Source organism: Psychrobacter urativorans, from assembly GCF_904846695.1.
In the GTDB taxonomy this organism is placed as follows: Bacteria; Pseudomonadota; Gammaproteobacteria; order Pseudomonadales; family Moraxellaceae; genus Psychrobacter; species Psychrobacter urativorans.
Map to the genome: position 1 here is coordinate 1 of NZ_CAJHBR010000013.1, position 57,671 is coordinate 57,671.

At 42.4% G+C, this 57,671-nt stretch carries 52 protein-coding genes, 2 tRNA genes and 1 pseudogene (1 of these 55 running past the window's edge); 19 read left to right on the plus strand and 36 right to left on the minus strand.

All coding sequences use genetic code 11. From position 1 onward, the window contains the following. Nucleotides 1-160 precede the first annotated feature (160 nt). From JMY09_RS09340 to JMY09_RS09385, 11 genes and pseudogenes are all read right to left on the minus strand, one after another. Nucleotides 161-700, minus strand: coding sequence for an REP-associated tyrosine transposase (locus JMY09_RS09340; RefSeq protein ID WP_201623324.1), 540 nt, complete (start codon nucleotides 698-700; stop codon nucleotides 161-163). 188 nt (nucleotides 701-888) lie between these two features. Continuing rightward, nucleotides 889-1,059, minus strand: a complete 171-nt coding sequence (locus JMY09_RS09345) for a restriction endonuclease subunit S domain-containing protein (RefSeq protein WP_201623325.1) — start codon at nucleotides 1,057-1,059, stop codon at nucleotides 889-891. 135 nt (nucleotides 1,060-1,194) lie between these two features. Next, nucleotides 1,195-1,365, minus strand: coding sequence for a restriction endonuclease subunit S domain-containing protein (locus tag JMY09_RS09350; RefSeq protein WP_201623326.1), 171 nt, complete (start codon nucleotides 1,363-1,365; stop codon nucleotides 1,195-1,197). A gap of 174 nt (nucleotides 1,366-1,539) precedes the next feature. Beyond that, complete coding sequence (locus JMY09_RS14700) at nucleotides 1,540-1,662, minus strand: hypothetical protein (protein ID WP_256932885.1); 123 nt, start codon at nucleotides 1,660-1,662, stop codon at nucleotides 1,540-1,542. A gap of 170 nt (nucleotides 1,663-1,832) precedes the next feature. After that, complete coding sequence (locus tag JMY09_RS09355) at nucleotides 1,833-2,867, minus strand: SEL1-like repeat protein (protein WP_201623327.1); 1,035 nt, start codon at nucleotides 2,865-2,867, stop codon at nucleotides 1,833-1,835. A gap of 26 nt (nucleotides 2,868-2,893) precedes the next feature. Further along, on the minus strand, nucleotides 2,894-3,079 hold the full coding sequence (locus JMY09_RS09360) for a restriction endonuclease subunit S domain-containing protein (RefSeq protein ID WP_379606715.1): 186 nt from the start codon (nucleotides 3,077-3,079) through the stop codon (nucleotides 2,894-2,896). A gap of 167 nt (nucleotides 3,080-3,246) precedes the next feature. Then, nucleotides 3,247-3,384, minus strand: coding sequence for a restriction endonuclease subunit S (locus JMY09_RS09365; protein ID WP_379606714.1), 138 nt, complete (start codon nucleotides 3,382-3,384; stop codon nucleotides 3,247-3,249). Between the two features lie 167 nt (nucleotides 3,385-3,551). Continuing rightward, nucleotides 3,552-3,689, minus strand: coding sequence for a restriction endonuclease subunit S domain-containing protein (locus JMY09_RS09370; RefSeq protein WP_265088014.1), 138 nt, complete (start codon nucleotides 3,687-3,689; stop codon nucleotides 3,552-3,554). Nucleotides 3,690-3,794: 105 nt separating this feature from the next. Next, nucleotides 3,795-3,983, minus strand: a pseudogene (locus JMY09_RS09375) (restriction endonuclease subunit S); the annotation flags it as partial. Nucleotides 3,984-4,100: 117 nt separating this feature from the next. Further along, nucleotides 4,101-5,288 carry a restriction endonuclease subunit S gene (locus JMY09_RS09380; RefSeq protein ID WP_201623332.1) on the minus strand — a complete coding sequence of 396 codons (1,188 nt, stop codon included), beginning with the start codon at nucleotides 5,286-5,288 and terminating at the stop codon, nucleotides 4,101-4,103. Continuing rightward, a complete protein-coding gene (locus JMY09_RS09385; protein WP_201623397.1) occupies nucleotides 5,278-6,792 on the minus strand; it encodes a type I restriction-modification system subunit M in 1,515 nt (504 codons plus the stop codon). The genes JMY09_RS09380 and JMY09_RS09385 overlap by 11 nt, the downstream gene beginning before the upstream one ends. Nucleotides 6,793-6,975: 183 nt before the next feature. Between JMY09_RS09385 and JMY09_RS09390 the strand changes: the two genes are divergently transcribed. Then, the gene (locus JMY09_RS09390) at nucleotides 6,976-7,671 is read left to right on the plus strand and encodes a hypothetical protein (protein WP_201623333.1); all 696 of its coding nucleotides are present in this window, start codon (nucleotides 6,976-6,978) and stop codon (nucleotides 7,669-7,671) included. 62 nt (nucleotides 7,672-7,733) lie between these two features. Here the strand turns inward: JMY09_RS09390 and JMY09_RS09395 are convergent, their stop codons facing one another. From JMY09_RS09395 to JMY09_RS09415, 5 genes are all read right to left on the minus strand, one after another. Further along, nucleotides 7,734-8,147: a PaaI family thioesterase gene (locus tag JMY09_RS09395; protein WP_201623334.1), complete on the minus strand. Its 414-nt coding sequence runs from the start codon at nucleotides 8,145-8,147 to the stop codon at nucleotides 7,734-7,736. Between the two features lie 558 nt (nucleotides 8,148-8,705). Further along, the gene (locus tag JMY09_RS09400) at nucleotides 8,706-9,491 is read right to left on the minus strand and encodes a hypothetical protein (RefSeq protein WP_201623335.1); all 786 of its coding nucleotides are present in this window, start codon (nucleotides 9,489-9,491) and stop codon (nucleotides 8,706-8,708) included. Between the two features lie 73 nt (nucleotides 9,492-9,564). Beyond that, the gene (locus JMY09_RS09405; protein ID WP_227677263.1) at nucleotides 9,565-12,579 is read right to left on the minus strand and encodes an MSCRAMM family protein; all 3,015 of its coding nucleotides are present in this window, start codon (nucleotides 12,577-12,579) and stop codon (nucleotides 9,565-9,567) included. A 92-nt stretch (nucleotides 12,580-12,671) separates the two neighbouring features. Further along, nucleotides 12,672-13,292 (minus strand): hypothetical protein, encoded by a 621-nt coding sequence (locus JMY09_RS09410; RefSeq protein WP_227677264.1) that lies wholly within the window; start codon nucleotides 13,290-13,292, stop codon nucleotides 12,672-12,674. Nucleotides 13,293-13,495: 203 nt separating this feature from the next. Then, nucleotides 13,496-14,173: a hypothetical protein gene (locus JMY09_RS09415; RefSeq protein WP_201623336.1), complete on the minus strand. Its 678-nt coding sequence runs from the start codon at nucleotides 14,171-14,173 to the stop codon at nucleotides 13,496-13,498. Nucleotides 14,174-14,780: 607 nt separating this feature from the next. Between JMY09_RS09415 and JMY09_RS09420 the strand changes: the two genes are divergently transcribed. The 6 genes from JMY09_RS09420 to JMY09_RS09445 all read left to right on the plus strand — a co-directional run bounded on the left by JMY09_RS09420 (nucleotide 14,781) and on the right by JMY09_RS09445 (nucleotide 21,294). Then, nucleotides 14,781-15,320, plus strand: a complete 540-nt coding sequence (locus JMY09_RS09420) for a spore coat protein U domain-containing protein (RefSeq protein ID WP_201623337.1) — start codon at nucleotides 14,781-14,783, stop codon at nucleotides 15,318-15,320. A 5-nt stretch (nucleotides 15,321-15,325) separates the two neighbouring features. Further along, entirely contained in the window at nucleotides 15,326-16,087 is a 762-nt protein-coding gene (locus JMY09_RS09425; RefSeq protein WP_201623338.1) for a fimbrial biogenesis chaperone, read from the plus strand. After that, nucleotides 16,038-18,521, plus strand: coding sequence for a fimbria/pilus outer membrane usher protein (locus JMY09_RS09430; RefSeq protein ID WP_201623339.1), 2,484 nt, complete (start codon nucleotides 16,038-16,040; stop codon nucleotides 18,519-18,521). The genes JMY09_RS09425 and JMY09_RS09430 overlap by 50 nt, the downstream gene beginning before the upstream one ends. 113 nt (nucleotides 18,522-18,634) lie before the next feature. Next, nucleotides 18,635-19,543: a Csu type fimbrial protein gene (locus JMY09_RS09435; protein WP_227677267.1), complete on the plus strand. Its 909-nt coding sequence runs from the start codon at nucleotides 18,635-18,637 to the stop codon at nucleotides 19,541-19,543. A gap of 309 nt (nucleotides 19,544-19,852) precedes the next feature. Next, nucleotides 19,853-20,545, plus strand: a complete 693-nt coding sequence (locus JMY09_RS09440; protein WP_201623341.1) for a hypothetical protein — start codon at nucleotides 19,853-19,855, stop codon at nucleotides 20,543-20,545. Nucleotides 20,546-20,874: 329 nt separating this feature from the next. Further along, complete coding sequence (locus tag JMY09_RS09445) at nucleotides 20,875-21,294, plus strand: GlcG/HbpS family heme-binding protein (RefSeq protein ID WP_201623342.1); 420 nt, start codon at nucleotides 20,875-20,877, stop codon at nucleotides 21,292-21,294. A gap of 349 nt (nucleotides 21,295-21,643) precedes the next feature. Here the strand turns inward: JMY09_RS09445 and uvrA are convergent, their stop codons facing one another. Continuing rightward, nucleotides 21,644-24,256 (minus strand): excinuclease ABC subunit UvrA, encoded by a 2,613-nt coding sequence (gene uvrA, locus JMY09_RS09450; protein WP_201623343.1) that lies wholly within the window; start codon nucleotides 24,254-24,256, stop codon nucleotides 21,644-21,646. A gap of 237 nt (nucleotides 24,257-24,493) precedes the next feature. Continuing rightward, a complete protein-coding gene (locus JMY09_RS09455) occupies nucleotides 24,494-24,877 on the minus strand; it encodes a VOC family protein (RefSeq protein WP_201623344.1) in 384 nt (127 codons plus the stop codon). Nucleotides 24,878-25,209: 332 nt separating this feature from the next. Here JMY09_RS09455 and JMY09_RS09460 point away from each other — a divergent pair, with 332 nt between their 5' ends. After that, nucleotides 25,210-25,710, plus strand: a complete 501-nt coding sequence (locus JMY09_RS09460; RefSeq protein ID WP_201623345.1) for a PACE efflux transporter — start codon at nucleotides 25,210-25,212, stop codon at nucleotides 25,708-25,710. A gap of 257 nt (nucleotides 25,711-25,967) precedes the next feature. Here the strand turns inward: JMY09_RS09460 and JMY09_RS09465 are convergent, their stop codons facing one another. The 3 genes from JMY09_RS09465 to JMY09_RS09475 form a co-directional block, all read right to left on the minus strand. Beyond that, nucleotides 25,968-26,519: a DUF3124 domain-containing protein gene (locus JMY09_RS09465; RefSeq protein WP_201623346.1), complete on the minus strand. Its 552-nt coding sequence runs from the start codon at nucleotides 26,517-26,519 to the stop codon at nucleotides 25,968-25,970. Between the two features lie 164 nt (nucleotides 26,520-26,683). Continuing rightward, entirely contained in the window at nucleotides 26,684-27,385 is a 702-nt protein-coding gene (locus JMY09_RS09470) for a potassium channel family protein (RefSeq protein WP_201623347.1), read from the minus strand. A gap of 42 nt (nucleotides 27,386-27,427) precedes the next feature. Beyond that, entirely contained in the window at nucleotides 27,428-29,215 is a 1,788-nt protein-coding gene (locus tag JMY09_RS09475) for a TrkH family potassium uptake protein (protein ID WP_201623348.1), read from the minus strand. Between the two features lie 334 nt (nucleotides 29,216-29,549). Here JMY09_RS09475 and cls point away from each other — a divergent pair, with 334 nt between their 5' ends. Beyond that, entirely contained in the window at nucleotides 29,550-30,989 is a 1,440-nt protein-coding gene (cls, locus tag JMY09_RS09480) for a cardiolipin synthase (protein ID WP_201623349.1), read from the plus strand. Nucleotides 30,990-31,072: 83 nt separating this feature from the next. Here the strand turns inward: cls and JMY09_RS09485 are convergent, their stop codons facing one another. The 7 genes from JMY09_RS09485 to rsmH all read right to left on the minus strand — a co-directional run bounded on the left by JMY09_RS09485 (nucleotide 31,073) and on the right by rsmH (nucleotide 40,919). Continuing rightward, nucleotides 31,073-32,161, minus strand: a complete 1,089-nt coding sequence (locus JMY09_RS09485; RefSeq protein ID WP_201623350.1) for a putative RNA methyltransferase — start codon at nucleotides 32,159-32,161, stop codon at nucleotides 31,073-31,075. Between the two features lie 284 nt (nucleotides 32,162-32,445). Then, a complete protein-coding gene (mraY, locus tag JMY09_RS09490; protein WP_201623351.1) occupies nucleotides 32,446-33,564 on the minus strand; it encodes a phospho-N-acetylmuramoyl-pentapeptide-transferase in 1,119 nt (372 codons plus the stop codon). A 3-nt stretch (nucleotides 33,565-33,567) separates the two neighbouring features. Further along, nucleotides 33,568-35,010: a UDP-N-acetylmuramoyl-tripeptide--D-alanyl-D-alanine ligase gene (locus tag JMY09_RS09495; protein WP_201623352.1), complete on the minus strand. Its 1,443-nt coding sequence runs from the start codon at nucleotides 35,008-35,010 to the stop codon at nucleotides 33,568-33,570. A gap of 123 nt (nucleotides 35,011-35,133) precedes the next feature. Next, nucleotides 35,134-36,810 carry a UDP-N-acetylmuramoyl-L-alanyl-D-glutamate--2,6-diaminopimelate ligase gene (locus JMY09_RS09500; RefSeq protein ID WP_201623353.1) on the minus strand — a complete coding sequence of 559 codons (1,677 nt, stop codon included), beginning with the start codon at nucleotides 36,808-36,810 and terminating at the stop codon, nucleotides 35,134-35,136. 204 nt (nucleotides 36,811-37,014) lie between these two features. Beyond that, entirely contained in the window at nucleotides 37,015-39,126 is a 2,112-nt protein-coding gene (locus tag JMY09_RS09505; protein WP_201623354.1) for a peptidoglycan D,D-transpeptidase FtsI family protein, read from the minus strand. Continuing rightward, nucleotides 39,123-39,587 carry a cell division protein FtsL gene (ftsL, locus tag JMY09_RS09510; protein ID WP_201623355.1) on the minus strand — a complete coding sequence of 155 codons (465 nt, stop codon included), beginning with the start codon at nucleotides 39,585-39,587 and terminating at the stop codon, nucleotides 39,123-39,125. Before ftsL ends, JMY09_RS09505 begins: the two co-directional genes overlap by 4 nt. Before the next feature lie 309 nt (nucleotides 39,588-39,896). Further along, on the minus strand, nucleotides 39,897-40,919 hold the full coding sequence (rsmH, locus tag JMY09_RS09515) for a 16S rRNA (cytosine(1402)-N(4))-methyltransferase RsmH (protein WP_201623400.1): 1,023 nt from the start codon (nucleotides 40,917-40,919) through the stop codon (nucleotides 39,897-39,899). 345 nt (nucleotides 40,920-41,264) lie between these two features. Here rsmH and gltX point away from each other — a divergent pair, with 345 nt between their 5' ends. The 3 genes from gltX to JMY09_RS09530 all read left to right on the plus strand — a co-directional run bounded on the left by gltX (nucleotide 41,265) and on the right by JMY09_RS09530 (nucleotide 43,828). Beyond that, a complete protein-coding gene (gene gltX, locus JMY09_RS09520; protein ID WP_201623356.1) occupies nucleotides 41,265-42,794 on the plus strand; it encodes a glutamate--tRNA ligase in 1,530 nt (509 codons plus the stop codon). Nucleotides 42,795-42,941: 147 nt separating this feature from the next. Next, nucleotides 42,942-43,307 carry a hypothetical protein gene (locus JMY09_RS09525; RefSeq protein WP_201623357.1) on the plus strand — a complete coding sequence of 122 codons (366 nt, stop codon included), beginning with the start codon at nucleotides 42,942-42,944 and terminating at the stop codon, nucleotides 43,305-43,307. 92 nt (nucleotides 43,308-43,399) lie between these two features. Further along, nucleotides 43,400-43,828, plus strand: coding sequence for a hypothetical protein (locus JMY09_RS09530; RefSeq protein WP_201623358.1), 429 nt, complete (start codon nucleotides 43,400-43,402; stop codon nucleotides 43,826-43,828). Here JMY09_RS09530 and JMY09_RS09535 read toward each other — a convergent pair. Then, nucleotides 43,821-43,958 (minus strand): hypothetical protein, encoded by a 138-nt coding sequence (locus JMY09_RS09535; protein ID WP_201623359.1) that lies wholly within the window; start codon nucleotides 43,956-43,958, stop codon nucleotides 43,821-43,823. The two genes, JMY09_RS09530 and JMY09_RS09535, sit on opposite strands and share 8 nt — an antisense overlap. A 354-nt stretch (nucleotides 43,959-44,312) precedes the next feature. On the opposite strand from JMY09_RS09535, the gene JMY09_RS09540 reads away from it, so the two are divergent. From JMY09_RS09540 to JMY09_RS09550, 3 genes are all read left to right on the plus strand, one after another. After that, nucleotides 44,313-44,388 (plus strand) — tRNA-Ala (locus JMY09_RS09540). Nucleotides 44,389-44,528: 140 nt separating this feature from the next. Then, a tRNA-Glu gene (locus JMY09_RS09545) sits at nucleotides 44,529-44,604 on the plus strand. A gap of 633 nt (nucleotides 44,605-45,237) precedes the next feature. Continuing rightward, nucleotides 45,238-46,296 (plus strand): hypothetical protein, encoded by a 1,059-nt coding sequence (locus tag JMY09_RS09550; protein WP_201623360.1) that lies wholly within the window; start codon nucleotides 45,238-45,240, stop codon nucleotides 46,294-46,296. A gap of 148 nt (nucleotides 46,297-46,444) precedes the next feature. Here JMY09_RS09550 and JMY09_RS09555 read toward each other — a convergent pair whose 3' ends face one another. Next, nucleotides 46,445-47,344, minus strand: coding sequence for a DMT family transporter (locus tag JMY09_RS09555; RefSeq protein ID WP_201623361.1), 900 nt, complete (start codon nucleotides 47,342-47,344; stop codon nucleotides 46,445-46,447). Nucleotides 47,345-47,783: 439 nt separating this feature from the next. Between JMY09_RS09555 and JMY09_RS09560 the strand changes: the two genes are divergently transcribed. Continuing rightward, nucleotides 47,784-48,263 (plus strand): hypothetical protein, encoded by a 480-nt coding sequence (locus tag JMY09_RS09560; protein WP_201623362.1) that lies wholly within the window; start codon nucleotides 47,784-47,786, stop codon nucleotides 48,261-48,263. Nucleotides 48,264-48,268: 5 nt separating this feature from the next. On the opposite strand, the gene JMY09_RS14820 is transcribed toward JMY09_RS09560, so the two are convergent. Beyond that, entirely contained in the window at nucleotides 48,269-48,697 is a 429-nt protein-coding gene (locus JMY09_RS14820; RefSeq protein ID WP_227677265.1) for a ribosomal maturation YjgA family protein, read from the minus strand. Between the two features lie 170 nt (nucleotides 48,698-48,867). Between JMY09_RS14820 and JMY09_RS09570 the strand changes: the two genes are divergently transcribed. Continuing rightward, nucleotides 48,868-49,356, plus strand: a complete 489-nt coding sequence (locus JMY09_RS09570) for a hypothetical protein (protein WP_201623364.1) — start codon at nucleotides 48,868-48,870, stop codon at nucleotides 49,354-49,356. 320 nt (nucleotides 49,357-49,676) lie between these two features. Here the strand turns inward: JMY09_RS09570 and acnA are convergent, their stop codons facing one another. Together acnA and JMY09_RS09580 are read right to left on the minus strand one after the other, a co-directional pair. Further along, nucleotides 49,677-52,463 (minus strand): aconitate hydratase AcnA, encoded by a 2,787-nt coding sequence (gene acnA / locus JMY09_RS09575; protein WP_201623365.1) that lies wholly within the window; start codon nucleotides 52,461-52,463, stop codon nucleotides 49,677-49,679. Between the two features lie 287 nt (nucleotides 52,464-52,750). Beyond that, nucleotides 52,751-53,770, minus strand: coding sequence for a DUF3025 domain-containing protein (locus JMY09_RS09580; RefSeq protein WP_201623366.1), 1,020 nt, complete (start codon nucleotides 53,768-53,770; stop codon nucleotides 52,751-52,753). A gap of 151 nt (nucleotides 53,771-53,921) precedes the next feature. On the opposite strand from JMY09_RS09580, the gene JMY09_RS09585 reads away from it, so the two are divergent. Then, nucleotides 53,922-54,638, plus strand: a complete 717-nt coding sequence (locus JMY09_RS09585; RefSeq protein ID WP_201623367.1) for a metal-dependent hydrolase — start codon at nucleotides 53,922-53,924, stop codon at nucleotides 54,636-54,638. A gap of 92 nt (nucleotides 54,639-54,730) precedes the next feature. Further along, nucleotides 54,731-55,255 (plus strand): YchJ family protein, encoded by a 525-nt coding sequence (locus tag JMY09_RS09590; protein WP_201623368.1) that lies wholly within the window; start codon nucleotides 54,731-54,733, stop codon nucleotides 55,253-55,255. Here the strand turns inward: JMY09_RS09590 and JMY09_RS09595 are convergent. From JMY09_RS09595 to JMY09_RS09605, 3 genes are all read right to left on the minus strand, one after another. Further along, nucleotides 55,252-56,160: a class II glutamine amidotransferase gene (locus tag JMY09_RS09595; protein WP_201623369.1), complete on the minus strand. Its 909-nt coding sequence runs from the start codon at nucleotides 56,158-56,160 to the stop codon at nucleotides 55,252-55,254. The genes JMY09_RS09590 and JMY09_RS09595 overlap by 4 nt on opposite strands. Continuing rightward, complete coding sequence (locus JMY09_RS09600; protein ID WP_227677266.1) at nucleotides 56,161-56,499, minus strand: hypothetical protein; 339 nt, start codon at nucleotides 56,497-56,499, stop codon at nucleotides 56,161-56,163. A gap of 153 nt (nucleotides 56,500-56,652) precedes the next feature. Next, nucleotides 56,653-57,671 carry the 3' portion of a homoserine kinase gene (locus tag JMY09_RS09605; protein ID WP_201623370.1) on the minus strand. 253 nt of this gene lie beyond the right edge of the window, so only the last 1,019 of its 1,272 coding nucleotides appear in the window; its start codon lies beyond the right edge, outside the window — the gene reads right to left on this strand; the stop codon is at nucleotides 56,653-56,655.

Here is a 57,671-nt window from a genome sequence, read left to right on the forward strand (position 1 = left end):
TGGTCATTGTTGCTTTAATGCGTAAGATATTAGCCATCGCTCAGGCAGTGTTGAAAAGTCAGCGACCTTTCGATGCTTCTTTACATGTTAATTGAGTCTTTAGGCTTGCTTTTTCTCATGGTATCTACACACCACAACCTTGCTTATAGCGCAAATTATTTCAATCATGATAAAGAGTAAATCTATCATCTATATCGCTATAGCTCCAACCTTTGGGATATAGGCCATCGGATATTAATTTATGAATGGTTGAATACTTCCATTCTGTTGGCTGTGAACAATAACCATGTTTTACAGGGTTGTAATGAATGTAGTCAACGTGCTGTTTATAGTCATTATCGTCGCGAATGCGATGTTCCCAAAACCGACGTTGCCAAAGTCCACGCTCTTTCTTATCTGCTCTTGATGGCGATATGTTTTCAGACTCTAATTTGGGTATTTGACGAGAGAAGTTTGCTTTTAAATTCGCTACAATATTGGCATAGTTGTCATTATCATCAGCTAGGGTTATCAATAAGTGTACATGGTCAGGTAATACGACCATCGCATTTAACTCAAACGACTGATGCTGCTTAGTTTTTTTAAACGCCTGACGAAATTCATTAATATGCGTTGTCAGCAGCTGTGACTGACGATCTTGTAAGTTAAAAGTGAGAAAATAACATCCGCCTTTGGTTTTGTCTCGAATATAACTTCTCATGATTGAGGTCATCCCAAAGCTAAATTATTTCACAAACTAAATCTTATCTTAATTTGAGACTCGTTGTAGGCTAGATTGGTTTGGTAGGCTGTTTTTTCGTAGGCTGGGTTTTTAACCCAGCATTGTAATTTTGCAAAGTCTTGAAGCTGGGTTAAAAACCCAGCCTACACATCACGCCCTATTCCAAGTCAGCTATCAATCACTACCGGCTTCTTACCCGTCAATAACTGCTGCATCAACGCCTTTTTCTCTTGCTGAAAACCAGCCAATTGCTGCTCAAGCAATTCAATTTCTTTATCGGCATTGGTTAATACGGTGGCAATTTTCTGTTGTTCTGGTCTAGACGACGGTATATACATTCTTAAGATTTTAATGGTTTCAATTTTTTCGTAGGCTGTTTTTTCGTAGGCTGGGTTTTTAACCCAGCATTGTAATTTTGCAAAGTCTTGAAGCTGGGTTAAAAACCCAGCCTACACATCACGCCCTATTCCAAGTCAGCTATCAATCACTACCCGCCTCTTACCTGTCAACAACAGCTGCATCAGCGCTTTTTTCTCTTGCTGAAAATCAGCCAATTGCTGCTCAAGCAACTCAATTTCTTTATCGGCAGTGGTTAACACGGTGGCGATTTTTTGCTGTTCTTGTCTAGACGACGGTATATGCATTCTTAAGATTTTAATGGTTTCAAGTTTTTACTAGGCTGTTTTTCCGTAGGCTGGGTTTTTAACCCAGCATTGTAATTCTACAAAGTCTTGAAGCTGGGTTAAAAACCCAGCCTACACATCACGCCCTATTCCAAGTCAGCTATCAATCACTACCCGCCTCTTACCTGTCAATAATTACTGTGGAACAAACCGATAGCCCAGCGTGGTAAGCAAGGTTAAGGCAGGGATTTTTGAGCCGAATTCTTCGGCAAAGTTGATGCTTGCACTGGCGCTAATATTAGAGATTGGATTGGTCATATCTGCCTACTTTAGACATAGCGTTTGTTTGATTACTTGTTTGGTTTTATCGATTGTAGCCCAAATCTCTACTAAAGACGCCATAAAAAAGGCAACAAAAAACCGCCAAGGTTGCGCGTTACCCAAAGAGCGTAGCATGGCGGTTAGCGTCAGTACGATAACTCGTGTCGTTAATACCCTGATTTTTTCAAAATTTTATAATGTTTGCACGCATCCTGATTGCCATTTTCACATGATTTGCTATACCAATTAACCGCTTCAGTATAGTTTTGTTGGACACCTATGCCATTTGCGTACATTAAGCCAAGATTTTTTTGGGCATGGGCATGTCCTTGATTAGCCGCCTTTAAATACCAATTATGTGCTTCAATATAATTTTTTTGAACGCCTAAACCTTGGGAATAAACTATTCCTAAGTCGTTTTGTGCATCAGCATAGCCTTGGTTGGCTGACTTCAAATACCATTTGATTGTTTCGCTGTAGCTTTGCTCGACACCCAAACCATCTTTGTACATCAAGCCTAAATTTCTTTGGCCAGCAGCATCACCTTTATTCGCTGATTTTAGATACCATCTGACCGCCTCACTGTAATCTTGCTCAACACCCAAACCATCCTTATACATGAGTCCCAAGCTATTTTGTGCATTAGAATCATCTTGATTGGCAGCGCTAATCATCCATGTTATAGCTTTGGCATAATCTTGTTGAACACCCAGACCATCCTTATACATGAGTCCCAAGCTATTTTGCGCATTAGAATCATCTTGATTGGCAGCGTTAGTCATCCATGTTATAGCTTTGGCATAATCTTTTTGAACACCCAGACCGTCCTTGTACAATAGTCCTAAGCTAAACTGTGCTCTGGAATTGCCTTGATCAGCTGCCTTCAGATACCATTTGAAGGCTTCGGTATAATCTTGTTGAACCCCTAGACCGTCACGGTACATCATTCCCACATTGGCTTGAGCGCTGGCATTACCCTGATTGGCTGCCTTTAAATACCACTTTATAGATTCGTCATAGTCTTGCTGAACGCCCAAGCCTCTCTCATATATAAACCCGAGTTTATTTTGAGCACTGGCATCACCCTGATTGGCTAATATTGTTTGCTCTTTACTATCTAACGCCATAGCAGACAAGCCTATTCCAAAAGATACTATTGCCACGATGACTTGAATCGTGAAACGAGTTTTTAATAACCGCATGCTCTATCTTCCACGTAAATAAACTATTATCCATCAACCACCACCCGCTTCTTACCCGTCAACAATACCTGCATCAACGCCTTTTTCTCTTGCTGAAAATTAGCCAATTGCTGCTCAAGCAATTCAATTTCTTTATCGGCATTGGTTAATACGGTGGCGATTTTTTGTTGTTCTTGTCTAGACGACGGTATATGCATTCTTAAGATTTTAATGGTTTCAAGTTTTTCGTAGGCTGTTTTTTCGTAGGCTGGGTTTTTAACCCAGCATCGTAATTTTGCAAAGTCTTGAAGCTGGGTTAAAAACCCAGCCTACACATCGCGCCCTATTCCAAATCAACTATCAATCACCACCCGCTTCTTACCCGTCAAAAGCTGCTGCATCAAAGCCTTTTCTCGCGCTGCAAATCAGCCAATTGTTGCTCAAGCAACTCAATTTCTTTATCGGCATTGGTTAATACGGTAGCGATTTTTTGTTGTTCTTGTCTAGACGACGGTATATGCATTCTTAAGCTTTTAATGGTTTCAAGTTTTTCGTAGGCTGTTTTTTCGTAGGCTGGGTTTTTAACCCAGCATTGTAATTCTACAAAGTTTTAAAGCTGGGTTAAAAACCCAGCCTACACATCACGCCCTATTCCAAGTCAGCTATCAATCACTACCCGCTTCTTACCCGTCAAAAGCTGCTGCATCAAAGCCTTTTCTCGCGCTGCAAATCAGCCAATTGTTGCTCAAGCAACTCAATTTCTTTATCGGCATTGGTTAATACGGTGGCGATTTTTTGTTGTTCTGGTCTAGACGACGGTATATGCATTCTTAAGATTTTAATGGTTTCAAGTTTTTCGTAGGCTGGGTTTTTAACCCAGCATTGTAATTTTGCAAAGTCTTGAAGCTGGGTTAAAAACCCAGCCTACACATCACGCCCTATTCCAAATCAACTGTCAATCACCACCCGCTTCTTACCCGTCAACAAAACCTGCATCAACGCCTTTTTCTCTTGTTGTAAATCAGCCAATTGCTGCTCAAGCAACTCAATTTCTTTATCAGCATTGGTCAATACGGTGGCGATTTTTTGTTGTTCTTGTCTAGACGACGGTATATGCATTCTTAAGCTTTTGATGGTTTCAAGTTTTTCGTAGGCTGTTTTTTCGTAGGCTGGGTTTTTAACCCAGCATTGTAATTTTGCAAAGTCTTGAAGCTGGGTTAAAAACCCAGCCTACACATCGCGCCCTATTCCAAGTCAGCTATCAATCACTACCCGCTTTTTACCCGTCAACAACACCTGCATCAAAGCCTTTTTCTCTTGCTGCAAATCAGCCAATTGCTGCTCAAGCAACTGAGTTTCTTTATCGGCATTATTTGAAACTGTGGTAATTTTTTGCTGCTCTTCACGACATGGAAGTCCAATTACAATATTAGCGAATATCGAAATCCAGTGTCGCTGATGACCACCAATAGCATAACTTAGTGCCTGCATAACCTCGAATATATACTTTATAGAAACACCATCTTTTGCCACCAGCATTTTCATTGCACTAGATTTAGCTTTAAAAGGAAAGTCTACAAACTTACTAGCAGTAGTAAAGTCGTCGAATATAATTGTTGGAAGATCTTCGCTAAATATTCCAAACTCTTCATCTGTATACCCAAGAATAAAGGTTTTGCCCGCTGTTAATACTGGCGTAGGGTATTCATCTGAATAATCGGTAGACTGAACCAAATAGGGTGTTGGCTGTTTATAATCTAATAATTTACCTAATTCTATTCTTTCCCATTTTTTATCAAACCTTTTCCCTTCACCATCAAGCAACCGCTTTTTACCTGTCAGCAATTGCTGCATCAAGGCTTTTTTCTGCTGGGTACTATTGTCAATTAAATGCTCAGTAGTGCTAATCGCTTTATCCCAAGTAGTTAGGATTTTGGCGATTTTTTGTTGTTCTGGAATTGGTGGAACTGGTAACTTCAAAGACTTAATTATTTTGACAGTTAACTGAGGTTGTGCTGAACCAAAAGCTGCTGAATCTATCTGTCTTGCAATCAGCGAGGACTTACTCAAAGCGTAGAAAAAGTCACTTTCTAATTCAGAGTTTAAACATCCAAGTGTTACCATACCTGAGTTTATTCTTATATTTTCGAAATTAACTGTTTGATCGTAATACGCGAACTGACCAACTGACCCTCTAGTCGTAAGTACAATGTCACCTTTTTTAACTACCCCTTTTCTCAGTTTTCTATGTTTTTCTTCTGAAATAAATTGCGTGTCTAAAAAAGAAAATCCATTTTTTGTCACATTCTTAGCACTTAAGAAAAGGCAGTAGCCAGAATCAAAAAATTCTGATGATTTAGGATATTCTTTTCCTCTATCACCATCGGTTACAGTAATATTAGCTTGTTCAAGAGTTTTAACTTCCCATCCACTAGGCACCATAACCCAACTCCTTTAAAAACCCTGCCATCTCAGTCTCTAAACTCTCTAATTCAGCTTTTAATTCAAGACGCTCAGCACGCACCGTATCCAAATCAATCTCCGCCTCTTCCTCAAAGGTATCGACATAGCGTGGAATGTTTAGGTTAAAGTCATTTTCTTTAATCTCATCAAAGGTGGCAAGGTAGGCGTACTTATCGACATTCTCACGAGCCTTATAAGTCTCGATGATTTTATTGATATTGTCAGGGGTTAGCTGGTTTTGGTTTTTACCGGATTTAAACTCATTACTGGCATCGATAAACAGGACTTTGTCATCGCCTCTGTTTTTCTTAAACAATAAGATAGCCGCTGGAATACCGGTACCAAAGAACAAGCTCGCGGGTAAACCTATCACCGTATCAAGCAAGTTTTCTTCGATAAGCTGCTGACGGATTTTGCCTTCACTAGAGGCACGGAATAATACGCCATGCGGTACCACCACACCCATACGACCAGTAGCAGGTTTAAGCGTTTCAATCATATGGCTGATAAAGGCATAGTCGCCCTTGGTCTTCGGTGGAACCCCACGATGGAAGCGACCAAAGTGATCGCTACTGGCATCCTCATGACCCCATTTATCCAGTGAGAACGGCGGGTTAGCAGTCACCACATCGAATTGTAATAGATGCTTACCGTCTTTATCGAGTAGCAGCGGATTACGGATGGTATCGCCCCACTCAATACGGTGGTTATCCTCACCATGCAGGAACATATTCATCTTGGCCAATGCCCACGTCGAGCCAATGGCTTCTTGGCCGAATAGCGCATACTTTTTCGAGCCAGAGTTTTTGCGTACCATCGCCCCGCATTTAATCAATAGCGAACCCGAACCACACGCAGGATCACATATTTGATCGCCCTCAACAGGCGCGAGGATTGTCGCTAACAGATCAGACACTTCGGGTGGCGTATAGAACTCACCAGCAGTCGCCCCACTACCGGCAGCGAAGTGCTTGATTAAGAATTCATAAGCATTACCAATCACATCTAAGCTGCCGACTCGCTCAGCACTTAGATTGAGGATATCTTTGCCAAAGTCTTCTAATAAGTGACGCAGCAATTCATTCTTTTGTTTTTCTTGACCGAGCTTATCAGTGTTAAAGCTAATATCTTGGAAGACGTTCTTAAGCTTCGTACCGTTGGCTTCTTCTAGCGCATGTAAGGCTTGGTCAATACGTTGACCGTTACCGGCTTGATGACGCTGCTCGTAAAGATCCCAAAAGCTTGCGCCCTCAGGCAATACAAAGCGCTGCTTGGACATCATGGCATGGATCAATTCTGGGTTGTCGCCGTACTGCTCAACCAACTTGTTGTACTCGTCTTTATAGACATCAGAGATATACTTCAAAAACAGCATAGTTAAGATAAAGTCTTTATAAGTATCGGCGCTGATGACCCCACGGAAAGTGTCACAGGCGTTCCATACCGCTTTATTAATATCGTCTTGATTAATCTTATTGGTCATCTGATTAACGGTGCTGGCGGGCATTCTTTATTCCTTAGTACTTTGCAAAGTTATGAGTTTTTATAATGAGGTAATGATAGCAGGGTCTAAGATAGTTGGGAGATGTCATTGCTTAAAAATACGATTATAGTAGACAGTGATATAAGCCAATTACACTAAGCCTATAAGGTAAGGGATTAAGCGATGAAAACCCTAGGATTGTGTCTATTAGCCACCCTTAGTTTAGGTGCTTGTACAACTGGCATAAGTAATAGCATGTTGACAAGTCATGCTAATAAGATGATCACCCAATATCCCATTGAGCGCGCTTTAATCAATATCTACTCCAAGCCTTCTAACTATACTTCTTACCTTGTGGATGACCAACTGCAACTGGCTGTACAAGTGGTCACTTTGCCCTTAGGCACAGTGACTTTTGATGGCAAGCCAGTGCATGCCAGTCGAATCACTTCCACTATATATATCGATAATCAGAACGTTAATACCTCTATAGAAGACAACTACTACAGTTTTGATCCTCTAGTATTTCATGGATTTTCAGGTGCTGAAAGGTATTCAATAACCTCTCAAACTCAAAGCGTCCCTAAAGTGGCTACTGTAGGTGATTTCAGCACTTTTTTGACAGAAAACGTCTATACCGATAGTAGTCTCAATAAGAAAATAGGCACTTACCTAAAGGCTTGGTCTTTATCAAAAGCCACTAATAATAGTGCTTGGTTATGTATAAGTCGTTCAGCTAATATATTGGTAGCTACTGATGCTGGCACGCCAGTGGACTGCTATGTAATTAATCCTCATGGCAAGGTTTTGGATAAGAGAGTTGAGTATACTTATCCCACTGATAAAGGTTTGAGGCAAGACGTCTATGTAAAAAGATAACTTGTGTTTAACAGTAGCGAGTTATAAGTCGCTTTGCCGGGCTTAGTCACGCTTAGTCACGCTTAGTCACGCTTGGGCGGTATAGCGTAAGTGCCAACCACATGAGCCACCAAATCATCACAGCCTTCTGAATATAAAGATACCTCACCTACGATTAGCGAGCGCCCTACTTTTATCAATTTGCAGTCAGCCATAATGCGGGCTTCTGCTGTTGGTTTACGCAAAAAATTGATATTAAGGCTAGTGGTTACTGCCAATGGAACAATGCCAATCGTACCTAGTATCGCCACATAAAGTGCGACATCAGCAATGCTCATCAATACAGGGCCGGCAACCGTGCCACCCGGACGTAGCTCCTTTATACCAATCTCATGCGATATGATCGCACTGTTATCCCCTACTGCCTCAACTTGATATTTGGCATGTGGAAACTCTAATGCCATAAAGGCGACGATCTCTTCTTTAGTTGCAGACATACCTAATCCTTGGTCTAATTATAGTTATTGTTAACTACTTGCTTTTGTTATTGAGGTTTATTGGGTTGTCGCTATCTCACTGAATACTGATAGTAGCCCTTTATTCAAACCCTTTAAACAGCTTAGCTGTTTTGCAGGATATCATTGCTCAAAGCTAATAGAAATGGCAAAACCTATAACTATTTGAACCGTACATTCTAAAAACTTACTACCATCAGCATCGTTTTAATGATTGCTACCCTCAAGCTCTATACGCCCCTATCTGTACAATAGCAGTTGATGATTCGGACTATCAGCAATTTTTAGACAAGCCTAACCTTAGCCAACACTAAGTTAAAGTGTTGGGGTATTATCGTTTGCAGAAAGTTATGGCTATTGAATATTAGTTAAAGGCTAAGTAAGTGGGCCACTCGAAGTGACTTACTTAGTATCTCTAAGGTAGTGCAGAAATAATGAGGGAGGCCACACTAGGGCAAGAAGAGTTTTAGTGCTATTAATTGTCTGAGTCTTTGAAGGTAGAAAAGCCTATGAAGCTAAACCTTGTCTCGCTATTAATTATTATTGAGTTAATACACTAATCTGTAGATCGTAATTACCAGCAAATTTTACGTTGGCACTATCAGGGGTAATAGTCACTCTAGTACCCACACCAAACCAGCAGTCACGATAGCCATTGATCAAACGATCATCAGTGAAATATTGACCCGTAGTAGGGTTTGTATAGTAAAAGTCAATGTTAGTGGTTAATTCTTTGGTTTGATCTATAGCTGATTTTAATTTGGCTCCGGTCATTTTGACTAGACTAGTATTTGAAGTATTATCTGGGGCAATAGATGCGAATGAAGTATTAAGTTGAAAAGTATTAGGGTTATTTCTTAAAAAAGTTTTTATGGTTTGATATTCGCTAGTACAGGTACTGTTTCGATCTGTGCGGATATAAAAGTTAAATAAGCTTGGTGAACCGAAGTCCCCATTGGTGTTTGGAAGGTTTGCTGATAACTGGCTTAAGTTCAAATTAGCCACATTAAAGCCACTTAGATCGGCACGGTTACTCAAGGGAAAGCTCTGAATAGTGTTGCCCCTTGAGATAGCTTGACTGCCGCGATTGAGGAGCTGAGTCTCTGTAGGGGCAAACCTTAAAGTAGTGTTTGGAAAGTTTTGTTTACAGAAGTATATTTGACTGTTACTAGCTGAACCGACACGGTTAGCAGCAGCAGTGATATTGATACCAGCAGTATCAGGACAGGCTGCTAATGCTGTTTGTCCCAGTAATCCCACTATTGCCGTTAAGCTTACTTTTAGCAACAATTTATCATAATGAACGATTGATAGTTTTTTAGACATAACGACCTCGGCTTTGAGCTGCTTTTAATTCAAAATATAACCCATATTTGGGTAATATAATTAATATTATGGTTTACGGTACAGCGCTACTTGTTAGAGGTTTTAAAGCTATTTTCAACACAAAGTCGTTAGTAATCTCAATAGACTGCGCTTCATAACCTTTAGAGTTTAAAGTATAAGTGTCTGGTGCTAAGCCAAATATTTGGAAATACCCGTAACTGCCAGTTGTCACACTTTGTATCAGCTTATCTTTTTGATAGATATCAATCACTATCCCTTCTTCTGCTGTGGTGAGCTTGCCTGATATACCATAAGTCTTTTCTAGCTTGATAGGCACTGAAGTAGGGGCATAATTGCTAACTCGTATACGCGGTGTCTGTAACTCGCTTGCACTATACTCTAAAGGCAGATTGGTAGCATCCATACTCAGAGTATAATCCCCAGCTTTTATATTACTGATCAAATATTGGCTATGGTTCGCTTGGGTTCCAAGCAGACTGGCCTGAACGTGTTGATTGTCTAACTGAAAACTTAAAGTTTCATTGTCGATTGGCGAATCAACATGGTGGGTTAAGTCCACTACTACACTGCCTGCTTCTTGACGAGGATATTGACCGAATTTCAGATTTTGCTTGGGTGGCTTAAACATATCAAATGATAGCTTAGCAAACAGATAATTATTCTGCGTCCAAGCGGGTAGCTCACGTTCATTAGTAAATGAGCTGTCATCTATTAAGTCAGTGTAACGACCGCTAGGTATAGCATCTACATAACGATGTTTGTAGCCCAAGCTAAAGTTAATGCCATTGCGATGGGTCAGCTGCCAATCAGCTAGCCAGCCTACCTGACCATCAAACAAGCTATAGCCAATGCTAACTAAGTTATCTATAGAGCTAGTGCCGATAGATCTAGCATCTGCATCAGCACCAAACAGATTGAACCCATCAAAACGATAGTTGATATCGCCTTGGTTCAATAGTCGACTACTATCATGTAAAGCGCTAACCGACTGCCCAAAGCTAGTACGGTAATCAAACTGATGGCGTACTGATAAGGTATCGCTAGTATTATCACCAGATAGACCTATAGTATTGCTTTTGCCATCGTTAGCCGTACGGTTTCTATAAATATCTTGCCAGTTAATACGATAACTATAGCGATCATCAAGGCTGTTCCAGTTGGCACCGGCATTTAGCGCATCGTTGAATCGATGATTGATGCTGGCATAAGCATAATAGTTATCCAAATCAGTCTCAATCGCCATCTGATCATAATACTGGCTTAGACTGAGGTTAGTTCTATCACTAGGGCTATAATTAAGTAACAGTTGATGACGCTGATCGTTCAATCGATCTATTCGATTATTATCCAATAGGGGTAGCTCTAATACTGCTTTATCATACTGCCGAGCTTGATACTGATAGTAGGCTAGTAGTTTTTTGCGCTGATACTGCAGTTGAGCTTGCCATAACTGCTCAATAGTACTATCGGCATAGCTGAAATCAAAATTACTATAGGGTGATAAGCTATAGTTGACCCCTGTATGCCAAGATACTGACTTACTATCATTAATTAAGTTTTGCGCATTAGTGTTAACACCACCACGTACTGCCAAGCGATTATTAACCCCATATTCAGTATATAAATGTGCTGCAGTACCACTATTATCGTCTCTAAAACCGTATCGGCTATTACTATTAACTAAATTACCGCTAGCACCAATACCTGCTTCTATCAAAAGCTCATCAGTTGCGACGTTGGTGCGACGTTTGCCGAGTACGATAGGTCGAACTTCAAGCGGTTGGCGGGCCAATGGATAGGCATAGATTGCCACCTCAACTAAATTGTCTGTCAAAGTCAATTGGCTGACATCAAGGTTTAAAAATTCGTAACGCCCATCCAATCCAATCTGTACTCGAGCCAAAGCACGGCCACTGATACGCAACTCCGCCACCCCACCCGCTTCACCTATACCAGTTAAATGCTGATAATCCTGATTAGTGTTTTGCAACAGACTGCGACTGTCTTGATCAAAATAAGATAAATGACGGCCGATATCTCGATTACTATAGGCAACCATAGCCCCAGTGAATTCTGTACCTGTGGTCTGCGCCCCTTGACTGAGCGCATTAGGTCTATTAATACCTATACGGGTAGCTAGCTGTTTGCCAGATTTAGCCCAATATAGATTATCTACTCCCCAATTATCCCAGTCTGATGGCAAATAGCTAAATCCATTTAAAGCATTGCGTACAAAGCTGTCATTAGCCGATACCTTGCCTTTTTTATCTTCTATCAGATCATTAGAGCTAGCAAAATCATAACCGATAGCCTTAATACCCCATACCCCACCTAATCCGTAACCATAGGCACCTAAGTCTGCATATATTTGTCGACTAGTGGACGTTGTATCATTGTCATTGTTATTAGATGCATTATCCCTTGAGGTATTATTGCTCTCGCTAGTACTTAGGGTGCTATTAAATGACAAACCCAGTAGACCCGCTTGACTAGAACGATAGTCAATGGGTAGGGCGTTACGCTCATTGTTGGCTTTTGGGACACTTATTTGGGCGGGACGCCAACCCATATTTAGCATAATAGCTAAGTCTGGCTGGCTGTACACAGCGGTTATTCCTAACTTTTTTAGAGTACTAAGTGACACATAGTCTTGACCTTGGTAACTATAGATTTGATCGGCTGATAACTGCACTTTACCTATCGGCGTACTGACATCGTAGCCAGCCTGATTATCGACAACAGTAAAGCTAGCCTTAGTTAATTCACTTAAGTCATTAATAGATAAAAAATAGCAGTCTTTTTGCTCATCACGCTCTGGATCTGATGCTGAGTCATAAAGGGCTTCGGTACTCCCTTGTTCCTCTCCGTTGATTAACACCCCTACCAAACTAGGCACTAGCACTTTGTTGTTTTTATTGTAAGCTTTGCTAGCCGATAGCTGCGAAGTTGTATTAGCCGCTATAGTTTGTATCTCAGCCAATGCTGAGGGGCAATAAATCACCATACAAGGTAAAGAAACTAAAGTCACTAAACGCAAAGACGAGTACTTTTTAATCATAAGCGCCATAGCGAATCCATTTTATGAGTATGGGAAGTCATACTGGTAATCATTACATCATAATACCAGTATTTCCTAGTTTGAATTTGAGGGCTATTAGTCTATTGCACCTCAATGGACACTGGCAACCCATACTGTGACCCAAGCTCAAGAGTTACCCCTTTGCCATCAGCAGTATAAGTAACAGGGTTATCGATTTGCTGTTTGATCGACAACATAGCATGGTACTTACCTTTGGCAAAATCCATAGGCAAGCGGATAGACATACGAACCGTCTGATAGCCGCCAGCAGGAATGGTAAACGCTGTAGGGTTGATCAATACCCATGGTTTTAGTGTGTCCTCACTAGGGTCGATAGGCTTGCCAGCAGCATCCATATCAACCAAGCTCAGAGCGATTTTTTTAGGTTTGCTGCCATAATTATATAGAGTTAACGATTGATTAAGTTTGGCTAGATTCTTACCCTTTGTCAGAGACACAGTCTCGTCAATACTACCGGGCTGAATACCTAATTGTGCTGGTGGTAGAGAGGTTTGACGGTCATTGCGCACCACCATTTGAGCCTTTCCTTGCTCATTTACTGAGTTACTGATAATCAGCTCAGCTTGTGCATAGCTTGTGCTTGTTAACGTGACAACAATCCCTGTAACTATAGATAGGGCTAAACGTGTACTGGTAGATTGACTAGGTAAACATAATTTAGGGTAAGCAGTTAGGATCATCTTTTTGCCTTTATTTAGTTAATTATTAGCAATTAGCTGCAAAGCCTGTAGCGCAAACCCACTTAAGATCTTATAAAGTGATTGATTTGCAGCCCGGAGAATGTCTTGTCGTTAACTATAAAAAATACCAGCAATAATAGCTGGTATTTTTTAGGATGTAGCTAGTGTCGAAGCACTAAGGCTTAGCCGTTAAAACTCTTCAATTATGGAATAGGAACAGGACCATTACCAGTAAGAGTCAATAAGAAAGTATCAGTACCATTACCTGTAACTGTATCAGGTGAAGCGCCAGTGACACCGCGTGTGTTGTATTCACCGGCATTATTAGCAGTAGACAGATCTAAGTTAAAAGTAATATCACCTAATACAGGAACAAAACCTGATTTGATACCTACAGTTGCTGTACCAGAAGTAGTGATTAAAGGATTTGCTGATACTAAAATAGCATTTGAAGTAGTAATAACAGAGGCGTTATTGACAACATTCTTCAAACTAGTATTAGGGTTAGTCAATGTTAGCGAAACACCATTAGCAGACGATAAGTTACGTACTGCCCAAGCATTTTTTAGAGTAACCGCAACGTTAGTGGCAAGAGCCGTGTTTGAAGTAGTACTAACATCTGTATTGATGCTAGCAGTAGCTGCTCCTAATACCGCCGTTCCTGTACGAGTGGTAGCATCGCTTATTTCGCGCGCATCGCTATCGTTTGCAGCAGTAGTAGCAACTTCAGTCAAGTTCAGTACAGCATCATCCCAGTGATATAGCACTAAAACTTCAGGTAGCACTACACGAAAGTCTGTAGAACCACTTATTGCTGCTGAAGCAAAAGAAGATAGAGATAAGGCTAGACCAGTTACTGCTACTTTTGTAAAAATATTCATAATATAAATCTCATGGTTAAAACTATTTTGAAGTTAAGGCATACCAGTAATAGAGTCTAAAATATGTAGTATTTGACTGAAACAGTAACTGGGAAAGTAAACAGTAACTGGGGAATAAATAATGAGGTAAAGAGGGGAATGTATTCTGTATGCAGAACGCGCAATATCGCATAATTCAATTATAAATGAACCGATAATCAGATGAATGGTATAGAAAATCTGATAATCAGTAAAAATCACGTTAAAAATTTTTAAAATTATATTTTTATCCTTATTTATATAAAACTCTACTGCACTTTCAAGCTCAACTTTGACCTTTTACAGTTTGGTATCGGTAGCATTAATAGCAGCCAAAAGCTCGCGCTATGCTTGGACTGACTACTAACAGAAACAGCCTTCTTTACCATCTTATTGTTGTTTATCTATAACATATATTGTTACGCTTCAGCGTACTAATATTGAAATTTATAGTGTTTCATTTTCCCTTTGTGTAATGTTTATGTAATAATGCCACTAACTAATGACTGATAAAAATTGTGGATGTCTAAACCGTTTTTATTATGCTTATCAAAAGTGATAACAAACTTAAAATCATCGGAGAACTACTTTGCAACTTCAAAAATCTTTATTGACTGCTACTCTACTACTTGCCGTTAGTTCTTTGACTGTTGCTAACGCAGCACCGCCAGCAGCTATTACAACTGATCAGTTTAAAGTTCTACTACAAGTTGACAGTGTATGTGCCATCGAGACAGGCGCTGCTGCTGATATCAATCTTGGTGCTATTGGAGCTGGTGAGGCACAGCTGGTACCTGGCAGTGTTACCGGTACTACAACAATTACTACTCGTTGCTCTGTAGGATCTTCTGCGATTATTGCACTCACACCTGTTTCAGGAAATACTGACGGTACTGGTGTTTTGTTAGGTGGTGTTGCTGGCGCTGAAAAAGTTAAGTATCAATTGACTTCTACTGCTGGTCTTGCTGGTACTGCGTGGGGTAATACAGGTGCTAATCGTGTAACAACCGCAGCAGCTACTAACTATGCCACTCCTATCACTACTACTGTTTATGCCACTGTTACTGATACCGCAGACGTTAAACCTGGTGCATATGAAGATACTGTAACTATTAACATTACTTTGTAATCTGAATGCTAAGTCTCTGGGTACACCGTGTTGCGATACCGGTTATTTTATCTGGTTTGCTACTGACTAACGGTGTGGCAATGGCGAGCGGCCTGCAGGTCTCTCCCATTTCCCTCAGTTTGCAAGCTAAACAAAATGCCAGTGGCCTGACGCTGAGTAATACTGGTGACGATGTAATACATGCGCAAGTTCGTGTGTATCAATGGTCACAGGATGAAAAAGGCGATCAGCTTACCGTATCACGAGGATTGTTGGCCAGTCCGCCAATCATTGAACTGCAACCGGGTGAAAAACAACTCATTCGCATTATCCGCGCATCTGCACCACCGAGCGGTATTGGTGCAGTAGAAAGCAGCTATCGCCTCTCTATTGATGAGCTCCCTACTCCATCTGCTGAGCAGAAGGCGGGCTTGCAGTTTGCACTAAGTTATTCGTTACCAGTCTTTATCCAGCCTGTAGGAGTGCAACAAACTTCTCCAAAGTTGCAATGGACTTATACTGTGCAACCCGATGGTAACCACGTTGCTATGCGTGTCAGCAATAGTGGCAATGGGCGTGCACAATTGGCCAAGCTCAGCATAGATGATACTAGTGGTAACACTATTGAGATAAGCCCTGGTTTATTAGGTTATGTTTTACCGGGTGCTACTATGCAATGGATGCTCAAAGTACCACCGAATGAATTAAAAAACAGCAGTAGAATTAAGGTAATGATTAATGGAACTGACACGATTCAAAACGTCACGTTGGACAGTGCCGCTCGCTAAAGTTCTTTTAATTCATGGTGTGGTGGTCTCAGCTAGCCATGCAGCACCCCAAAGCGCTTCTGTAACTTCTATCCCCACATCTACTCCTGTCAGCCTAGCGAATACCGAATTCGTCCAACTCGGCCTCAACGAGGATCCGAGTCAGACGCGTGGCCTCGATTTATACCTAGATGTGACGCTCAATGGCGCTAGCGCTGGCTTAGCTCATTTTGATTATCGTGATGAGCAATTATGGGCAAGTATCGCCGTATTGCAGCAGCTAGGGTTTATTGTGCCACTAGGTACCACCGACCCGGTACCGCTAAACAGTTTCGCCAATATTAAGGTCGACTATAACGCGCGCATGCAATCCGTCACTATCGTCGCTCCTTTAAATACTCTTAATCTAAACACCACCGTATTAAATAACCGTGATAACCGTCGTACTCAAGCTAACTCATCGCCTGGCATCTTATTAAATTATAATATCTATGGCTCACATACTGACAATAATGCCACCAACCTAAGCGCTTTTAGCGAAGTACGCGCTTTTAATGCTAATGGGGTATTAAGCTCAACAGCACTAACCACAGGTAACCGCTTTTATAATAGCAATGCTAATAGCATCACTAATAACCGTGACTGGGACCATCGTACCGTGAGGTTAGACACCAGTTGGAGCCAGTCATTTCCTGATAAGCTGTTAACCGTACGTGCTGGGGATATTCTTACAGGTGCTCTTTCATGGACTCGCGCTACCCGCTTAGGCGGTCTGCAAATTGGTAGCAACTTTGATTTGCAACCTTATATGACCACCACGCCACTCCCTGCATTCTTTGGTTCAGCCACCCTACCTTCTGCGGTAGAGCTATACGTGAATGGTCTTAAACAATACAGCGGTGACGTCCCTGCCGGCCCTTTTGAGCTCAATACCGCTCCTAGTATTAGTGGTGCGGGTGATGCACAACTGGTATTGACCGATGCGCTAGGACAAAGCTCTACAGTTAACTTCTCGCTTTATGATACCCATCGTTTACTACAGCCCGGCTTATCAGATTGGTCGGTCGAGCTTGGGGCTGTACGGGAAAACTATGGCATCAAATCCTTCGACTATGGCAGCGATGTCGCCGTCAGTGGCACTTGGCGTTATGGTGTGAATAACCGCTTTACCGCTGAGACTCATGCCGAAGCTACCAAAGATATAGCTAATGCAGGCGTTGGCGGCACTTGGGTATTGGGCGGTCCAGGTGGGGTGTTATTTGCCTCATTAGCGGGCAGTAATAGCCAAGATGAAAGCGGCAGCCAATATAGTGCTAGCTATCAATGGAATAATAAACGCTTTAACGTTGGCATCAATACTTTAGGCACCCAAGGCGAGTATCGTGATGTAGCGACCCAATATGGCTCTACCCCTATTCGCCAGAGCTATCAGCTCTCTACCGGCTACGGTAGCCAGACCTTGGGCAGCTTTGGGGTCAGTTACAATCAAGTAGATTATGCTGAGGAAGATAGCGCTCGATTTGCTAGTGCCTATTGGAGCAAGTCTCTAGGCCGGCGTGTGAGCATCAATGCCAACTATAACCATGACTTGAATAATTCTGATAATAATAGTGCCGCTATCGGCGCTACTTTTTCATTCGATCGCAATCTCTCAGTGAGCAGTAGCCTACAACATAACAATGCACAGAATGTCCTAGTAGCAGACGCCTCACAGTCAGCGCCCGTTGCTGGTGGATTAGGCTGGCGAGCACAAGCAAGACATAGTATGAATAGCCATACTGATAACCATAACGATACTAGCGCTCTAGCTGAGCTGAATTATCTGGGTCGCTATGGCCAAGTGCAAGCGGGTATGAGCAATTATAATGGGGATTACGCCACCTATGCTAGTGGCAACGGCTCGCTAGTCATGATGGGTGGCGGGATCTTTGCGGCCCGACAAATCAATGATGGTTTTGCCGTAGTTACAACCAACGGTATCGCTGATGTGCCTGTATTACTGCAAAATAATGTCATTGGTACCACGAATAGCCGTGGGCTCTTGCTGATATCACCACTCAATGCTTACCAAGACAATAAAATTAGCATTGATCCGATGAACTTACCGGCAGATTTACGCATTGATAAGGTAGCGGCTCAAGCCACCCCAACTGATCGTGCTGGTACAATAGTCAAATTCAATCTTGTGCCAGTACGCTCTGCCTCGGTTATTCTAAAAGACAGCAACGATGAATTTATACCAATAGGCAGTCAAGTACGGTTAGTCACTCAACAAGCATTGTCAGCATCTATCGTAGGTTTTGATGGTGAAGTCTATTTAGATACGCTTGATGAGCATAACGTGCTAGAGGTAGCAACTCCCTTTGGTGATCGTTGCCAAGTTAGCTTTGATTATCAGAAACAAGGTGATGGCATTCCGCTTATTGGGCCACTTATCTGTCAGAAGGTACTGTAATGAAACTGTTTCAATGGCACTTTAGTCTTTATTTGATTCCCTTGGCTTTTTTATTACCGGTCAATAATGCTAACGCTGCCCCCATCGTTACTTGTTCAGCATAGATAAGCAATATCGACTTTGGCTCTATTGACCTACTCAGTAATAATCGCTTCACAACCACAGGTACAGTGAATTACTCATGTACCAATACAGGAGATGCGGCACAGGATTTGACCCTCTGTATTAGCCTTGGGAATGAAGGAATCACTCCACGTGCCATAACACCAGTAACCCCAGGCCTTACCAACCTTCCTTTTCAAATGTATACCGATAGCGGATATAATAATATTTGGGGATCTATACAAAACCCAACAACCAAAGAGGCAGCTGCTGTCAATGTCACAGTGACTGCTAATGGTGGTATACAAAGGGGGGTAATGACAGTTTATGCCGCTATTCCTGCAAACCAAAGCACAAGAAATCCAAGCACTTATAAAATTAACTATCAAATAAATAATACCCTTGTCACTTCTGTAGCTGGTTTAAACAAAGACTGTGGAACATCATTATCACCATTAGGTCCCGGAGTTACACCTACTCAACGTATGAACCCTTTTTATGTTCAAGCCATTGCTCCGAGCAAATGCCTAATCAATTCTAAAAGTAATATAAATTTTGGTAATAAGCCATCTAGTGCTACCAATATTGAGAGTGTCGGTACTAATCCTATCAATTTAACTTGCACAAATGGTACGGTTTATAATATCGGATTGGCTCCCTCAAATGGTAGTACAGTAGGATTGGGAGCTATGAAAGGCACTACTGGCAATAATAACCAAGTTCCTTATCAACTACGCTCTACTACTGGGGTTAATGGAACCGTATGGGGCAATACCGCAACCTCTAGTAATGTAGGGAATGGTGTAACTGCTAATGGCACTGGTTCGGCTCAAAATAGAAGCGTCTACGCCACAGTACCTAGCGCTGACTTTAGACCTGACAATTACTCAGATATCGTAACTATTAACATAAACTATTAACTACCGACACTGGACAAAGATTAAAAATGCACCTAAGTTATAGGTGCATTTTTTATGTAAAATTAGCTATTTTATTTAATCCTACTATATAAAAATCTAACTAAGAAATATGTATGATCTGTGATTGTCACGATGATTAGAGCACCGCTTTGATAAATCAGGGTCTATCAGCAGTGTCTGCTTATGAAGATTCAACATGCCCTAGTAATAAAACAATAAACTATAGCAGTAGATAGTTTATCTAAATTGAGGTACTTTCAATCCATGCAGTAGCTAATAATGAAACAAAATTAAAAGAGGAATTAAATTATGAAAGCACTAGCTTTGTGTATCGCAGCCGCTCTGAGCCTAAGCGCTTGCGCCAGTATGAACAATGGCAATACTAATCCCAATAGCCCCACGAATCAGATTGTCACTCAGTATCCTGTTGAGACGGCGATGATCAATATCTATACTAAGCAGAGCACGCAAAAGTTAATGGCCAAAGTCGATAATCAAGACATAGTCGCCGATATCAAAGTCACACCCAAAGGCACTATGCTGTTCGACGGTAAGTCCGCACAAGGTGCCGAAGTCAATACTATTACTAAATCCAATAACCAGCTGATCAATCAGTCCGTTAGTATCAACTACTTCACTCTAAATCCGTTGGTGTTCCGCGGCTATACTGACAGCTCAGGTGAATACTCAGTAGCAACCCAAACCACCACTCTTCCTAAACTGGCCAAGGTTGGCGATAGCAGTCCACTGCTCACTGAAAACGTCTATAGCGATAGTAGCAAACGTCAGCACAAAGGCCGATATACTCAGTCTTGGTCTTTGGCACAAGATAGCAATAACACCGCCCTGTTCTGCATAGATACTTCAACCAATATGTTACTCAACGTTGATCCTGAAGGTACGACCACTGAGTGTTACAAAATTAATGCTAAAGGCGATATCTTAGCGAGCCAGTTGACTATTAATGCCCCTAATGAAACCATAAAATTTACTAGTCAATAATGATGGGTTAAATAGTGGCGTTGCTTAAGCAATAGCGTTGCTTAGATAGCTGCTTATTAGATAAACCCACCACTAAGCGTGGGTTTATTCGTTTATTTAATACAAGCTTAGTGGCTATGTATAAGCCAGCCTAGCATTTAGCATTAAAAACCCTCAATAATAATGATCATCGTACTGCTAATTTAGCTGTCAGTTTGGATAATAAGGTAGCTAATAAGAGGGTTAACCGTTTGGTTAATAAAGTGCTGTATGATCGTTGTATCTTGTGCCAGTAATAAGACTTATAAGAACAATAAGCGAAACCTTATACCTATAACTTTGGAGCTTGTATGACTGCTATTACTATATTAACTGGCCAGATGGCGCAAGCTATTGTCAATGCCGCCTTTGCAACTGCACAGCTTGAACAGTTAGCCGTATCGATAACCGTAGTCGACCGTTCGGGACAGACATTAGCTGTATTAAGAGATCATCAAGCTGGGGTACATACTATTCGTGCCAGCTATAAAAAAGCTTATACCGCCAACTCACAAAAGAGGGAAACTGCGATCATTGCTCAAGGCATTGCCGATGGATCGATTCCTGCTGATGTCAGATATTTGGATGAAAACATGCTGATGATGGATGGCGGCTTGCCTATCTATAGTGAAGGTGTGGTCATCGGTGGTATTGGAGTCGGTGGCGCTCATGGTAGTGAGGATGTGCGTATTGCCAAAGCGGGTTTAAAAGCCTTGGATGGACTAAGCTAAATAATCATAGGGTATTTTCAAAGCGCTGAAAGGTTCACAGACTATTTGTCTGCCAAGTGATGGTTATCGCCTAGCAGACTGTTAGGGGTGGCTAGCTGCGCTCAACGTTCCATCTTTTACAAGTAAGCATTAAACCCTTTTTAAATTCAGTGACAATGGTCTCTATTTAAGCTTTGCGTAGTGTGGGTATCAACCCACCAAATCACTGGATTTGATAGCTATGTATTTCGCTATTGATTATGAATTGGCAATAGCCCATCTACGCAAAGTTAGTGCCTGTTAGTAGCAGTGACTCTCTATTTTTAGCTAATAAAATAGTTTGGATTTATCGCCTTTCTACAGGCCGCTCTCAAGATTCACACTCAGCCAATAAGAACGGTGCAGTTTTGCTAGTTTTGGAGCAAGCTACCTGTTCAGGTGATCCTTGAGCGACAATCTGTCCACCCTCATCACCCGCGCCAGGGCCAATATCGATAACCCAGTCGCTGTTGCTAGCCACTTGCATATCGTGTTCAACCATAATCACTGTGTTACCTGCATCGACTAGACCGTTTAACTGAGCCATTAACATCGATACATCTTTAGGATGCAAGCCGGTGGTCGGCTCATCAAGCACATAAAGAGTATCGCCACGTTGAGTCCGCTGTAGTTCAGTAGCTAATTTGATACGTTGGGCTTCACCGCCTGACAGTTCCGTGGCAGGTTGACCGAGACGCAAATAGCCAAGCCCGACTTGTAATAAAGCCTGTAAGGCGCGCAAGATAGCGGGTTCATCAACAAAGAACTCATAGGCTGCCTCCACCGTTAGCGCTAGTACTTCAGCGATATTTTTATCACCATAAGTGATTTCGAGAGTTTCATCATTGTAGCGCTGCCCATGGCAGACTTGGCAAGGTGAATAAACGCTTGGCAGAAATAAAAGCTCGACCATCACAAAACCTAAGCCTTCACAATTGGCGCAACGACCTTTAGTAGTATTAAAAGAAAAACGACCAGCATTATAACGGCGAGCTTTGGCTTCTGGAGTTGCAGCAAACCGTTTACGCACTTGGTCGAACAACCCAGTATAAGTGGCAAGATTAGAGCGAGGCGTACGACCTATGGCTTTTTGGTCGACAGTTATTAACCGTGTTACTTGCTCCATACCAGCGACAATTCGACCACCTGTTGGCGTCTCTAATTCTTGCTGCAATAGATCAGCTTCACCAGTTGCAACTTCTAGCACTGGCTGCTGCCCTAGTGCTTCATAAACCAACTCTACTAACGCTTGACTGACTAAGCTTGACTTACCTGAACCGGATACCCCAGTGACCGTAGTCATCACCCCTAGTGGAAACGCGACCTCTAACCCTTGTAGATTATTACGCTCAATCCCAACCAGTTTAAGCCAAGCTTTTGGCGATCTTGGACTACGCTTTACTTGGCTGGCAGCATTAAACAGATATTGTCCGGTGTACGAGTTTTTAACAGCGCGTAATCCATTAACAGGGCCGTTGTAAATCACTTCACCACCGTGATTGCCAGCATCAGGACCGACATCTACTACCCAATCGGCATGTCTAATAACACTAACATCGTGTTCAACTACAAATACTGAATTGCCAGCAGCAATCAGCTCGTCCAATGCACCCAATAGTGCTTGGGTATCGGCTGGATGCAGACCCGCAGAAGGCTCATCGAGGACATAAACTACCCCAAATAATTTTGAGCGAATTTGGGTAGCAAGACGCAAACGTTGTAACTCCCCTGGAGATAAAGTAGGCGTAGTACGCTCAAGTGATAAATAGCCCAAACCTAACCTCGTCAAGGCTTCAACACGCGAGAGGATATCACTAGCGATACGCTGAGCGACAATTGCTTTTTCTCGATCTACGGTATTGTTAGATGGTTTAGCATGCGCCGCATCTTGCAACTTAACGGCTACTTCAGTTAAGGTCAATTGCGATAACTCACCGATATCTAGTCCGGCAAATTTCACTGATAGCGACTCTCGCTTTAGCTTTTTGCCATGGCATTCAGGACATACTGAGATTTGCATAAACTGCGAGACGCGCTTTTTAGTTAGCGGGCTTTGGGTAGTGGCAAAGGAATGCAGAATAAAGTTTTTAGCACTGACATAAGTACCAGTATAACTAGGCTTTTCATTTTGTTCGATGGCGGCACGTACTTGTTGGATATTGTATGTCGAATAAACCGGCACTGTTGGCGTATCGTCAGTAAATAGTATCCAGTCACGAGTCTGTTTTGGCAGTTTATGCCATGGCACATCGATATCGTAACCGAGGGTAGTTAGAATACGAGCTAAGTTCTGACCTTGAAACGCTGGTGGCCATGCGGCAATGGCTCTATCTCTAATAGTCTTAGTATCATCAGGAACCAATAACTTCTCGGTTACTTCAAAAACCCGACCAATACCTGAGCAAGTTGGACAAGCACCGTCAGGGGTATTCGGCGAAAATGCATCCGCATAAAGCATCTGTTGATCAGTAGGATATTCGCCAGCTCGTGAGTACAGCATGCGCAGACCGTTAGAGATAGTAGTTACACTACCAACTGATGAGCGCACGGAAGGCGTACCACGTTGCTGTTGCAAGGCGACCGCTGGCGGCAAGCCCTCTATAGCATCGACATCCGGTTCATCAACTTGATCTATCAGACGTCGTGCATAAGGCGATACTGAATCTAAGTAACGGCGTTGCGACTCAGCAAATAAAGTACCAAAAGCCAGCGACGACTTACCAGAACCAGAGATTCCAGTAAACACTACCAGCGCATTGCGCGGTAGATCAACATCGACGTTTTTTAGATTATGAACACGCGCACCTCTAACTTGGATGCTGTGCTCTATAGTCTGTGGTTCAAGCAAGCTCGTAGTATTACTGGCGATATTATTGCAATCAGTATTAGCAGCAACACTTTTATTATTACTAGTATTGACTGCTTGGCTGGTAAAGGTAGTCATAAAATAATTATTCCTATTACAGCGTTGTTTTTTTATGGGTTTTGTAGAGTCTAACACCAGATTGTTGTTTGACAGCCTAGGCCTTACTGAGCCAATACGCATTACTTACACAGCCTTACTTACCGTTATTGGCTTTATTTTCACGACAAAAAATCCCACATAGTTGTGGGATTTTTATAGTTATCGTTGCTTACTACAGAGCTTTATAGCTCACAAATGAGCACTCAAATAGCACAGTTATTCAGCCTCAAAGCAATAAGCCGTTAACTTGTTACCTTCCAAATCACGAACATACGCCGCATAAGCATTAGGTGCCCAATCACGTGTGCCTGGTAGGCCGGCATCAATACCACCTGCGCTTAGTGCCGCAGCATAAAAGGCATCAATAGCTGCGCGACTTGGCGCCACGAAACTAACCGTAACCCCATTACCAGCAGTAGCGGCTTCACCGTCAATAGGCTTCATAACAAAGAAAGAAGGGCTATCTACACCCCATATTGCACCAGCTTCGCCTAGATCAGCAATGCGCTTAAGCCCTAAAGGAGCTAAGACCTTGTCATAAAACATACGGGCTTTGTCTAAATCATTGGTACCAACAGCAACGTGAGTAAAAGTATTCATAAGTTTCTCTGCAAATAATAATGGTGTTTGATTGATAGCTTTGTATTGATAGCTTTGTAGAGATGCAGCGGATTTGCTACTTTTCTACTAATGGCAATCATCATACACCCTTGTACCTAAAAGGTAATGGAGCTAAATAGTAAATACCTTTTGCTGCGCAGTAACATTAGCTACGCCCCTAAGATAGTAACTATACTAACCCTACATAAGGGCCATACTTTGCATGCTAAGATCATGGCTTTTATCTAGTTGTTTTGACAGCGGTGCCTAAAGACATACTAGGCCTCAATAGAGGCTCAATCGGCAGACGATTGCAGCCATTAGGAAGTTTAATGCGTACTACTAAAGATCGTATCCGTCATACCCTAAGCTTTGAGCTAATCGGCTTACTTATCTTTGCGCCATTAGTCAGCTTAGTATTTGGCTTTGATCTACAGTTGATGGGAGTTATCGCTGTAGTAGGCTCCATTATCGCTACTGTATGGAACTTCGTTTATAACTTATGGTTTGACCATGCCATGGTAAAACTACGCGGTAATGTGCATAAGACCCTGATGATACGTGTAGGCCATGCGCTGCTATTTGAGGGTGGGCTGCTGATCCTGTTTATGCCGATGATTGCTTGGTATCTGGATATTAGCTTATGGGAGGCGTTTATTATGGACATCGCTATGGCGACTTTTTATGTGCTGTATGCTTTTGTGTTTAACTGGGTTTATGACAAAGTATTTCCTATTCCAGAAGCTGCTGTCACCAATATCATTACTAATATCAGTACTACTATTAACGCCAATGGCAATGCCCATCCTCAGGCTAAAACGGTCAGAAAATAAGTTATTGATTCACCTTCTAACTGGCAAGATTAATAATTAATTAGTAAGTCATAAGCCCATCGCGCTTTAAAAGTTGGATGGGCTTATTATATTAATCGCTTAGTATCACAAGCTAACTCTCAAAATTGCTTATCAGTAAACCTTACGCTATTTTTGTTTCCTTAATAGACAGCATGACAGCAAGATTCTGAACACCGATAGCTGACTATAAATAGCTATACATGGCATTGTTATATTGCCAGCCAACGACCTTATACTTAGTCGTGTATCACTGGCGTGCCCTGAGTACTAAACGAAAAGGCTTTATTACTAAAATTACCTATCATGACCGCTTCAATGACCGGCGTCACCGTATCATCCAACCCTTCTACTTCGATAATAAAGTTCGCCCCTGAGCTGCCTTTATCCTCTTCTTTTTCGACGATATAGTTCAACGTGGCCATTGGTGGCAGTTCAATGGTGCTTTTTAGATAATGCTTTACAAGATTACCCGCGGTGTCGTAGTAGTCGATTTTATTGATAAATAGTGGTTTTTTTAGAGTGGTATTACGTACGCTTAGAGTCGCTGATAACAAAACCTTGCGATTGTCTCTATCCGTATAGATATCTGAATAAATAGGCACATAAAAGGTTTGTTTATATTTAAATTTGCTGCGATCAATATTTGAGGTTATCTCAAGCTCTTTAATAGGATCTTTGTGTTGCTCTGAAAACATAGTATTTGGGTCTTGTACCGACTGATCACAGCCTGACAACGATACCGCTAGTAAGACCGCAATAGATAGGACGGATAGGCTGCGCTTGTTCATAACTCTCCCCTTTGTCCATTCATATAGTCAGTTACTTCAAGTCATTAGTATGGTGAGTAACCGCTATCTCAAATAGTTTGTATAGCCAATGATAGCGGTTATAAACAACCACTGTGCTAAATAATTTCTATTATAAGTAGCTATTGCCCTAAGCTGCCAGCTGTCTAATGTACCCTGACCCCAACGCTACGTAAAAACTGATTAATATGTTTATTAGCACCATAGACTACTAGGACATCATTATCTTGTAGGATTTGCTCAGGCATCGCCAAACCTTGGATACTCGGTTTACTCTGCATACGTCCAAAAGTATCTTTATAATGCTCGTGGACTAAGGTACTTAATAGCTTAATATTGAATTTTTGCTCAAGTTTTAACTCACCAATAGCTTTACCAACCAGTGCATCAGGAATATTAATCTCAACAATACTAAAATTCTCACTCAACTCAAATGAGTCTACAAAATAGCGTAACGATAGCCTTTTTGCCCAACGCATCGCTGATTCTTTTTCAGGATGGAAGATATCGTCGACCCCGATCGCTTGTAATACGGTTTCGTGTAAGGGATTAATACTACGACTTATTAAGCGCTTGGCTTTTAGGGTCTTAAATAGCGCTGTAGCCATGACGTTAGCGCCTTGATCTTCGCCAATAGCGACGATCACAATATCAGTATCAATAATCGGCAGGCCTTTTACAGTATATTCATCAGTGGCACTCATACAGATAGTATGGGAGATCACTTCTTTATAGGCATCGACTTTTTGCATATTGCTATCGATACCGATAACTTCATGGCCTTGACTGGTGAGCGCTATCCCTAATGATGAGCCAAAGCTCCCTAAGCCTATAATAATATATTTCATAACTTTGCTTACACCCCGATAATTAATAGCTGTTTAAATGCTTTAGTTAATAGTAATTTCTTCAGTTGGATAACGATAGTTACGCTGACGCATATTTTTAAGAAGTGCAATAAAGATAGTTAACATGCCTACTCGCCCAACGAACATAATGACAGCGACTACCAGTTTGCTAAAATCTGACAACTCAGGGGTCAAATTCAAACTTAAACCTACTGTGCTATAGGCGGAAAAACATTCAAATACTACTTTGATTAACTCCAGCTCTGGCTGATTGTAGCTAATTACCGTCACCCCCGTACCGATGACCAATAATGATAGCCACATAATAGAGAAAGCACGACGGATAGAGATATCAGCAATCTCACGTTGAAATACCTCAACACGGCCCTGTCCACGGGCAATGCTCAAGGTATTTAGCAACGCAATTGCAAAGGTACTAGTCTTGATACCTCCACCAGTAGAGTTGGGCGAGGCACCAACCCACATCAGAAATATGGTCAACATAATAGTGGGGAACGCTAAAGCATCCATATCAGAATTATTGAAACCTGCGGTACGTGGGGTGGCGGCGGTAAAGAACGCTGATATTAATTTACCATACCAAGTGCTATGCTCAACCAGTATCCCATTATATTCAAATATCATTACTCCAATTAGCCCGATCAGTAGCAGCGCGCCGGTCATGATTAAAGTAATACGGCTATTGATGCTAAGTAACCACGGCTGATAGGCATAGCGCGACTCATTACTATGGCTATTGCGATAAATAAAACGCTCGCTACGGTGGCGCAAATAACGCAGTAGATTAACCACGATAATAAAGCCTAGACCACCGAAGATAAAAGTAGTAGCAATGGTTAATTGTAGAGGGTAATTAAAGCGTACTGTTTCGTCATAAAGACCAGCACTAAAAGTCGAAAACCCGGCATTACAAAAAGCCGAAACTGCATGAAAGACTGAAAAGAATAAACGCTCTGATAAACTCATCCCCGGCAAATCATAAATACTGCTATAGATAAACACAGCGGCCAACGCTTCAACACCAAAAGTGACATATAGAATGGACTTCAAGGTAGTCACCGCATCTCCTAGCCGCTGCGCATAGGTCATCTCACCTATACTTAGCTGAGTCTCATAACTGACGCCACCCTTAAAAAAGTAGCTGAAATAAGTGACAAAAGTCAGAATCCCCAAACCACCAATTTGGATCATTCCCATGATGATGACTTGGCCAAAGGTAGTGAAATAAGTAGCAGTATCTACGACGATTAGCCCCGTCACACAGACAGCACTAGTAGCGGTAAATAGCGCATCTACAAATGATAAAGGCTGAGTAGTAGCTTTGGGCATCATCAGCAATAAAGCACCAACTAAGATCACTGACAAAAAGCTTAAGATAAAGAACTGACCCGGATTTAAAAAAGTACGTTTTAGATTGAAATCAGTATCGGATATTTCACGGATAAAAGTGGCAAAAACGGCAATTTTGATGGCAGCAAATCCATCAGTGGCCATAGTAAATCCTGACTGCAATAAATCAGTGAAATGTAACGCCAGTAGCACGACAATCGCCGCACTAGTAAACAAATCGAATATGGCGACTTTATTAAGCAGTAGCTTGTGCAGTACCAGCGGAGTTTTTGGGTGCATATAACGCTCTACTATGGCTGAAAAACCTAGAGCGATGATGAACAAATAAAAGAAGTGGAACAACTGCTGTAACCAAGTGCCTAGCGTAAAACCACTATCGATTAACGCTACCCCAACCCCGATAAAACTAATGACGATAGTGAGCTTATTTAATAACCTAGAGGGTATGGCTAATTGCATATACTGAGTCCATTAAAGAGGTAATGGTAATATAAAGTAAGCAAGGATGCTTGAGGATAAAGACTGGATGGTAGCCATTATTGAGATTAGTAAAATCTAGCTTACTTATACACCCTTTTTTAGCTAATACGTTAAAGCTATATCTAAATAATCGTAACTAGTTACAGGTTAATTATCAAAAACTAAACTATCCAAAGGTTTTAGCAAAAAAGCTTTTAAACAGCTTACAAGCCTCACTCACAAGCTAATAGCAACATGGACCCATATTATTACAGAATACGCTATACTTGCTAATAATTAATCCCAATAAAAATACCGCTAATGGACTGCTTTTATGGCACTCAATATTCTCCTAACTGTTCACTTTGTGTTGCTTATCATTATTTCTTTGCGAGTTCTAGCGCGTCATAATTTATCTTCACCCGCACGCTTAGCTTGGCTAGTTATATTATTTCTACTGCCTTATATTGGAGTAGTCATTTATTGGATGTTTGGGGAGATTCATTTAGGCCGCAACTTTGAGCGTGAGCATCGGCAAATTATTAATAGATTACATCGAGCTAACCCTGAAGTACTCGGTAACGAGGCCTCATTAGCAGCCGCTATCAAACCGCCCTATCAAGCCGCTTTTGCTTACTCTGCAAACGTAACAGGATTTCATACTACTTTAGGCAATAGTGCAGAGCTGATGGCGAATGCCGCTGATACTCGAGCGCGAATGATTGCCGACTTCGATGCGGCGACTGATCATATCCATGTACTGTATTATATTTGGCTAATTGATGGGATGGGTATTGATACCGCTCAAGCACTCATCCGCGCAGCGAAGCGTGGGGTTACTTGTCGAGCTATGGTCGATGGTATGGGTTCGCGCAAAATGATTGGCTCAAAAATATGGCAAGAAATGAAAGCGGCAGGCGTCCAAGTTAGCGTAGCGCTACCAATTAGTAACTTAATAAAAACCTTGTTGTTTAGCCGCCTTGATTTGCGTAATCACCGTAAAATAACTGTGATTGATGGCAAGATTGGCTATTGCGGCAGTCGTAATTGCGCTGACCCTGAGTTTCAGGTCAAGCCTAAGTACGCCCCGTGGATAGATATTATGCTAAGAGTTGAAGGGCCAGTAGTAGCACAAAACCAGATGTTATTTGCCAGCGATTGGCTTATTCAAAACCCTGAAACCCCTTTGGATAGCTTTAAGTATTTTAGTGACTCAAAACCTGAGGGCTTTGCTGCGCAAGTATTCTCTGATGGGCCTACTCAGCGACAAGGTGCGACACCACAGTTCTTGGGCGCACTAATCAGTCAAGCACAGCATACTCTGATCATTTCAACGCCCTACTTTGTACCTGACTATTCTCTAGTGAGTATCTTGTGTGCGACGGCCTATCGTGGCGTCGATGTGACTATGATATTCCCCAAAAAGAACGACTCCTTTGTGGTTGCCGCTACTAGCCACAGCTACTACTGGCAACTGCTTGAGGCCGGAGTCAAAATCTATGAGTATAAACCAGGCTTACTCCATGCTAAGACTCTGACTATCGATGGTGAAATCAGCTTGATTGGCTCGACTAATTTAGACTTACGTAGCTTTGATTTGAACTATGAGAATAATGTATTGATTAGCGATAAAGCCCTCACCGCTGATATTATGGAAAGACAATACCAGTATATTACTGCCTCTGATGAAGTACGCCGTGAACATGTAGAACAGTGGTCAGTACCTTATAGAATCTGGAACAATATCGTTGCTACTATGGGACCCGTTTTATAAAATTATAATCAATAATAAACAGAGCAGCTACACCCTCATACGCTGCCCTGATTTTCGCCAGTGATTAGATAAATACGAGGCTGCTAGCTATGCTCTATCGATTCCTCATCATTTACGGATAAAGGGTTAGCAGCACCCTCTACACTAGCAAGTTTTTGTAGAATATAAATGACAAACTTTGCTTCCGTCAAAAACTCAGTCGTCTCAGTAGTCGCTAGTAGTTGCTGACGCTTCTCAGCGTGAGCACGATAAGCATAAGGAGTCATCGTTAGTAGATCAGTTAATGCCGCTGTCGATAAGCTGAGATTGGTACTGACATGATGGCTATCTAGCAAGGTAAAATACGCAGCCAAAGTCGGTAAGAACTTATCTGAATCATGTTCACGCACTTCATCAAATAACGCCTCACGTACTGTTGCTAAGTGACCGACATCGGGCTTAGCAATAATCAGATAACCTTCACTCTGCAAAGCCTGCGCAAAAGCTTTGGGCAATATCGGGCTAAAGATACTACTAATACCAGTTATGCTTTGCGCTTGTAGCGGTAAATGAGCGGCGCTGGTAACGATTGGGTAAACAGCAGTCTTTTGCGGCGTCTGCTGTTGGTTATCTTCTTGGCTTTGTAGGCTCTTTTGCTCATCTTTGTTCTCCTGATTAACATCTGTAGGGTGCTGTTGGTACCAAAGTATATGTTTAGCCTTACTGACTTTTGCTAGCTCTATGAGTGCCGACTTACTAATATCAGCTGCTACCAACTGATCGATAGCCAATAGCTGTGCCATAGCTTGAGTATAGTAGCCCTCGCCGCAGCCGATGTCTAACCAGCGAGTATTAGCATAATTATCAATATCTGTATTATCCTCATTAGCCAATGTTTGCGCCGCTTGGCGCTTAGCTAATAATAATTCCATCTGCTGACAGACTAAATCTCGTAGTGGCTGATAGTATCCAGCGTTTAAAAATCTTTGCCGCGCTGCAATAGACTGCTGACTATCACCAGGCACTTTAGAGTTTTTTTGTTGTACTGGCAATAGATTAACATAGCCTTGGCGTGCGACATCAAAGGGGTGAGAGGTTTGCTTGGCATTTAGGCTACCATCACAGCGCCAAGTATCAACTGCAGGCTGCAAAGGCGATTGACAAATTGGACAAATAAATAAAGGCACGAGCATCTCAGCGTCATAGAAGTAGAGCTAGCATTTTAACAAATATCGTAGCCGATAAGCGATAAAAAGCCACTCTAGTTAACTAACCAAGCTCAGAAGATTTAAAAGTAAAAGTAAAATGGTTAGATACGCTTTTAGATAGGCTATTACCTTAGCAACAAGCCAACTTAACAACAGCTTAATCTTGCCAATCTATAATAAGTTTTAGCTCTATTAAAGCAAAAAAAGACTCTTATTAAAGAGTCTTTTTCAACGGTCAGCCAATACTATTAACTTAATATAATTTTGGCTTAGCGTAGCTTTAAGGTCATCAGCCCTAATATCACTAATAATATAGCAATAATCCAAAACCTAACCACCACTTGGGTCTCTTTCCAACCGATTTCTTCAAAGTGATGATGTAGAGGCGCCATACGGAAAATACGTTTTTTACGCAGCTTATACGAGCCTACTTGTAGTATAACCGACACTGCTTCAGCGACGAATAGACCACCCATAATAGCAAAAGCAATCTCTTGGCGAGTCATTACCGCAATAGTTCCGAGCATGGCTCCTAGAGCTAGTGCACCGACGTCACCCATAAATACTTGTGCAGGATGGGCATTGAACCATAAGAAACCTAAACCAGCACCGACCATAGCGCCACAAACGATAATCAACTCAGAATTATAGGCGATATAAGGCACATGCAGGTATTCGGAGAATCTGACATCGCCTGAGACATAAGCCATCGCCCCTAACCCTGCTGCCACTAATACTACGGGCAAAATCGCTAGACCATCTAAGCCATCGGTTAGATTGACTGCATTAGAGGAGCCGTTGATTACAAAGTAGGTAAAAATAATAAAGCCAATGCCTAAGGGCAGCGCTGAGAAAGGAATTACCCAGTCTTTAAATATTGGTAATAATAAATCCTGCATCGCCATTGTAGTTGATACATCCGGCTGTAGAGTCGCAATATAATACAAAGAGATGCCAACGAATAAGGCACCCATCGACAACCAAAAATATTTTTTGCGAGCGATTAAGCCTTTAGGATCTTTATACTTGATCTTTAACCAGTCATCCGTCCAACCGACGGCACCGAAGATAACCATCACCACTAGCAGTATCCACACATAAGGATTAGTCAACCGGGCCCACAGCAGAGTTGATATGCCGATAGACGCTAAAATTAATATCCCGCCCATCGTTGGTGTACCAGTCTTAGCTAAGTGCGACTGCGGCCCATCATTACGAATAGCTTGACCATATCTAAGAGCACGCAAATGGCGGATAACCCGACCTCCTAAAGCCATGCTCAGGCCAAGCGCTGTCACCACAGCAAGCAGTGCTCGTAGGGTTAAAGAAGATACCGCAGAAAACGGTGAATAATACTGGCTAAGCCATTCAAACAACCAAACTAACACCGCCTACTCCTTTACTAGTGCGTCAATAAGTGTTTCCATTTCCATAAAGCGCGAGCCCTTGAATAACACGGTACAAGGGTGCGCTTGTTGCACTTGTAAATATTGTTGTAAATACACCAGCAAGCTGTCTTTATCCGCAAATGCTAGTGCATTGGCATCGTTAGCGCTGATCTCTTGCGCGCCCGCCACCGTATAGCTAGCGAACTCGCCTACACATAGCAGCACATCGATACCAATGGTGGCGATACTCCGACCTAAGCTTTGGTGCTCGCTGACAGCCGCCTCACCCAATTCACCAATATCCCCCAGTACCAATATTTGCGTACCGGTTTGCGCCGCCAATACTTTGGCTGCTGCACGTACAGAGTGCGGATTAGAGTTATAAGTATCATCAAGCAGTCGATGATTACCCAACAGCTGACTATTTAAGCGACCTTTAGCAGGACGCGAATTCTGTAAGCCAATAACGATGTCATCGATACTGACACCAAGCGCATGAGCGCAAGCCGCAGCAGCCAAAGCATTACTTACATTATGCTCACCGGCTAACGGTAGACTGATAGCTTGTACTTGCGTACCAATATGGAGCTGAAACTCACTACGCTCAGGCTCGACATCGAGATGACTGGCACTAACATCAGTATTACCAAAGCCAATTACGTGGCTTGTATGGGTCTCGGCAATCCGGCGCAGTTGGTTGGCAAAGTCATCATTATCAGGCACGATAGCGTACTGATCAGCATTCAAAGTGTGGTAGATTTCAGCCTTAGTTTGACAGATACCTTCACGACTACCGAACTCTCCTAGATGTGCAGTGCCAATATTGAGAATACAAGCAACATCAGGACGTACTATCTCGGTCGTGTAGGCAATCTCGCCGATATGATTGGCTCCGAGCTCCATAATCGCATAACGATGATGATCAGATAACTCAAGCAACATCATCGGTACACCCAAATCATTATTGAGGTTACCGCGAGTGATTAGAGTTGGGGCCAGACGGCCAAAGATACTGCCTAGCATCTCTTTACAAGTGGTTTTGCCACTGGATCCTGTGATAGCGATAACCGTCAAATCTTTATGCTGCTGACGACGATGAGCGGCCATCTGACCAAAAGCCAAACGCGTATCGCTGACTACCAACTGTGGAATAGTAGTCGATATTGGTCGTGATACGATAGCGGCAACAGCGCCTTTAGAAGCGGCTAGATTAATATAGTCATGACCGTCAAAATTATCACCAGTCAAGGCTAAAAAAATATCGCCCTGATTAATAGTACGAGTATCAGTAGCGATACGGTTGCTAGTCACCTTATTCTCAGTAGAATTCTGGGTTCCAGGTAGCTGCCAATGACTGTTGAGAGTGTTTGTTGCTGCCAGCAGATTGTCGGCTTGCCAGACATAAAGTCCCTGCGACTGTATAATATTATTGTTATCGGCTGTCATAGTAATTACCTTTAGGTAGCGGCTTATCTTATATAGTGATGCGGTTGAAAAATTAGGGCCTATTTATCACAAAAATACGGCTGTGCATAAGAGCAGTATTTATAGCCCCGTTTAAGGTGCGGCTTATAGTCTTGCTGCTGTCGGTAATGACAGTCGTCCAGCTCGTTGCAAAGCTTCTGCTAAAACCACAGTGTCATCGAAATCATGGCGCACACCTTGAATCTCTTGATAGGTTTCGTGACCTTTGCCAGCAATCACCACGATATCATCAACGCTAGCATGACTGACCGCATACTCAATCGCTTGTTTACGCGCCGCCTCAATATGAGTGCGCTGATATTGTTCAGTACTCATGCCCGCTTGCATATCTTGCAATATCTGCTGAGGATCTTCAGTACGTGGATTATCAGCTGTCAATATCACTCTATCAGCACCAGCTAAACCAGCTTGCGCCATTAGCGGTCGCTTGCCAGTATCGCGATCACCACCACAGCCAAACACTGCCCACAGCTCACCAGTACAATGAGTTCTAAGACTATCAAGGACTTGGGTCAACGCATCTGGGGTATGAGCATAATCAACGATAAAACAGCCATCATTTGATGCGATACGCTGCATACGCCCAACAGCACCTTGTAACTGCGCTACTAATGAGGCTAGCTGTTCAATATCTACACCAAGCGCCACTACCGCCGCGATAGCAGCCAATAGATTAGCGACATTAAAGCGGCCTAATAGTGGACTGACGATACTGATATTGCCAAACTCACTGACTAAATCAATCTCAACGCCTTGCAAACTGGGCTTAATGCTAGCGGCAACAAAGGTAGCTGAGGCTGAAGCCTGCAAGCTATAAGTCCAAACTATTAATTGGCTAGCATGCGCGGTATCAAGCATCACTTGCGCATGCTCATCATCACTATTGATAATAGCGTGCGTTAAGCTCGGAAAATAAGTTTTATTGAATAGCTTAGCTTTTGCAGCGACGTACTCTTCCATATTCGCATGATAATCTAGATGATCACGACTAAGATTAGTATAAATAGCGACCGTAACTGGCACACCTTGCAAGCGCTGCTGATCTAGTCCATGCGAGCTGGCTTCTAGTGCTAGTAGCTCGACACCCTCACTACCCATTTGATGTAGGAACTGCTGTACCGCTAAAGCATCGCCCGTAGTATGGCTAGCTTGTACTAGGGCGCCAAGTCTACCATTTCCTGCCGTACCCATGACCGCACTACTCATCGTAGCAAGTTGACCTAATTGCGCCACTAATTGACTGATAGTAGTCTTGCCATTAGTGCCAGTAACAGCCACCACAGTAGGCAACTTGACTGGCTGCGAGTGTTGTAGCAGGGCTTGGGCAAAGTCACCTAGCAGCTCACGAATATTAGGCACATAGATAACGGGACAACCCAGTTCAGCCAATTGCTGTTGAGCTGTGAGTTGATGATTGTCAACTTGCGAGCTGCTAGCTTGATCAGCAGTCGCTGTCACCAAGCTGCTAGTGTTAAGTAAAGTGCTGGGCTCAATTTCAGATAAGATAAAAGCTGCCGATTTAGCGGCCTGCTGCAGATAGCGGCAACTGGCTTCATAGGACTGAGTTTGGCTAGCTAATAATACGAATACGTCGTCAGCAGTGACTTGGCGGCTGTCCAGACGTAGCTGAACAAAAGGGATATCAGTGATTGAATTTGCATAGTCATTCAGCTGACTTAAGGCTATTAGCTGCTGCTTGCTAGTCTGGTTATTATCGATAAGCTGCTGCAAAGTCACAGCGTTATGAGCGTAATCAGTCATGAGCAGATCCTAAACAAGTGAGAAAATAGACGTTAACAGCGTCTGTTAAAAAGACACCATAGAAAATTAAGCAAAAAATAAGTTAAAAAAACAATATACAAAAATAACAGCAATAGCAAATTCTGGGTTTAATGTTTAAACAAAACCCAGCAACCTAATATAAGGCTATATTTGCTTTAACCTGCTGTTAGCGAAGCCAGTTAGTTAGTTACTGACTTCCTTAGTCTCCAAAGGTTTATCTAGAGGTACATTGTACAGACGCAGCGCCTCTTTCATTACATTGTGAAATACTGGTGCTGCGGTTAAACCGGCATAAATCTGACCGCGTGGATCTTCGATTAAGATTACCCCTACTAGCTTCGGATTAGAAGCTGGAGCCATACCAGCAAAGACGTTACGGTACTGATCCGTATAATAACCACCGTCAGGATTGATACGTCGTGAAGTACCTGTTTTACCCGCTACTCGATAACCATCAATAGCCGCCGCTTTTGCTGTACCACCTATTTCAGTGACCGCCTCTAGCATTTTTACGATGTCCATCGCTTGTTCACGTTCCATAATACGTTTACTAGGCAATGGGGTAGTATTTTTGCTCAAGGTTAGCGGATGCATTATGCCACCTGAAGCCAAAGCAGCATAGGCTTGGGCTACTTGTGCCAAAGTTACTTGCAGGCCATAACCATAACTGACAGTAGCACGGCGAGCGATTTCGTTTTCTTTTGGCGTAGTTACTGAACCAGCGCCTTCCCCTGGAAACTGTAGGGGGGTCTTTGCGCCAAAGCCAAACTGATGCTGCATATTAGTTATGGCATCTGCAGGTAAAGATAGAGCTATTTTAGTAGAGGCCACGTTACTTGATTTTTGCAATAAGGTAGCCATGTTTATGGTACCCAAATTGTTATGATCGCGGATCGTGTAGCCTGGGACTCGGATGGAGCCAGGGTTAGTATCAATAAGAGAGCTGGCCGTATATTTGCCTGAATCTAAAGCGGCAGCAACGGTAAAGGGCTTCATTACTGAACCGGGTTCAAAGACATCGAGTAACGCTCGGTTACGCTGATTCTCGCCAGTCATCTCGTTAAGGTTGTTAGAGTTAAACGACGGCCATGTCGATAAAGCCAATACCTCGCCAGTCTGCACATCCACTATCATACCGGTCGACCACCGAGCTTGTTGCAAGCGTCCAGCTTTTTCTAGCTCTTTGTAAAGCAAATACTGTAAACGCGAATCGATAGTCAAAGCTACATCTTGTCCCGGTACTTCAGGCTCAATTTGCTTAAGCTCTCTTAAACTGTTTTGTTTGGCATCTTTTAGGATCAGCACCTTGCCATCCTTGCCCGCTAGCATGCTGTCGTATTGACGCTCAATACCTGCTCTACCCTCATAACCGCCTTCAGGGTCATCGACATTTTGCCCCATAAAGCCTAACAGCTGCGAATTGGGTTGCGGCTGTGGGTAATAACGCTGGAAGAAGTTCTTCTCGTATACTCCAGGGAAGTCGAGGCTAGTAACGCTCTGCGCAATTTCAGGAGTGACTTTATTGAGTAGCGGTAAATAATGCGAACCGGCCCCTGAAGGTAAAGCTGCCTTTACCGCCGCAGCGTCGGTCGCATCAACGCTAGGATCAATAGCAGCCGACTTTTTCAGCTGTTCTAATGGAATATTAGCAGCGACCGCTAGCGGTGTTAAATCCATATTGTCTAGACGCTTTTGCATGCGAGCTTGCATCTGTGGATGATCGTTATTTTCAATGATAATGCGTTTTAGCTCATAGTACTCTTGTGCATAATCATGCGGGCTAAAAGAGACCGTAGCTAAAGGAGCGCTAACCGCCAGTGGCAAATTATTACGATCAGTAATCATGCCACGGTAAGACTTTTGCGTACGCACACTAGTGATCAGCTCATTACCTTTATCTTGATAAAACTGAGCGTTAGCGACTTGCAAATAATAGGCACGGCCTACTAGCGCAACTAAGACGAATAGCGCAATGCCCCAGATAGTGCGAAAACGGTTTTTATCACTCTCAAAACCACCACGTGACGAGGCACCAGAGGCTTTATTAAAAGCAATTTTTTTACGGTTCTTAACACTAGTATAAGCGCCCGCTGTACTATCGTTTTTTAGACGGCTGTTTAGTTTAGCAGAGCGATTTTTTAAGTTAGTTTTAGCCGTGCTTTTGGAGGCCGAGGCTTTATTTCCAGTGCTATTATCAGCTTTAGCACTACTAGCGCGGCGCAAAGGTTTGATGACTTTGCCAGCGGTAGCTTTGCTGCTAGATGCTTTGCCAGTTTTGGTTGTTTTATCACTCATTGAGCGACCTCCGCTACTGCAGCATCATCAGTAGTACTAGCTTTTGTGCTTGTATCTACAGGGGCACTGGCTTTAGGTTCGGCCGTTGCTACTGGAGCACCTAACTGGATAATGAGCTTGTCTTTAAGGGTTGGGGTGTACATATTAAGTTCGGAAACCGCACGACTAGCAATCTGCGGCGTCGCACTAAAGGTTTGCTGTTCAATGAGCAAGCGCTGATGCTCAACTTGTAGTTTGCGTTGTTGCTTTTTCATATCTTGCAAGGTTTTGTAATCCTGATGATATTGTTGAATCCCCTCGGCAGTTTTTATACCGCTCCAGACGATGCTCGTTGCCAATAATAGCAGCAACACCACATAAATACTGACCACGTTAAAGCGCTGCGCGAATATTTCGCCGACATCAGTCGTTGCCGCTGCAGCGGCCTTGTGTTGGTTGCTAGGTTTACCCGATAGTGCCATGACGATCTCAAAAAAGTGAACTTAAATATAAAAGATTATTGCGACTGTCTATAACAATCATTGTTATAGACAGTCGCAATAATAAAAATGTCAGTCATCACACCGATGATAAAGAGTATTTATATCTATACAATTTACCTTCGTTGTTAATAACAATTTCATAACCATTACTGAGTAAAACCTAAAACCAACCCGCTCAAAGCCTAGCAGCCAATATTTACAGCTTTTTAACAGTAGCGTAGTCATTCAGAATCAATCACTGCCTAATTGCTAATCACTAGCTAACTATTACTCACTACCCTTTGCTAGTTACTGCTTATCTTCTGTAGGATTGACGACGGTATCAGTACGAGTAGCGGCACGTAACCAAGCACTGCGCGAACGCGGATTAGCAGCCACTTCAGCTTTACTGGGGCCAACACGTCTTGGCTTACTAAAATAACGGGGGCGATCAGGCCTTATGGGTAATTGCTCATCCTCGGGATACTGACCTTTACTATGACGCTGCAAAAACTGCTTGATACGGCGATCTTCAAGCGAGTGAAAACTAATCACTGCCAGCTGTCCACCCGCTTTGACCACTGCAATACTTTGTTGCAAAAAGCTATCAACATCACCAAGCTCGTTGTTAATGAATATCCGCATCGCCTGAAAGCTTTGAGTCGCTGGGTGCTTGCCACGTTGCCAGTTAGGATGCGCCACTTTTATGGTCTCAGCCAGCGCCAAGGTAGAAGTATAACTGTCCATCTCCTTGATCGCACGCGCAATACGGCGACTGTGACGCTCTTCACCGAACTCAAAAAGCACATTGGCTAAAGTCTCATCATCGACATCTGCCAGCCATGCTGAAACTGGCTGACCACGGCTCGTGTCCATGCGCATGTCGACTGCGCCATCACGCATAAAGCTAAAGCCACGACTACCATCATCAATTTGTGGTGAGGATACGCCTAAATCGGCCATCAGCCCATCCACTTGGCTGATACCCAGAGCGGCTAAGCTGGTGGTTAAGCTGGCAAAGCTGTCGTGAATAACCGTTACTCGGCTATCCTCACTCGCCAACGCTTGCGCCACGCTAATAGCGGTCGGGTCTTTGTCAAAGACAATCAGCCGCGCATCATCTGCCAGTTGGCTCAATAACAATCGACTATGACCACCACGGCCAAAAGTCGCATCGACATAGATACCAGTAGCTTGCAGGCTGTCTTCGGGTAAAGACTTGACCCCTAATACTGCCGCTACAGCTTCTGATAATAATACCGCATCATGATTAAAGCTTAATTCATCGGGCGTTACTGTATTAGCCGACGACAAATTATCCAGCGCAGCCATATCAGCTGTCGGTGCAGTAGTCGTGGTCGACGAATCCAAGACATCAGTGGCTGATGAAGGAGGTAACTTAGGGTCTAGCTGAGACTTAGATAATGACACAAATAACTCAATAAATGACGACCAATGAGGCCATTAATAGTAAAAATTAGATAGAAATAAATGGCTTAAGAATTGCCTAGTGTTATTATCGCAAGGATACACTGGTAGTCAAGCGCCATCTATTGTTTTCGAAAAAAATATTATATCTGTCTGTTATACTAGAGCGATATTTTACGCTATTCGCTTGCTGCAATAAAATTCTTTCAGCGATATTCTTTTATTTATAATAATACATCTGAGGCCATCATGACCCAAGCTAATCCTACTGCCACCTCCAACCGCCCTGTACGTACCCGAATTGCTCCTTCTCCTACTGGCTTTCCGCATGTCGGCACCGCTTATATTGCGCTATTTAACTTAGCCTTTGCTAAAGCTCATGGCGGCGAGTTTATTCTACGTATTGAAGATACTGACCAAGTTCGCTCTACTGAGCAGTCTGAACAAATGATTTTGGACGCCCTGCGTTGGGTAGGTCTTGATTGGGCGGAAGGCCCTGATGTTGGTGGGCCACATGCCCCATATCGTCAGAGCGAGCGTGCCGATATCTATAAACAACATGCCCAGCAGCTGCTTGATAACGATCATGCTTTCCGTTGTTTTTGTACTAGTGAAGAGCTTGATGTGATGCGTAGCGAGCAAATGGCTAGAGGTGAGTCGCCCCGCTATGACGGTCGTTATGCTGATTTGTCACGTGCAGAATCTGATCAGATGGTAAGCGATGGCAAGCCGTTTGTAATCCGTATGCGGGTTCCAAGCGAAGGGGTTTGTAAAGTTGACGATATGCTACGGGGTACTGTTGAAATCCCTTGGGCACAAGTCGATATGCAAGTGCTACTAAAGACTGATGGCTTACCTACTTACCATTTAGCTAACGTCGTCGATGACCATTTAATGGAAATCAGCCATGTCATGCGTGGTGAAGAGTGGCTAAACTCTGCGCCAAAGCATCAGCTGCTGTATGAATACTTTGGGTGGGAGATGCCGGTACTCTGTCATATGCCGTTGTTACGTAACCCTGATAAGTCAAAATTGTCAAAGCGTAAAAACCCAACCTCTATCACTTACTATCGTGATGCTGGGGTATTACCTGAAGCTTTGCTAAACTACCTCGGCCGTATGGGTTACTCAATGCCGAATGAAGCTGAGAAATTTAGTTTAGAAGAAATGATAGCCAGCTTCGATATTCAACGTGTCTCGCTTGGCGGCCCTATCTTCGATACCGAAAAACTTAATTGGCTCAATGCTGAGTGGCTACGGGCGCTAACGCCAGAGGAGCTGAAGAACAGAATCCTTGATTGGGCTAATAATAGCGACAAACTTACTGCTATGGCAGCTGCCATTCAACCTCGTATTGAGCTGCTTTCTGATGCTGTCAATTGGGGTGGCTTCTACTTCCAAAACTTACCGGCGATCAAAGCCGAAGACTTCAGCCATAAGACGCTCTCCGATGAGCAAGTTATAGAATTGCTACAGCTAGCAATATGGCAGCTTGAAGCCTTGCCTACTTGGTCTGAAGACAATATCTACGCTACTATCAAAGGCCTCTCGGCAGCGCTAGATATCAAAATGCGCGACTTTATCGCTCCGTTCTTTATCGCTATTGCTGGTAGCACCTCATCGACTCCAGTGATGAACTCTATGTGGATCATTGGTGCTGATATGACGTTAATACGTCTGCGTCATGCGGTAGATACCCTTGGCGGTCTAGGTAAGAAAAAATTGAAAAAGCTTGAGAAAACGGCTGCGGACTTACCTGATTTTTTGGCAGCAGAATAGCTTTAACTATCAGTTAACGGCCTAGTTAATTGAAGACATAGTTAGTTAAAAAGAGGGGTCATGTTAATACTGGCCCCTTTTTACGTTAATCCCAGCATTTGAATGCTCATACCGATTCTTTATTTAACATCTCAATTGGAAATAAATATGGCCGCCAAAACCGTTATCATAGAAAGCAAAGATTATGTCTTTAACACCCTAAAAGAAGCGCAAAAATACTATGATGCAATCGTCAAAGAGCTATACGATGCCAAGCTAATCCTCACAACTGGTCAAGACTTTGAAGACTTAAAGTGGATATATACCGCCTACTGTAACTATACCAATCATGATGTAGATCGATTAAAAGAATCTGACATAGTTGGCTTCAAAGGTATAAGCACAGTACGACAAAATGCTGGGCAATATATTCCCACTGAATGTTGTGCCATTATTTTCTCAGATAATACCGAAGAAGAGTTTTTTACTGATAAAGCCATTAAAGAGATCGCTATCAAGCAAAATCCACGTTAATTTGCAATTATTAAGCTAGGTACTTTTCTTGGCACTTCATCGTCAAACAATATTCAACGTTCTTTTTATACTTACACACTGAGAGATTACTCATGCCCTATCCAGCAGCTATAGACCCTAGTCTAGTCGGAGAATACGATGAGTATGCTGATTCGGGCGGTGGTTATTTCTTTGATGAAGTCTTAGAGTATAGGGTTTGGTGCTGTTCTAATAGCATTACAGAAGTTATAGATACTGATGACTATAAGCAAAATAACGCTAGCAATAGCAATCACCATGATTATTACCGTGCCTTTGCCACCTATCAGCAAGCTTTAGCGTTCGCTGCTACTATTCAAAACGCAGAGACACCCGTGGCCTTAGTCAGACAGCTTGAATGGGTCGATCAGCCCTCACGAGGGGTCTACCTTCACCACAAAGGCGAGAGAATTACAGAATGGCAAGCTGAGTGGTTGGCTAGAGGTACAAGAGAAGCTAACGATATCCCTGATTTCCTGCAAAAGCATACTCAAGCTAAATAGTCATACCGTAATCTATGCCGTAATCAATGCCGTAATCAATGCCGTAATCAATGCCGTTAAGACGATAGCGAAACTTGCTTATTGGGATAGAGGAATAACCATTAGATAATTTTTGTGCTAAAAAATGCACTGAGCTTACTAATAATTGCTAATAATTGCTAATAACACTGAAATAACGACAGCATACGGTCTATTTCATAACAGAATCTTGCCAAAGCACTATTAAATGAATTATTAACTGAGGATTAGAGATTTTAGACTCAGATCATTAGGCTAGATGGCCACATTGATGATTAGCTAAACACTGCAAATGTTGCAAGAGGATAGATATTGGTTATCGATTAGGGCTAAAATCCAGCCTTATGCTGTAGTTAAGCTACTAAAAACTGCTTTCTTCACTTTTATTTCACTATTTATCAATTAATCTTCAAATAGGTGTTGACAACATCTCTGTGATTCCCTAAAATACGCACACTCTTAGCGAGGGGCTATAGCTCAGTTGGTAGAGCACTTGCATGGCATGCAAGGGGTCAACGGTTCGACTCCGTTTAGCTCCACCATCTATTTATCTTAGTCTCGACTATATAAATATCGCTAGTAGGACAGTATCAGCACCTAGGCAAGGCTTTTTCTATTCATAGATAAGCACTCTGATATTGTGAAGTACCGTTGTAGCCTTTTTGGTTATAACACTCTATGCGTCCCCATCGTCTAGAGGCCTAGGACACCGCCCTTTCACGGCGGTAACGGGGGTTCGAATCCCCCTGGGGACGCCACTATTCGGCGTCACTTATTAGCACTTTTGCTTAGAGCTGTTTTCTTAGCATCAGATTAGACTAATAAGTAGCACTTCTAAAAAGCTCAATCACTACTTAGTGATTGGGCTTTTTTTTGATGTTTATTTATCAGTACTAACTAGCGTTAATCGTAGTATTGTTACTAGCAAACAATCGTAAGCTTACAAGCTAAGGATACCTCTGAATACATCGAGGAGGACTTGTTGGCTGTGCTTACAATACTAGCAGTTAGGACATAAAAAAAGCTTATTCACCTCTATTGTCCATGAGCTTTTTTATTAGTGATGTAGCAAGTTTTTCGGGGTTTGAGTGAGATAGCTTAAAATCATAAATATCATATAGTTAACGAATTTAACTTAGTACCCACATAACTTTACATTAACTCTAATTTGTCACACAAACTTACTGCTATATACACAAAACTAGTGTTTCTCTACTTAACAGTGTTATTAATAATTCACATTATTGACTATTATTAGCGAATATTCGTACAGCAGACTATTGTTGTTAATATGCTGAAATGAATGAATTAAAATAATCATTTTAACGTATGTAAATATGGGAAAAGATCCCTATCATTTCATACTATTTATATAACACTGAGGAACATCTATGATACAAACTTACTCACCACAACGTCGCCCATCATGGCGCGGTGTAATTGCTGGTCTGGTAATGGGCTTGATAGTGGTTATGGCAATGATTGCCTTAGCTTTAGTTCTAAGCTCATTTTTACCTTTTGATTTAAAGGGCAGTAGTATTGCTGGTGGTATTTATGCTGCAATCACTGCTTTAGTTAGCGCTTTTGTAGCGGGTTATTTTGCTATCAAATTCTCAGCTCCAGAAGCTCTATTCGGTGATGGTACTGATATCGATCCTAAAGATGCTAGCTTGACAGGTATGCTTACTGCAGCCCTAATCGTGCTGCTAACTACTTTCTTTGCCATGAGTAGCGCTACTAGTATTTTAGCTACAGCTGGTAATGCAGTAGGTAGTACTGTAAGCACAGTTGCTAAAACTGCAGGTGGCGTAGTAGCCGCTGGTACATCAGCAGCTGGTACTGCAGCCGTTGCAGCACCTGATAGTACTGTAGAAAAAGTACAACAGTCAGCGCAAGACGTTTACCAAAAAGTATCTGGTAATATTAGCAAAGAAGATATCAATGCTTTGGTTGCTAAAAATACTCAAAACTTGAATGAGAAACAAATTGCAGCAACGACTAATGTATTAGACGATATGCTGAACAAGACTAAGAACGAAGTTAAAGAGATGGACTTCACTAGTATCGATACTTGGCGCAACATTGATGACTATGCTAAAAACCGTATGGCATCAATCGAAGCTACGCTAAAAGGTCCTGAATTAGTGAACCGTCTGCAAGCTGAAGGCCTAACTGAAGCGCAAGCAACTGAAGTTCGTACTGAAGTTCAACAGTCATTCACTGAATATAAAGTTAAAACTGAGCAGTATGTTGCTGAAGCTCAGCAAACTTTAGATAACGGCTTACAACAAGCTGAAGAAGTTGCTCGTAAAGCAGCTTTATATAGTGGTTTATTCTGGTTAATCAGTGCTTTGCTTACTTTTATCGCCGCTACTATGGGTGCCAAAAGTGCAGCTGCTAACTATCGTTTAGCTAAACCAATCATAACTTATGGTGATAACATTCGTTAAGCAGTAGTAAAAAACTTAATATAGAAAGCTTATATTAATTAGATTACTTATGTTAGAACGCAATGATTAGAATCAAAGCATTTAAAAAGCCCGATCATTATGATCGGGCTTTTTCTATTAGCTTAAGACAAATTACGACTTAGCCAAATTACGACTTAGCCAAACTGTTAAAAGATAAGTTAAGCGACAAATAAGTACCAATCAATATCACTACTGAACCAATAATAGCGCCAATATCTAGTGCTTCACCTAGTAGAAAATAACCTAAGACAATGGCAAAAATAGGAATCACTAACGTGATGCTAGTAGCGCGCATCGGGCCGATACTTTTAATAAGTTGGTTCATAAATACCAGCGCAATTGCGGTAGAAAATACGCCAATACAAATCACTGAACCCCACGCTCTTAAGCTAATACTTGCCCCATAGGGAAAGTTGTAAATAGCTACGGGTAGCATCACTAAGCTGGCAATAATTAACGACCCTGCGGTGATAGCTACTGGTGAGATATCCTCTAAGTAATTTCTAGTGACGTTGGCTCCTACTGCGTAGCCTACTGCACCTAATAAAGCATAGCCCATCGGTAGCAGTTTTGAGCCTAAGCCATTTGCTCCTTGCTCAGCAAATAGATTCTCACTCATCAAAATCACTACACCTATAACCCCAATAATTAGCCCTAATATTTGCTTTTTAGCCAGCTTCTCATTAAAAAAAGTACTCGCAATAAAGCCGCTCATCATCGGTACAGCAGCATTGAGTACCGCTAATACCCCTGCGTTCACTGACTGCGCTGAAAAAGAGAACAGCATAAAGGGGATAGCCGCAGAGAATAGACCTACAATGGTAAGCACCTTCCACTTTTTGCGGATACCTATTCGATCTTTTGGACTCAGGAATAAAAATACTATCATCACTAGCCCTGCAAATATTACTCGTAGACCGGCAAAAGCCAACGAGCCAAATTCAGGGACACCTATTCGATAAAATATAAAGGATATCGACCACATAAAGGACAGAGTTAAAAATATAATCAGGTCGCGTCTGCTCATTGCTCACTCAACTTAGACAGTTAGCACGATAGCTGTTTGGCTGTTATCTGCTAGTTTATAGAAATACGATGATGATAACGTTTTAACGGCAATTGAGGTGTTGTTATTTATGTATAGAAAGTCAGCCGCTCCTCTGATCCGTGATTAAATTTAATTGAACTATTTATGCTGGCATCCCGCCTAATTGTTTGATCTGCTAACACTATGAAACAGCTGACAAGAACACTAAATTCAAGCTATTCATTTAGATGGTCATTTTAAAAAGCACTTAGCTATTTTAGCTATTTTAGCTATTTTAGTTACGTTAATGACTCTAGCCACGTTAGTATTTGCCCCTCTGCTAGCAGCATTTTTACAAAACCAAGTATTTATCAGCATTGATTTATAGCATTATTAGTGTCGAGTGCTTACTTTATTGCAAATTTATAGCGAGGTTTATATGAATAAAGTCTTAGTGATAACGATAGGACTGCTTCTGTCTAGCCAAGTATTCGCCGATTCAGCTTTTGATCAAGGCTTAGTTAGGATAAATGCTGTTGATGCCAATTACGTTTATAAAGACATGACTTTGGTTAACGATTTCTTTAAAACTGCAGAAGATAATTTCGCTAGTACCTTACCAATTAAAGTCAATATTTTGGTCGAAAATACGGCTGTAGTGACTACCCCTTTCTATAGTCGATTTGATTACCGTCTAACGCTCGCCTTGCCTGCCGATGAATTAGCAGAAATGAAACAATGGCTATCCTCAACCGGCAACCTAAAGAATTTATGTATAAAATCCTTTTATCCTGCTAAGTATATGCAAGCAAATAACCATAAACTAGTTTATTCTTATCGTGATATAGACGACAAAGCTATTGCAGATGTGACTTTAACTACGGAAACTTGTAAAAAGGCGATTAGTACTACTAGCTAATGTTGTTAGCCTTTACTAACTAAAGCAGTGCTTTTTACAAAAACAGTTTCAAATAGCAAAATTATAATACCTCCGATCAGATAGCACCCTAAGTCTTCTATGCTAAAAGTATTGCCTAATAGCGTATAGGCCACACCTCCTTGTTTAAAACCGAGTAACTCTGCCAGTTTAAAATACTGGCTAAACTCGATGCTACAGGCAAATATAAGGGTAAACAAAACCACTAACCGCTTATTTAGCTTAACAACAGTCATTAGGGCACTATATATCAGCATGATGACTAAAATATCACCAAAATAACTTCTCACCCATCCAGTGCTATAGTTAGCTATCACTATTTCGAGCAAAAATAGAACTATAGCTGACAGAAAATAGCCAACATGCAAACGAAATCTAGGTATTTTTGACAAGGCTGTTGCTCCGCAGATGGCCATTAATATGCCTTAAGCGTAACAAAGAAATCATGGATTTATCATAGAGTATCGAAGGATTATTTACTAAGATACGGTTTAAAACCATTAAAAATAGTTCAATAAATGCCAGCAGAATGAGCACTTCAATCAGCACAACCATCGACACAAGTAAGCAATGATAGGAGTTCACAATGAACGATGAAACTAAAAAAAGACTTACAGTATTGCTTGAAGAGTTAATCACCACTGCAAACTCAGAGTCAAGGCAAGAAGAAATAAATACTGAAGTCGATAAGTTATCTCCCGACCCTTTTTGGAGTGACTATATCTTTTGGAGTAACGACTATTTAAATGACAACGAAAATGAAGACGAAGACGAAAATAAAAAGGTCAGCTTAAATTATGACAAGTTGTTTAAGAAGATTGCTGAGTACCCAAATTCTTCTGAGTATAAAACCAAGACTCTAATTATAAAGCTAGTTGAACAGCTGATCGCTACAGATTTCTCTAACGCTAGTGAAGTTGATACGGTAAATGAGATTAATGAGCTGTCTCCCGATATCAATTGGATGAATTATGTTTTTGCTGATAAGTCTTGCATAAACGGTGACGGCAGTCTTGATAAAGAAAAGTTTTTAAATAAGATCTTTAATGAGAGCTGGAACGAGAATTTTCGCTGAGAATAAAAGCTGAATGTTTAAATACCATTCAAGAGTCAGGTGTAGGGTGCACCCCGCGCACCGAAGTATTCAAAAAATTATTTATTGCTACAAACTATAGCTATTGCATAGTAAGCCGATGGTGGTCGTAAGCTGTGTCCAACCTACTTAGTAATGGATACTTTCGCCCCTGTCAGGTATACACAGACAAGCAAAAGGTGCGATGAGCTACCCCTTGAAGGCAACTAGTAAAGGTCATGCCATAAAAAAGCCCAATCCCCTACTTTGACTGGGACTGGGACTGGGACTGGGCTTTCTATCATACTAAGCTGAATTGACTATTATGCCGCGTTTTTACTCTCAGCAGCTAACTGACGTAGCACATAGTGCAACACCCCGCCATGACGGACGTATTCGCGCTCTTTTGGCGTCTGTAGCATGACGTTGACATCAAAGCTCTCAGTCGAACCATCAGCACGAGTGGCAGTAACTTTTGCCGTCTTGCTCTCGCCATTATTTAGACCAGTAATGCTAAGCACTTCTGAACCATCAAGGTTGTGAGTTGCTGCATTCTCGCCTTCTTTAAAGGTTAAGGGCAACACACCCATACCGACTAAGTTTGAACGGTGAATACGCTCAAACGAGCTAGTCAATACTGCTTTTACGCCTAGTAGAATAGTTCCTTTGGCTGCCCAATCTCGACTAGAGCCAGAGCCATATTCTGCTCCGCCAAGCACTACCAGCGGACGCTTATCTTGTTTATACTTCATCGCTGCATCATAGATGGCCATCTCTTGACCGTCTTGTAACGTAGCTTTGTCCCCATTGAAGTAATAAGTATAACCGCCCTCTTTACCACCCATCATCGTATTTTTGATACGGATGTTAGCAAAGGTGCCACGAGTCATGACCGCATCGTTACCACGGCGCGAGCCATAGCTATTGAAGTCGGCTTGTAGCACACCGCGCTCTTGCAAGTATTTGCCAGCAGGCGATTCCGGATTGATATTGCCAGCAGGTGAGATGTGGTCAGTAGTGATTGAGTCACCAAATAGACCTAAAATACGGGCGCCTTCGATATCTAGGATGCCTTCTGGCTCCATAGTCATCCCATCAAAGAACGGCGGATTTTTAATATAGGTTGACTCCTCGCTCCACGGATATAACTGACTATCGGCTGAACTAATGGCATTCCATGCTTCACTACCGTCAAAGACTTCACCATAGTTTTTGCGGAACATATCAGCATCGATGTTATTAGCAATCAGCTCATTAATCTCGTTCGATGTCGGCCAAATATCTTTTAAGAACACGTCATTGCCTTGTTGATCTTGCCCTAGAGGCTGCGTCGTCAAGTCAATATCAACAGTACCTGCCAGCGCATAAGCTACCACTAAAGGCGGCGAAGCTAAGTAGCTTGCCTTGACATGCGAGTGAATGCGACCTTCAAAGTTACGGTTACCTGAGAGCACTGCAGCGGCAACTAAGTCCTTGTCTTCGATGCCTTTTTCGATACTTTCAAGTAAGGGCCCTGAGTTACCGATACAAGTGGTACAACCGTAGCCAACTAAGTAGAAACCAGTTTTTTCTAGCTCTTCCATCAGCTTGCTCTTTTCTAAGTAGTCAGTGACGACTTTAGAACCGGGGGCTAATGAGGTCTTAACCCAAGGCTTAGCTTTTAGGCCTTTTGCGGCCGCTTTTTTAGCGACTAAGCCTGCGCCAATCATTACCGCAGGGTTTGAGGTATTAGTACAAGAGGTAATAGCAGCAATAACGACTGAGCCATCACGTAACTGGTGGCTTTCCTCATTAATATTGACATCAGAGTATACATTTGGCTTAGCATAGAGCCTATCAGCCTGCTCTTGCTCACCGCCCTCTTCATCAAAACGCTCTTTGCCTTTAATTTCTGATTTACGATCTTTAGTCATTTTTGCTAAAGTTTCGCCAAATTTTTCGTGCATATCAGACAGATTAATACGCTGCTGCGGCAAATTAGGCCCAGAAAGCGCTGGCTGAACACAAGATAAATCTAGCTCTAACTTGCTTGAGTAGGTCGCAGATGGCGTATCAGCATCATGCCATAAACCTTGCGCTTTAGCATATTCCTCAACCAGCTCAATCTGGGCTTCTTCACGACCTGATAAGCGTAAATAATCAATCGCCATTTTGTCAATTGGGAAAATCCCGCACGTTGCGCCATACTCTGGTGCCATGTTGGCAATGGTGGCTCGATCCGCAAGCGGCATACTATGTAAGCCTTCACCATAAAACTCGACAAACTTGCCAACCACACCATGAGCCCGTAGCATCTCAACCACGCGTAGTACCAAATCCGTAGCAGTGACGCCTTCATTGAGCTTGCCTGTCAGCTCAAAACCAACCACTTGTGGAATAAGCATTGATGACGGTTGACCAAGCATAGCGGCTTCAGCTTCAATGCCGCCTACGCCCCAACCAAGTACGCCGATACCATTAATCATAGTGGTATGACTATCAGTGCCAAATACCGTATCAGGATAAGCGGTTAGCTCACCATCGATAGCAACAGCCATCACTACGCGGGCCAGATATTCAAGATTTACTTGATGCACAATACCAGTCGCTGGCGGTACGACCACGAAGTTTTCAAAAGCGTTCTTGCCCCAATGCAAAAACTCATAACGCTCATTGTTCCGTTTAAATTCGATCTTCTCGTTTAGATCTAACGCGTCTTCACGGCCATAGGCATCAACTTGTACTGAGTGGTCAACCACCAGCTCACTAGGGATAAACGGATTAATTTGCTCGGCCTTGCCGCCAAGCTCAACTATCGCATCACGCATCGCGGCTAAATCGACCACAGAAGGCACGCCAGTAAAATCCTGCAACACTACACGTGCCGGCATAAAGGCAATCTCTTTTGACGCTTCAGCACCAGCATCCCAATTAGCAACGGCTTCAATATGAGCTTTGCCGACAGACTGGCCACCATCTTCATTACGCAACAGATTCTCTAGTACGATTTTCATGCAAAATGGCAGTTTATTAATGTTCTCGTAGGTTTCAGCCAAGGCAGGCAAACTATAGTAAGCATGTTCCTTGCCATTGACCGAAAGGGTATCTTTTACGTTGAAAATATCACTCATGGTAGCTTCCTTATCTACATTATAGTTTCTAACTTTTAGAATCTAGGGCATAGATTATTATGATTTATTGTTATGACAGGTGGCTATATATTAACGACATATTACTATTAAACTTTCTATCTTTATTTCATAAGCTGGTTAAAAAAATTTACCCGTACCAGCGTAGTGATTTACAGCAACTGTCTTTTACTATAACAATTAACCTTACCGTTGTTAACCCTAGATAAGTAGTGAATAGTAACAAAATAGCAAATAAAACAGCTGTTTAGTAGGGGAATCATATTGTTTTAACCACGGTTTCGACGACCACTACGAAACACATAGCTATCCTCATAAAAGCTAGGATCAGCATTCTGCGCCCAATAATGTGGGACACCCAAAATAGGCAAAGGGGCAAGCTGACGTGGGGTAACGGCCTGTTGTGATAGGAGTTCGTCCATCTTATCTGCTAAATATTTATCTAGACAGGCTAAGCGCTCGGCTAGTGGCAAAGCAAAGAACTCAGCCTCAACGTGGATAACCGTACTATGCGCGCACAAAGCCTTGCGCGGCTGTATCAACTGCTCTAGTAACGCATGACCAAAGATATAGACCGCAGCCTTTGCCTGAGGTTTTGCTTGATAAGGATGATCAAAATCATCACGTGGTGTCACTAAGCTGCCCTGCCAATCAAAATCGATCAGAGCCTCGCCAATACTAGGGTTAGCCGTGACTAATACAGCGCCATTCTCATCGAAGACGGTGATAGTGTCACGCACTCGCCCACGACTATCGCCATTCCCCTGCTTAGCAAGCTCATCCATATGATAATAATTAAGTAATGCCTTTGTCTTAGGGAAAGTCAGCCAAATACTGCCATTAAATAAGTCATGCAAATTATTGCGAGTCGGAATGTTGCCTGTAGTGGCAATAAAATGCTCATAACCCTGCCCTTCTGGCAGTGCATCTTGGGCTACAAGCTTTAACAGGTGCGCTTGCTGGCCTATACTAGGTTTGGTCTGTGCAGGCTGATTTTGCTCATTTTTTAGGCGCTGCAACAGTGCCGTGTTTAATAATTGTGCAATAACAGTATTACTCTGAGTCGCTGGTTGTTTACCAGAACTGTGGTCATTATCTTTTGACTCACTGAGCTCTTGCACCTGCTGGCTCAAATAGTCTAGTTCGCTTAGATGGCATAACCAAGGTGCCTGCCAATCGATAGCGGCAAAGCTTTTATCTAAGCTTAGGGGGCTAGGTATCGTTGAGTCCACCGTTAGTTTAGACAGCGTTTTAGGTGACCCTACAGATGAAAAGGTAGTGCTAGTCATGATAACGATCTCTATTAGATATAAGCCTTTATTATGTGAACTTATTATGCAAATTGGATTAAATTTGGCGGTTAAGCTCATGGTATCATAGGGCGCTTTTTTAGCAGCAGATTACCCCCTATTTATAGCAATAGCAGAGTACCTTTTATTTATGGCTAATTTTAACACTCACCTTAATGTCGCATTTGCCGTTAGTGGTATCACTGCTTTGACTATCTATAAGACAGGATTGATAGATGATTCGGGGTTTTTGATGTGCGTAGCCTTAGGTACTGCTGGCGGTCTATTACCCGACCTAGATTCAGATCACTCTACCCCGATCAAGCTTGGCTTTAACTTAGCCTCATTTATATTTGCTTTTGGCTTAGTGATGCACTGGCGCAGTGACCTCAGCTTGCTAGCGCTGATGGCATTATGGTTGGCAGGCTATGGTTTTATGCGCTATGTAGTATTTCATGTTTTCACTACTATGACTGTGCATCGTGGCGTCATCCATTCAGTGCCCTACATGGCTATATTAGGCTTAGGGTTCACTTATATAAGTTATTATATAATGCACAACCCGCTCACAGCCAGCTGGTTTTACGGGTTGTTTTTATTCGGTGGTGCTCTTGTGCATCTGAGCTTAGATGAGCTGTATAGTGTCAATCTATCAGGCATGCGCATGAAGCGCTCATCGGGTACTGCAATGAAGTTTTATCAGCATAAAGACCGTTGGTGGTACTTGCTTTTATATGCTCTACTGGCTGTATTGGTATATTTTGCTCCGCCCTTTGAGACATTTTTACAGCAAGTAAGTGATCCAGCACCTTGGGCACAGCTTAGAGTAGATATGCTGCCAGCTATGATGGAAGACCTACTTAGATAAACCTGCGCCATCAGTACACGTTATCAATCGAACTTTATTAGCTAAATATCATTAGCTAAACTTTATCAACTAATCAGTAGAGCCAAGACTATATGCCCCTATGCCCCTGCCGAGTCTCGCCTTCATTGAGTTTGTTGACTACGCCGATAGCGTATAGCGACTGCTGTCAGCCTTATCACGATGCTGTTGACGTGAATCACAGCGCTGACTCTAATACCCCTAAAGCGGATAGCGCTGAGCGCTTAATGCGTACTCGCTACAGTGCTTTTGTATTACAAAAGGCAGGTTATATCGTCAAGACTACAGTGCCTGCCCAGCAGCCATTACTCGATATCAAGGATATTGAATCATGGGCGCAGGAGACTGATTGGGCAGGATTACAAATACTGAGTCATACGCCAAAACTCGCTAAGCGTCATGCACAAGTTGAGTTTAAGGCTTATTACCATACCGCAGAGGGAACTAAAGCGCATCATGAGTTATCAAGCTTTGTGAAGATAGCTGAGCGCTGGTACTTTTTAGACCCGACGGTTGCTATGACCATTAGTCAAAAGCAGCCGTGTCTGTGTGGCTCAGGGGAGAAGTTTAAGCGGTGTTGTGGTGGGTATTTATCCTAAACACTCGCCCCAACTGCCCGTGCAATGGCAATCCCTTCATCTATGGTTAAGAACTTACGCTGGCTCGGGCTATCTTTATATAGAATGTCGCCATCTTGGAATATCAGGCACTCATTAACGGCTAGCTGTTGCCATTTTTCATTTTTGGTTAATGGTATAGTTACCAAGATGGTGACTTTATCTTTATCCGTAGTCACTTCACCAAAGTTGATAGATATCTCGTCATCAGCCAACTGAGCATCACCAAATGGGGCTTGGCGTGTGAGATAAAACAATAAGCTGCCAGCATAAGCCAACTGCCAAGAGCCGTTAGAGATCAAGCAATTAAACAAGCCATTAGCAGATAAATAACGACATTGAGTGGTTAAAAAGTTAAATAGCGTTTGATCATCAGGGCGGCTTTTAAAGCTGCTCTTTAGGCGGTTAATCAAATAACAAAACGCCATTTCAGAATCGGTTGAGCCAACAGGCTGACAATGTGAGGCATTGCCATTATCCTGCAAGCGCTGACAGCGTTTTATAAATTCTTTATTCATCTGACCGTTGTGAGCAAATACCCACTGCTCGCCCCATACTTCACGCACAAAAGGATGAGTATTGGCTAAGCAGTTTTGTCCTTGAGTAGCCTTACGGATATGTGCGATGACGTTCATTGCTTTGATCGGGTAACTATTGATTAAGTCAGCAACAGGTGACTCATGGCTAGGACGATTGTCATGAAATAAGCGTAATCCAGTTGATGCATTATCTGTGCCGTCAACATTACTACAGTCACTGCGCTCAAAAAAGGCAATACCAAACCCATCTTCGTGGCTATCAGTCATACCGCCACGGCGACGAAAACCTGCAAAGCTAAACCCTATATCAGTTGGAATATTACAGTTCATGCCTAAGAGTTGACACATTTAAAGAGTACCGCCTTTGTTAGTTGGAGCGCTAGGATCACTCGTTATTTGGTTTGATGGATTTTCTGAGATAATACCTAATTCTGCATCGCTCATTTCAGCGAGTAAACTGGCGCCATCAACACCCTCATTATTGACTCCGTTTAGAATACGCTGCGCTTGAGCAAAATCTGTATTCTCTACCCATAACACCATGCCAGAGTTCATACCTGGAATAGCGCTAAGCGGCTGTAAAGAGACTGTAATACCATTGTTACGTAGCAGATTGGCGTGCAGCTCACCTTGCATATTAGTGTCATAACGTGCCAGTTTGTGCCAGTTATCAGCTTGGTTGCTCATAAGGTCATCCTTAGGGTCTAGGCTATTAGTTTTTGTAACCTTAGTCGCCAATAAATCAGAAAATCTATAAGTAGCTAAGGTCTTGATAATAGATAAGGTCAATGCGCAATAGGCCTGTACAAAATAGTAAGAGATAAACTAGGATTACTGCTACTAGCCGCCAAACCCTGTAGACCAATTAATTTGATCAAGCGGATAACTATCGATATGAAAACCATTAGGATAATCTTTAAAACCGGGCTGAGCTTGTAGCTGTTTAATCGCCGCTTGAGCTTGTTGCTCAGTAGTAAAAACACCGATTATTTTAAAATCTTCGACATCATTTGCGCGGCTATCATCTTTATAAACCGCATGCTCAAGCACATACACTGTATCTTGAGCTTTTTCAACATGTGACCAATGATAAGCGGCAAGGCGTTTCATTAAGTCAGGGTTTTTGACCATAATATTATCGCCAGTACGCCCTTCAGTGCGGTTGTAATGAATAACGTTTAGGCGCAATAACCAAAATATTACCGCAGCTTTAGCTAGCATCACTGGTAGCGCGCGCTGCTCATCACTAGCCAGCATTCTTTTTGACTGATAACCGTCTAAGAAAGCTTTCATTTTACTACGATCAAAATTAACTGACTCCCCTTGCTCGGCATCACCCCAAGTAGTACAAAAGTCATTAATAGTGATGGCAATATCCATTACATAATGGTCGACGCTAACTTCAGTAAAATCGAGCAAACCAGTCAATTTGGCATTGGCTTGTGGTCCATTGCTAGCGGGTAAGTCCCAAAGGGTGTTATCAGCGAACATATCGAGATGACAGAGACCTTTAGGCAAAGTAGCCAGCGGCAAGTCAGTATAGGATTGCCAAATATCGCGCATTAATTTGGCTTCATCACCCGGCATAAACTGGATCTCGCGGTCACGTACTTGCGCCCACGGGTATAATGCAACGCCATAATCTTCACTAGGCTGCAACGCTTGCAGGGTTTCATGCAGCAACGCCAAAGCCGCTCCAATCTCATGGCACATCGCTTGAGTGGTTTGCTTAGGATGCTCGCCAGCCAAACATGGCACTAGAGTTATGGCTTTGTTTTGGTAATGAATGACATAGCGTTGATCGTCGCTCGCATCATTAGCATCATTTACATTAGCATCTGCTGCATTAAGCAACGCTA

Coding starts and splice junctions, on each gene's coding strand:
- JMY09_RS09340 (WP_201623324.1), bottom strand. CDS start 700: ATGAGAAGTTATATTCGAGACAAAACCAAAGGCGGATGTTATTTTCTC.
- JMY09_RS09345 (WP_201623325.1), bottom strand. CDS start 1,059: ATGTATATACCGTCGTCTAGACCAGAACAACAGAAAATTGCCACCGTA.
- JMY09_RS09350 (WP_201623326.1), bottom strand. CDS start 1,365: ATGCATATACCGTCGTCTAGACAAGAACAGCAAAAAATCGCCACCGTG.
- JMY09_RS14700 (WP_256932885.1), bottom strand. CDS start 1,662: ATGACCAATCCAATCTCTAATATTAGCGCCAGTGCAAGCATCAACTTT.
- JMY09_RS09355 (WP_201623327.1), bottom strand. CDS start 2,867: ATGCGGTTATTAAAAACTCGTTTCACGATTCAAGTCATCGTGGCAATA.
- JMY09_RS09380 (WP_201623332.1), bottom strand. CDS start 5,288: ATGGTGCCTAGTGGATGGGAAGTTAAAACTCTTGAACAAGCTAATATT.
- JMY09_RS09385 (WP_201623397.1), bottom strand. CDS start 6,792: ATGACCAATAAGATTAATCAAGACGATATTAATAAAGCGGTATGGAAC.
- JMY09_RS09390 (WP_201623333.1), top strand. CDS start 6,976: ATGAAAACCCTAGGATTGTGTCTATTAGCCACCCTTAGTTTAGGTGCT.
- JMY09_RS09395 (WP_201623334.1), bottom strand. CDS start 8,147: ATGTCTGCAACTAAAGAAGAGATCGTCGCCTTTATGGCATTAGAGTTT.
- JMY09_RS09400 (WP_201623335.1), bottom strand. CDS start 9,491: ATGTCTAAAAAACTATCAATCGTTCATTATGATAAATTGTTGCTAAAA.
- JMY09_RS09405 (WP_227677263.1), bottom strand. CDS start 12,579: ATGGCGCTTATGATTAAAAAGTACTCGTCTTTGCGTTTAGTGACTTTA.
- JMY09_RS09410 (WP_227677264.1), bottom strand. CDS start 13,292: ATGATCCTAACTGCTTACCCTAAATTATGTTTACCTAGTCAATCTACC.
- JMY09_RS09415 (WP_201623336.1), bottom strand. CDS start 14,173: ATGAATATTTTTACAAAAGTAGCAGTAACTGGTCTAGCCTTATCTCTA.
- JMY09_RS09425 (WP_201623338.1), top strand. CDS start 15,326: ATGCTAAGTCTCTGGGTACACCGTGTTGCGATACCGGTTATTTTATCT.
- JMY09_RS09430 (WP_201623339.1), top strand. CDS start 16,038: ATGGAACTGACACGATTCAAAACGTCACGTTGGACAGTGCCGCTCGCT.
- JMY09_RS09440 (WP_201623341.1), top strand. CDS start 19,853: ATGAAAGCACTAGCTTTGTGTATCGCAGCCGCTCTGAGCCTAAGCGCT.
- JMY09_RS09445 (WP_201623342.1), top strand. CDS start 20,875: ATGACTGCTATTACTATATTAACTGGCCAGATGGCGCAAGCTATTGTC.
- uvrA (WP_201623343.1), bottom strand. CDS start 24,256: ATGACTACCTTTACCAGCCAAGCAGTCAATACTAGTAATAATAAAAGT.
- JMY09_RS09455 (WP_201623344.1), bottom strand. CDS start 24,877: ATGAATACTTTTACTCACGTTGCTGTTGGTACCAATGATTTAGACAAA.
- JMY09_RS09460 (WP_201623345.1), top strand. CDS start 25,210: ATGCGTACTACTAAAGATCGTATCCGTCATACCCTAAGCTTTGAGCTA.
- JMY09_RS09465 (WP_201623346.1), bottom strand. CDS start 26,519: ATGAACAAGCGCAGCCTATCCGTCCTATCTATTGCGGTCTTACTAGCG.
- JMY09_RS09470 (WP_201623347.1), bottom strand. CDS start 27,385: ATGAAATATATTATTATAGGCTTAGGGAGCTTTGGCTCATCATTAGGG.
- JMY09_RS09475 (WP_201623348.1), bottom strand. CDS start 29,215: ATGCAATTAGCCATACCCTCTAGGTTATTAAATAAGCTCACTATCGTC.
- cls (WP_201623349.1), top strand. CDS start 29,550: ATGGCACTCAATATTCTCCTAACTGTTCACTTTGTGTTGCTTATCATT.
- JMY09_RS09485 (WP_201623350.1), bottom strand. CDS start 32,161: ATGCTCGTGCCTTTATTTATTTGTCCAATTTGTCAATCGCCTTTGCAG.
- JMY09_RS09495 (WP_201623352.1), bottom strand. CDS start 35,010: ATGACAGCCGATAACAATAATATTATACAGTCGCAGGGACTTTATGTC.
- JMY09_RS09500 (WP_201623353.1), bottom strand. CDS start 36,810: ATGACTGATTACGCTCATAACGCTGTGACTTTGCAGCAGCTTATCGAT.
- JMY09_RS09505 (WP_201623354.1), bottom strand. CDS start 39,126: ATGAGTGATAAAACAACCAAAACTGGCAAAGCATCTAGCAGCAAAGCT.
- ftsL (WP_201623355.1), bottom strand. CDS start 39,587: ATGGCACTATCGGGTAAACCTAGCAACCAACACAAGGCCGCTGCAGCG.
- rsmH (WP_201623400.1), bottom strand. CDS start 40,919: ATGGCTGCGCTGGATAATTTGTCGTCGGCTAATACAGTAACGCCCGAT.
- gltX (WP_201623356.1), top strand. CDS start 41,265: ATGACCCAAGCTAATCCTACTGCCACCTCCAACCGCCCTGTACGTACC.
- JMY09_RS09525 (WP_201623357.1), top strand. CDS start 42,942: ATGGCCGCCAAAACCGTTATCATAGAAAGCAAAGATTATGTCTTTAAC.
- JMY09_RS09530 (WP_201623358.1), top strand. CDS start 43,400: ATGCCCTATCCAGCAGCTATAGACCCTAGTCTAGTCGGAGAATACGAT.
- JMY09_RS09550 (WP_201623360.1), top strand. CDS start 45,238: ATGATACAAACTTACTCACCACAACGTCGCCCATCATGGCGCGGTGTA.
- JMY09_RS09555 (WP_201623361.1), bottom strand. CDS start 47,344: ATGAGCAGACGCGACCTGATTATATTTTTAACTCTGTCCTTTATGTGG.
- JMY09_RS09560 (WP_201623362.1), top strand. CDS start 47,784: ATGAATAAAGTCTTAGTGATAACGATAGGACTGCTTCTGTCTAGCCAA.
- JMY09_RS14820 (WP_227677265.1), bottom strand. CDS start 48,697: ATGGCCATCTGCGGAGCAACAGCCTTGTCAAAAATACCTAGATTTCGT.
- JMY09_RS09570 (WP_201623364.1), top strand. CDS start 48,868: ATGAACGATGAAACTAAAAAAAGACTTACAGTATTGCTTGAAGAGTTA.
- acnA (WP_201623365.1), bottom strand. CDS start 52,463: ATGAGTGATATTTTCAACGTAAAAGATACCCTTTCGGTCAATGGCAAG.
- JMY09_RS09580 (WP_201623366.1), bottom strand. CDS start 53,770: ATGACTAGCACTACCTTTTCATCTGTAGGGTCACCTAAAACGCTGTCT.
- JMY09_RS09585 (WP_201623367.1), top strand. CDS start 53,922: ATGGCTAATTTTAACACTCACCTTAATGTCGCATTTGCCGTTAGTGGT.
- JMY09_RS09590 (WP_201623368.1), top strand. CDS start 54,731: ATGCCCCTATGCCCCTGCCGAGTCTCGCCTTCATTGAGTTTGTTGACT.
- JMY09_RS09595 (WP_201623369.1), bottom strand. CDS start 56,160: ATGTGTCAACTCTTAGGCATGAACTGTAATATTCCAACTGATATAGGG.
- JMY09_RS09600 (WP_227677266.1), bottom strand. CDS start 56,499: ATGAGCAACCAAGCTGATAACTGGCACAAACTGGCACGTTATGACACT.